Raw genomic sequence first — 57,671 nt, 5'->3', positions numbered from 1 at the left:
TCTTTTGGTGAATACACCGCTATTTTTGGTGCTTTTTCTAAAGTTACTGCTTCTTGGTTTTTAGATGGTGATGAAATTTCTTCTAAAATTAATGCTGATTTAGCGTCTGATATAATTTGATAGGATACTCCACGTATTTTACATTCTTTTTCTACTGCTTCATTGTTTTCAATTAAAAAAGCACCTCCATCATAATTCAATAACCATTTGGCTTTTAAGCCATTTTGCAAAGCGTAGTAAACAATACCATATGCTTTTAAATGATTTTTTTGATTTTCGTTACTCATAGGTACATAAATAAATGATGCCCATAGCGAGTTAGAAAAAAGAAAAAATGTTAGTATGTAAAGAAATTGTTTCATATCAAAAACTAAAATACACAATTACTTTTTAGCAATTGTGTATTCAATTATATTTTAAGTTTAATTTAAGGATTAAAACGGAACATCATCGTCACTTGGACCAAAAGCATCTTCTGGTGAAGCAAAGTTACTAGATGCTACTTCATCGTTAAATCCTGAATTCATACTCGATTGGAACTCACTACTAAAGCCTTCTTCTAAATCTGAGAATTTTGCTAAGTGTCCTGTAAACTTCAAACGAATATTATCCAATCCACCATTACGGTGTTTTGCTACAATAAACTCTCCTTGTCCTTCACATGGTGAATGATCGTCGTCATCCCATTCTGTCATTCCATAGTATTCAGGACGATAAATAAATGATACAATATCGGCATCCTGCTCAATCGCTCCAGATTCACGAAGATCGGATAGTAACGGACGTTTACTTCCTCCACGAGTTTCAACCGCACGCGATAACTGAGAAAGTGCAATTACGGGTACATTTAATTCTTTACCTAGTGCTTTTAAGTTACGTGAAATCATCGAAATTTCTTGTTCACGGTTACCTCCTGCTCCACCTGCTGTCATTAACTGTAAATAGTCAATAATTAATATTTTAACTCCATGTTGAGACACTAAACGACGTGCTTTTGCACGTAAATCGAAAATAGATAGTGCTGGTGTATCATCAATAAATATAGGTGCGTCTGAAAGTCTCTTTACTTTTACGTTCAACTGCTCCCATTCATGTGGTTCTAGGTTTCCTTTACGTAATTTTTCAGAAGTTAATCCTGTTTCCGAAGAAATCATACGTGTAATTAACTGTACCGATGACATCTCCAGTGAGAATAACGCTACTGGATGTCCGAAATCGATTGCCATATTTTTAGCCATCGATATTACGAAAGCGGTTTTACCCATACCGGGACGTGCTGCAATAATGATTAAATCGGTAGGTTGCCAACCTGAGGTTAATGCATCTAGTTTGGTAAATCCAGTTGCCAAACCGCTCATCCCTTCTTTGGTTGATATTTCTTGAATTTTATTAATCGATTGTTGTACTAACGAATCGGCTCTTTCAGCTCCCTTTTTAAGATTTCCTTGAGTTACCTCAAATAATTTTCCTTCGGCATCATCTAATAAATCAAAAACATCAACGGTTTCATCATATGCGTTTTCAATAATTTCTGAAGAAATAGTAATTAGTTTACGTTGAATAAACTTTTCTAGAATAATTCTAGAGTGAAATTCAATATGTGCAGATGAAGCTACTTTTTGGGTTAAACCAATTAAATAAAAATCTCCTCCTGCTAAATCTAATTTTCCATTTTTCTTTAACTGATTTGATACAGAAAGTAAATCAATTGGTTCTGAATTTTGGAAAAGTTCGTAGATAGCTGCATAAATTTCTTGATGCCTTTTATCGTAAAAAGCATCAGGGTGTAAAATATCAATTACTTCATCAATCCCTTTTTTATCAATCATCATAGCACCCAAAACAGCCTCTTCTAATTCCAAAGCCTGTGGTGGTAACTTCCCTTTTTCTAAGCTTATAATTCTAGCTTTATCTATTTTTGTTCCTTTGAGAGATTGGGTTCTTTCCATAACAGCAAAAGTAAATTTTTAAGATGATATTTGTAGAGACTATGCTCAATTTTCTTTATGCACATTTTTTGTAAATAAACTGTTATTAACTTGTTGATAACGTTACAACTTTCTTATTTTTGGAGGCATGCATAACCTAAAAAAATATTTTTTTGTTGCTTTATTTTTACCTATTCAAGTAATTTTTGTGCTTTTTATTAGCCAAAAACCACAGTGGATTGAGTTTTATTATAGTAACGGAATTTATCCTTACATTTCTCAATTCTTTCGAACTATTTTAGGATGGGTTCCTTTTTCTGTTGGGGATATAATTGGTTTTGGTTTGTTATATCTTTTATTAAAATCTATCTATTTTTTAATTAAAAGAAGGTTTCAAAACTTCCTTCCTAAGTTAGTAAAATTTATCGCAATTCTATCTATTATTTATTTTTGTTTTTATGCTTTTTGGGGATTAAATTATTTTAGAGAGCCTTTAGCTAAAAATCTTGAGCTAAAACAAGCTTCTTATACTACTGAAGAACTAATTTTAACAACTAAACAGATTGTTACAGAACTAAACAAAGTTCATTTACAAATAACAAAAAATGATTCAGTCCCTGTAATAGTTCCATATTCTCAAAGAGAAATTTATAATTTGGCTCCTAACGGATTCCAAGAACTTTCGAAAAGGTATCCCCAACTAACTTATCAAACGTCTTCTGTTAAAAGCTCATTAGTTAGTTTATTTCAATCATACAATGGAACATCAGGATATTTAAATCCAATAACAGGAGAAGCGCAAGTAAATAATATGATTCCTAAAACGGGTTATCCAGCAACTACATGTCATGAAATGGCACATCAAATTGGTTGGGCAGCTGAAAATGATGCCAATTTTGTGAGTTTCTTAGCCTCAATAGCTAATAAGGACCTGTATTTTAAGTATTCTGGGTACCGAATGGCTTATAACTATTGTATTGGTCAAGTTTATAAAAGAGATAAAGAATTAGGTAAAGAAATAGCTAAAACAGTAAATAAAGGTATCTATAAAGACTACAAGACTACTTATTTACATTGGAAACAGTTTAAAAACCCTATTGAACCTTATTTAAAGAAAGGATACAACTCTTATCTTAAAGCTAATAATCAATCTAAAGGAATTCAATCATATAGTTATGTTGTCGATTTATTGATTGCCTATTTTAAAAAGAAAGGTTCTTAAAAATTTCATCGCATTTCAATTGACAAAATACATTTGAAATGGCTATTTTTGATGCTTTAAAAATACTACGATGAACAAACAACATATAATCGATCGATTTGTTAAATATGTAACTATTGATACTGAAAGTGATCCTAATAACCCAGCATTTCCTAGTACTGAAAAACAATGGAATTTAGCGAAAGTTCTTGAAAAAGAACTAAAGGAAATAGGAATGGAAGATGTTGAATTAGATGAGAACTGTTATTTAATGGCAACGTTACCTAGTAATTTAGATTATGAAGTGCCTACTATTGGTTTTGTTGCTCATATCGATACAAGTCCAGATTTTACTGGAGCTAATGTAAAACCTCAAATTCATGAGAATTATGATGGAAAAGACATCTTGTTAAACAAAGAAGAAAACATCGTTTTATCTCCAGATTATTTTGAAGATTTATTACAATATAAAGGTCAAACTATTATTACTACTGATGGTACTACTTTATTAGGTGCTGATGATAAAGCTGGAGTTACTGAAATTGTTTCTGCAATGGAATATTTAATCCAACACCCAGAAATTAAACATGGTAAAATCCGTATTTGTTTTACTCCTGATGAAGAAGTTGGTAAGGGTGCTCATATGTTTGATGTAGAAAAATTTGGAGCTGAGTGGGCTTATACCATGGATGGAAGCCAAATAGGTGAATTAGAATACGAAAACTTTAACGCCGCTGGTGCTACAGTTACTATTAATGGTAAAATTGTACATCCAGGATATGCAAAAGGTAAAATGATTAATTCAATGCTTATTGCTAGTGAATTTATCAATGCATTACCTGAAGATGAAGTTCCTGAAAGAACAACTGGTTACGAAGGTTTTTTCCACTTACACCATATGGAAGGTAAAGTTGAGCAAACAACATTGAGCTATATTATTAGAGATCATGATATGGATCAATTCAACAACCGTAAAAAAGCAATACTTGATTTAGCAGAAGTTTTAAACGCTAAGCGTGGACAAAAATTAGTTTCTGTTGAAATTAAAGACCAATATTTTAATATGAAGGAAAAAGTAACTCCTGTAATGCATATTGTTGATATTGCTGAAGAAGTGATGAAAGATATGGGAATTACTCCTTTAATTAAGCCTATTCGAGGTGGAACTGATGGTTCTCAATTATCATATAAAGGTTTACCATGTCCTAACATTTTTGCTGGTGGACACAACTTCCATGGACGTTATGAATACGTTCCTGCTGAGAGTATAGTAAAGGCTAGTGAAGTAATTGTTGGTATTGCACAAAAAGTTGCGGTAAAATTTAAGTAATCTTATACTACCATTTATAAAATCAAAAACTCTAGCTTTCGCTAGAGTTTTTTTATGATATTTTTACCCCTTAAAAAAATATCATTCTGTTTGAAATAAATCCCCTTAACTTTATTTCGTCGCAAATATGACTCTTTTTAAAAGATTATATTATAGGAAAATTCCCTTTTGCCTAGACGTAAAACCCCTAATTTTACAAAAAAACACAAATTTGTGAATTTCTTTCATTTTATTTTTTGTAATCATTCACCTCTATACTTTTGCCTGCAAATATTAAAGTAAATGAATAGACAAGACCTTTTAAAGCTAGCTGATAAGTATCAGTCACCTTTGTATGTTTACGACACTGAAAAAATTATATCTCAGTATAAAAAAATAACATCTGCTTTTTCAAAAGTTAAAAATGTAAAAATTAATTACGCAGTTAAAGCATTATCAAACATTAATATATTAAAGGTTTTCAATAAGCTTAACAGTGGTTTGGATACGGTTTCTATTCAAGAGGTTAAACTTGGATTATTAGCAGGTTTTGAGCCTCATGAAATTATATATACACCTAACGGAGTTTCTCTACAGGAAATAGAAGATGTTGCTAAATTAGGAGTGCAAATTAATATTGATAACTTATCAATTTTAGAATTGTTTGGACAAAAACACCCTAAAATCCCTGTTTGTATTCGTATCAATCCACATGTAATGGCAGGCGGGAATAGTAAAATTTCTGTGGGTCATATTGATTCTAAATTTGGAATATCTATTCACCAAGTACCTCATATAAAAAGAGTTGTTGAAAATACAGGAATGCACATTAATGGAATTCACATGCATACTGGTTCTGATATTTTAGATATTGATACTTTTATAAGGGCTTCTGAAATTTTATTTGATGTTGCAAGACAATTTAAAAATATTGATTTTATTGATTTTGGTAGTGGATTTAAGGTTCCTTATAAGAAAGATGATATTTCAACTGATATAAATGAGCTAGGTAAAAAGCTATCTACAAGGTTTAATGAATTCTGTAAAAATTACGGAAAAGAAGTTACCTTAATGTTTGAACCTGGAAAGTTTTTAGTTAGTGAAGCTGGATATTTTTTAGCAAAAGTAAATGTTATTAAACAAACAACGTCAACTGTTTTTGCTGGTATTGATAGTGGTTTAAATCACTTAATACGTCCAATGTTTTACAATTCTTATCATTATATAGAAAACTTATCTAATCCTAAAGGAAAAGAGCGATTTTATAGTATTGTCGGATATATTTGTGAAAATGACACCTTTGGGTCTAATAGAAGGATTAATGAAATATCTGAAGACGATATATTATGTTTCCATAATGCTGGAGCTTATTGTTTCTCTATGGCTTCAAATTATAATTCAAGGTTTAGGCCTGCAGAAGTTATGATTTATAAAGGAAAAGATTATTTAATTAGGAAGAGAGAGACTATGGAAGATCTTCTTAAGAATCAAGAAAGTATTACATTATAATCCTACACTTAAAAACTCTGACCTTAATAAGGCCAGAGTTTTTTTAAAATATAATCAACCCCTCAAAGACTATATTTTAAAACGTTGTAATTAAAGTCCCCTATCTTTATTTACGATTACAAATATCACCCATTTATTTTAAAATTTTCACAGGAAAACCCCCCTTTCTCACAAAACATTCAACTAAAAAACATAAAAACCACTCAAAAAATGAGTGGTTTTATAAGTTTTGTTTGTTCTTTTTTATTAAAATATGTAACGTAACCCTATTTGCATTTGCCAACGAGAAAGTAAGCTAGAATCGAAACCAAATGTTTTTGTTGAGTTTGGAGTGAATGAATATGTAGGTGCCTGAGAATAATCTGGCACATAATTCGCTGGGTTAGTATTTGCTGGATCTACATCAGGGAATTTAATACCTAAAGGTTGTAAATTATTAGGTTGTTGTACTACTCCCCAATCAGAATTGATTAAGTTTCCTACATTTAGAATATCAAGACTTAATTGTATTGTGTTTTGTTTTTCTTCAGACACGTTAAAATTAAAATCTTGTAATATTTTTAAATCCCATTTTCCTCTCCATGGTGCTAAAGCTCCATAACGCTCTACATATTGTCCTCTTCTTTCACTCAGATAATCATCTTGTTGTATATAGCTTTCAAAAGCAGCTGCATGAGCAGGATCACTAAATTGCATTTGATTAAGTTCTGAACTAGTTGGAACATATAATAAATCATTTACAGCTGATCCATCATTATTAATATCACCTCCGTAAGTGTAATTAAAACGTCCACCTTGTGCATATTCAAAAAATGTTGAAATAGTTGTGGCAAACTTATCTCCTCCATAAGTAAATTTCTTAGACGCTACACCAATAATTCTATGAGTATCTCCATATTTTGAATATGATAAAACATCATTATTAGCATTTCCAACTACTGGATTAAAAGCAAAAGCATCTCCCGTAATTTCTGCTTCAATAGAGTTTACATCTTTAGCGTTTAAGTAATTATAAGCAACACTTGTATATAATCCGTTATCAAAAGTTTTCTGAAGCTTTAAAGAAGCATTCCATACACGACCTTTGTCTGAATTTGTAAACACATAAGCATTATTTCCTTTATCACTTCCTTCATATATTTCTCTATTATCAAATGGTGTATTTAAAGTAGCACTAGGCTCTCTTAGTCCCCAGTTTTGTACATGAGCACCATTAATATCTTTTGTATAAGAAATATCTGTAGTCGCTATAATTCCATTTTCAAATTTCCAGTCTAAACCTAAGTTTGTTCTCCATACTTGAGGAAATTTAAAATCAGGATCAACTAATTGGAAGAAGCCATCATCAGCACCACTTACTTGGTTTCCAATCCATACAAAAGGTAAACGTCCTGTGAATACACCTGAACCTCCACGAAGTTGCATCGTATTATTACCCTTTACATCCCAGTTAAAACCTACTCTTGGTGAAATTAACCATTGGTTTGTAGGCATTTTAGTTGAAAGTAATTGTTGCTCTTCTCCTGTATTTGGATTGTAGTATAGTACAGAGTTGTCTCTGGTTGCTCCATTATCAGTATCTATAAATTTCTGTATCAAACTAGAAGTATTGAAATACAATGGCTTATCAAAACGAACTCCATACGTTAGTTTGAACTTATCATTCATTTCCCACTCATCTTGTACATAAAATGCCAATTGACCTACATTTAATTCAGATAGTTTCCATCCACCATCGTTACCGTCTCCATTAGCATTAAATGAATCGTAAGCATTTTGAGTAGCTGCTAAATACTGCTCTACTACTCCACCTGGTTGTGCAGCTGATAAAAAAGTTGCTACATCTGGGTATGGGCTAAATAATCCGTAGTATGGAAAGATTCCAAAATTAAAAGACTCATAATTTGTTAAATTAAATGAGTTTTCAAACTCAAATTGTTCGAATGAAAAACCAACGGTATACGTATGATCTCCCTTATAAAAGTTCATGTTATTTGTCAACTGAAAAACTCGTTGATCTAACTTGTTATTTATAGAAAATGGTTCATGACCTGCTATAATATAATTACTTCCATTACCATCTTGTATAGTAATTACCGGTGCTGGTGCAGATAACGGATTTCTAAAATCATCAAAATGTGTATAACCTATTTGTAACTTATTAGTAGTTGTTTCTGATAAGTTAGAGTTTAATTCTAACTGAAATGAATTTAAGTTGTTATTAATTTCATATCCTGAATTTTCAAATTGTAATGTAGAAAAACTCGGACCTCTAATACCTAAAGCTGTTGGATGCGCTGGTGTTTCTTTTGAAGCTCTTAAGAAATTATAAATTAACGCTAATCTATTTTTATCGTTAATATTCCAATCTAATTTAAAAATTCCTTTAGTAGATTCCGAACCATAAGTAAAACCTTCATAAGCTCCTGTATCATATCCTAAAGCTGCTAACGCGTCACGAACAGCTATCATATCCGACTCTAATACCCTTGATTCATTAACAGCACCACTACCTGTATTTGGTATCCAACCTGCTGTACCTAAATCTTCTCTATCATCTTTTTCAAAATTTGCAAAAAAGAATAATTTGTCCTTAATAATTGGACCTCCTAAGCTTGCCCCGTATTGACTTTGACTTAATTTTGGTTTTACAACTTCTTGACCTTTAATTTTACCTCCAGTCATATCTTGGTTTCTGTAAAACCCATAAACTGTACCTGTGAATTCGTTAGTACCACTTTTTGTTACCGCATCTACCGAAGCTCCTGTAAAACCAGACAAAGTAACATCGTATGGTGCAGTAGAAACCGAAATTTGTTCAATTGCATCTAACGAAATTGGCTGCGAACCTGTTTGACCTCCTGGTGTTGGTGAATCTAAACCAAAAGGGTTATTGAAAATAGATCCGTCTAAAGAGAAGTTGTTGAACTGGTCATTTCTCCCTCCAAAAGAGTTTCCACTTGCAGTTGGTTCTAAACGCGTAAAATCTGCAGCGGAACGAGAAATAGTTGGTAAAGTTTTTAATTGAACAGCACTCACACTAGTTTGTGCTCCAGTTCTATCATTATTAAAAACTTTACTTCTTGTTGTTGATATAACAACTTCTTCTAATTGCTCTCCATCCTCAGACAAAACACCATCAATATTAGTTGTTTTACCCAAAGTTAAATAGACATTGGTTACTTCTTGTGATTCAAACCCAATATAGCTAAAAGTTACTTTATAAGGTCCTCCTACTCTTAAGTTAGGTATGGTGTATTTTCCATTGTCTTGAGCTACGGCTCCAGATATGGTACCTGTTGGCTCATGTAAAACGACAATGTTAGCACCAAACAAAGGTTCTCCCTGATTGTCTGTTACAGTTCCTTTTATTTTTGATGTGGTTACCTGGGAATAGATGGATAAACTCAAAAAAACAAAAGAAAAAATTATTAATTTCTTCATAATAGTTCTGATTTTGTTTATGTTATACCTCAAATTTAAGCATAAAAAAAATCCGCTCGACCGAGCGGATTTATACTTTATTAACATGTATTTAACAATTTAGTTACTATTCAGCAACTACTTCAAATACGATGTCAGCTACAACAGCTCTGTGTAAACGTACAGCAGCATTGTATTTTCCTAATCTTTTTACGTTACCTCCAGTAACTTTGATAAATTTCTTATCTACTTCAGTACCAGCCTTAGCTAAAGCTGTAGCAACATCAATGTTGTTTACTGATCCAAATAATTTATCTCCTGAACCTACTTTAGAAGCTATTTTGATTTCATATCCTTTAATAGTTTCAGCTATTTTGTTAGCATCTTCTATTAATTTAGCCTCTTTAAAAGCACGTTGCTTTAAGTTTTCTGCTAATACTTTTTTAGCTGAAGAAGTAGCTAAAATTGCATATCCTTGAGGTATTAGGTAATTACGTCCGTAACCATTCTTAACAGTTACAACATCGTCTTTAAAACCTAAGTTTTCTACGTCTTGTTTTAATATCAATTCCATGTTTCTACTTCTTTATTATTTTAACATATCTCCAACGTATGGCATTAAAGCTAAGTGACGAGCTCTTTTAATAGCTTGTGCCACTTTACGTTGATATTTTAATGATGTTCCTGTTAAACGTCTTGGTAAAATTTTACCTTGCTCGTTTACTAAATACATTAAGAAGTCTGCATCTTTGTAATCGATGTATTTAATACCGTTTTTCTTGAAACGACAGTATTTAGCTTCTTTTTTAGTTTCGATATCAAGCGGAGTTAAGTAACGTACTTCCCCTTGCTTATTTCCTTTTGCTTGTTGTTCTATAGATGCCATTTCTTACTTTTTTGCAGATTTAACACGGTTTCTTCTCTTTTCAGCCCAAGCTGCAGCATGCTTATCTAACTTTACAGTTAAATAACGCATAACGCTATCGTCACGTCTAAACTCTAATTCAAACGGAGCAATTGCATCACCTGCTACTTTGTACTCAAATAAGTGGTAAAATCCACTTTTTTTCTTTTCGATTGGATAAGCTAACTTTTTTAAGCCCCAATCTTCTTTAGAAATCATTTCTGCACCTTTAGAAAGTAAATAGTCCTCAAACTTCTTTACTGCTTCCTTTATCTGAGTTTCAGATAAAACGGGATTCAAAATGAAAACAGTTTCGTAATGATTCATAATTAAATTATTTAAAATTTATTTTTAAGCCTGCAAATATACTGCTTTTTAATCCATAAACAAACTCTATAGCTTAAATAATTTAATGATTTTCTGTAAGTTTGTAACTAAACACTCTTTTTTATGCAAATCCCTGAAATACCTAATCTAGTCCATTATGCTATTCCCTTTTTTGTCTTAACAGTTATTATAGAGGTAATATTAACTGTTAAAGTAAAATTAGAGGATTATGAGTTTAAAGATGCTGCGACATCTATTACTATGGGGTTAGGTAATGTTTTTATAGGGCTACTTACCAAAGGACTAGTTTTCGGGGTATTTTTCTTTTTATATCAATACCGTCTTTTTACTATTCCGTTTACTTGGTGGGCTTGGTTTATTTTGTTATTTGCTGAAGATTTTGCCTATTACTGGAATCATAGAATTGCACACGAAAGTAGACTGTTTTGGGCTAGCCATGTGGTGCATCATTCTTCTACAAAATACAATTTAAGTACTGCTCTACGACAAACTTGGTCTGGAAGTTTTTATACATTTATATTTTGGGCTCCTTTGGCCATTATAGGCTTTCATCCATTAATGATCGTAACTCAAATGAGTGTTAGTTTATTATATCAATATTGGATTCATACCGAACTTATTGATAAAATGCCTAAATGGTTTGAGGCAGTTTTTAACACTCCAAGTCATCATAGAGTTCATCATGCTACTAATCCTCAATATTTAGATAGAAACCATGCTGGGATTTTTATTATTTGGGATAAATTTTTTGGCACTTTTGAACCTGAAGTTGAAAAACCAGTATATGGTTTGGTTAAGAATATAAACACTTACAACCCTATTAAAGTAGCTTTTATTGAATGGTATACTATGTTTAACGATATTTTTACTAGTAAAACCACGCTAGGTAAAAGGTTTCTATATCTTTTTAAACCTCCTGGTTGGAAACATGATGGCACTGGAAAGCTTTCAATGGATTTACGTAAAGAATGGGAAGAAAATAAAAAAGGAGAAGTTTAAACTTCTCCTTTTTTATTAATTAATATCAAATCGAAGACCTAATGAGATGTTCCTAGTGTCAGTATTTTTGAATAATGGATTTAAATCATATTTAGCATATAATCCAATGCCTTGATAAGCAACATAAGCACTTAACCCGTAGTTAAATTTATTCATGTTAAAGTTATTCTTCTGAACTTCTTCAACAGTAACTCCTTGTGCATTTTTATACTCTAAGTATTGACGAGTTCCTAGTTTGAAACCAAAGAAGCCACCTAGTCCAACCTGAAAACTTTGATGTGTTCTATCTACAATTTCTCCATCAGAATACTTCTTGTTTTTTGAAAAATCGAATTCTAAATGCATTGGAAATGTCATTTGTACATGTCGTAACCTACTTTCTGAAAGTTGTTCTGGATGAATACTCAAGTTTGTTTCATTCCCGTTTACAACGTGATATTGATTGTTTTTGGCTCTTAAATTATTCCACAGAAAAGAGAAACCGTATTTAAAATATGTTTTAGATGGTTGTTTTGATAAACGTGTTTTCCATGTAAAACCTAACTCATAAAAATGTGATTGCCAAAATTTGTAATCTGAATTATTTAAAGAACCTAGTTCATTATTTGTTAATGTGTTATTTGCACCTAGAGCAAAAACAAACTGTGTTGTGGTTCTCTTTCTTCTTCTTTTCTTTTCTCTTTCAACTTCATCTTCTTCATCGTCAGAAAAGTTTAGTCTGAACTTAAATTTTGCTATTTCAAAAGTTTGCTCTCGTGATTCTTCTTCATTGCTAAATATTTTACCGTCAATTTTGTCTTGTACTAATTGTTGTAATTTTTGTTCTTGAAAACTAACTTTTTTCTCTATTTGAGCAGCATGGTAGGCTGCTGCTTCTTTTTTTAATGCTGTTGCTTCATCAAACGATATTTTATTCTTTTCTAATTTCGCATTAATCTCTTTTACTTTTATTTTTAAAGAGTCTTTTTGCTGCTTGGTAATGCTATCAATACTTATTGATATTTTCTTTACTTCTTTTTCAAATACTTTTTCTTGAGATTGGGCAATAGTCGTTACAAACAACACTAATAATAGTATTCTTTTCATTTTTGTAATTTTAAATTAAACTGATAATACTTTGGAATGGTTAATTATCGATAATTAATAAGCGCTTTATTTATTTCTATCTACAATTGCTACAGCAATATCTGATATTTTTGATTTTAGTTTTTGCATAAAGTCTCCTTTAAACTCCTCATCATCAATCGTTCTTTCAACTTCTGCTAAAATGGTATTAGGATCTATTTTTAAGTTTGACTTTTTTAGCTCGTCTTCAATAGTTTTTAGCACATCTTCTCTTTTTAACTTATGCTTTGCGTAATATTCTTTAACTTCACTCGGAGTATGTGTTACTGAAAACAATAAATCATCACTATTTACTTTTATTCTTGAAATTGAGTTTTTCTTTTCTTGTATTACTGGTTTATTCAATTCTGCTACTACCTCTTCTTTTGATAGTATTTCATTCTGAATATTTTTAAAAGCTATTTCTTCTTTTAATATGGGTTTCTTTGTTTCTCTAATTGTTTTCTTTTTGTTTTGTGACTGTTTCTTTTGCTTATTTTCTTCTAACTCTACCACAGCTTCATCTGTATTCTTAATAAATTCTTCTATACCTTTATTATTAATTTTTAGTGTATCTATTGAAGTATTAACTATAACTTCTTTTATTGGCGTTTTTGAATCTGAATCAATAAAATAGATTACTCCAAAACTTATTAATAAAGCTAAACCAGCTGCATAACCTACATATAAAAACCAATTTCTTTTCTTTATAGCTTCTTGACTATCTAAACGAGTCTCTAACCTTTCCCATGCTGAGTTGGATGGTTTAAGCTCTCTATTTTTTAGTTTTTCTGCTATATGTTTATCAATATTATTGCTTGACATTTCTTACTTGATTAATTTTCTCGTAACTAGCTTTTAAGCATTTACGAGCTTTAAATAATTGTGACTTAGAGGTACTTTCAGAAATTTGTAATTTTTCTGCTATTTCTGAATGCTTATATCCTTCAATGGCATATAAGTTAAAAACTAACTTATACCCTTCGGGTAATTCATCTATTAACTTTTGTATATCTTCTACTGATGTGTTTTCAAGGTTTTCAGTTGCTTCATTATTAAAAACAAAATCTTCATCTGATACTTGAACTGGATTCTTTTTCCGCAAATAGCTAATACAAGTATTTACCATAATTCTACGAATCCAACCTTCAAAACTTCCTTCTCCTTTAAATTTTTCAATGTTGGTAAAAACTTTAAAAAAACCTTGCAACATTAAATCTTCTGCGTGATGTAAATCTTTAACATACTGCCTACAAACTCCTAACATTTTTGGAGAATACAGCTCAAATATTTGTTGCTGAGCTTCTCTACTTTGTTTTTTTGCTTGTTTTACAAGCGAAGCTTCTTTGTTATGTAATGAAATAATTTTCAAATCAATAGTTACGTTTTTATAGCCTTACAAATATAAAGACTACATAATTTGAAAAAAGGTTGTCTGAAGAATAAAAAAACCTCCGAACTTGTTGTAAGACCGGAGGTTCAAATACCATAATTAAATGATATTTCAGGGGGGACTAGCTCTTTTTGTGTCTCCTCTGAATTATGATGCAAAGTTATACTATATCAACAAATATATTTACAGGAAAAAGCCTAGATGTTTTTAACCTTATTGAATTTATTTATAACCTAAACATGGGTGAATATTTTTACCAGCTCACTCCTGCTCCGCCTCCACCAGAACTACCTCCTCCAAAACTTGAAGAAGATGACGATGAGGAAGACCATGAAGATCCTCTTGAACTACTGGAAGAACTACTTCTTTCTAGCCTTGGAATTATTATTGTTTTACTTTTTTGGTAATTACAATTTTTACACAAGTAATCTTCTTGTTTTTCACCACTAGAATCGTAAGTTGCTTTACGTATAATTTTCGTACTTATTCTTCCGTAGGTTTTGTATCCACATTGTTTACAGTTTGTATACTTCCTACTAGAACCTTCATATTCTAAAATTAAAACATCACTTTCATCTTCTGTTACCCAAACATCATATTCTTTTGATTGAATTTTTTCTTCAAGAATTTGTGCTTTCTCTAAAAAACTGTTTTCATTCCATTCATCCTTTAAATAAAGTTGCTTCCCGTTCTTTTTGCTAAAACGAGGAGAAAACCTATATAATTTAAGTTTAGATTTCACGTATCTATTAATAAAATAAAGTGGTAATGGAAATAAGAAAAGCAAACAACCTAAACCTAGCTTATTCATGTCTTGGTATTTATCATAGAGGTCTTCTTTAGATCTATCTATTGATTTTGCTTTTATACTAAACCAACCTCCTATAAATAAACTAAAGACAGCATAAAAAGTTAAGTAAATAAGAAAAGGGCCTTTACTTGTTTTTGTTTCTTCATAATAATTAATGTTCTGAGCATAAATTTCATCAATAACATCAGGTTTATTAATTATTTCTTCAACCCTAGAAACAGCAGATAATAATCCTTTACCAAACTCTCCTTCTTTAAAATATGGTACAATTTCATCTGTTCCAATCCTGTGGCAAACAATATCAGTTAAAATAGGTTCTAACCCATACCCTACTTCAAATTCTGTTCTTCTTTGATCTATTACTGTTAAAATAAGTAATCCATTATCAGTTTCTTTATCACCTATCCCCCATTCTTCAAATAATTTAACCACAAAATTTTTAGGCACTTCTTTTCCTATACTTTTAAGAATAACAATAACTACTTGGGCTGTTGTATTTTGTTCAATCTCCCAAATCTTTAGGTTTAATTGCTGTTCTTCAATATCATTTATATAGTTATTAGGGTCTGATATAAATCCATTAGCTCCATTCTTTTTAGGATTTGGTACTTCTTTAACCAAATAAACCTCTTTTTGAATATATTTTGGAGGAATAAAACTATCTGGGTAGCTTAATTGAGTTTTCTCTTCTTTTTTTGTTTCTTCTTGTTGCGATGTTGTTACAACAACCTCTCCTTTATCAACCTCCTGAAAGCTATACGTTTGAAAAACAACAAATAACAACAGGCAATTTAATACATACTTTTTCATCATTTTTATTTTCAATATTTTTCTAGTTCACTGTATTTTTTTATTGCAGGTAAAAGTAATAAGTTTACGTTAAACATTTCTTTACAAAACTTGCCCAATATAATTCTTTGTACTACTTTTATTATAAACCTAAATAAGCAAAAGAGTTTTTTATTATATGAATTATAATGTAACGATAGAAGAAGAAAACAAAGAGATAGCCAATAGATATAAAAACTTATTAAAGGGTACATATCAAACATTATCAGAAGATGATAAAAAACTGATACGTAAAGCTTTTGATATTGCTGTAGAAGCACATTCTGAACAACGTAGAAAATCAGGAGAACCTTATATTTATCATCCTATAGCTGTAGCAAAAATAGTTGCAGATGAAATTGGTTTAGGTGCAACATCTATTGCTGCTGCTCTATTACACGATGTTGTTGAAGATACACACTATACTTTGGATGATATGGAGCGCTTATTTGGGGAAAATATTGCTCGTATTGTAAGTGGGTTGACTAAAATATCTAACCTAAAACAAGAACAAGACTATTCTATCCAAGCAGAGAATTTTAGAAAGATGTTACTCACACTACATGATGATGTTAGAGTAATACTTATTAAAATTGCTGATAGATTACACAATATGCAAACCATGGATTCTATGCCTCCTCATAAGCAGGTAAAAATAGCATCTGAAACCTTGTATATTTATGCTCCTCTTGCACATCGTTTAGGACTTTACAATATAAAAACTGAACTTGAAGACCTTGGTTTAAAATACACAGAACCTGATGTATATAGAGATATTGCGAATAAGATAAAAGAAAGCAAAGAAGATCAACAAAAATATATTGATAGCTTTACTAGTGTTTTAAAAGAAGCATTAAACAAAGAAGGGTTTGCTTATGAAATAAAAGGACGTTTTAAATCTATTTTTTCTATCCGTAGAAAAATGCGCAAACAAAACGTAACTTTTGATGAAGTGTACGACAAATTTGCTATTCGTATTATATATAATCCTACTTCTGACGATGAAAAGTTTGATGCTTGGAAAATTTACTCTATTGTTACTGATTTTTTCAAGCCTAACCCTGCTAGATTAAGAGATTGGATTTCTCAGCCAAAATCAACTGGATACGAAGCATTGCATATAACTGTAATTGGCCCTCAAGCTAAATGGGTAGAAGTTCAAATCCGTTCTGAAAGAATGGATGAAATAGCCGAAAAAGGTTATGCAGCTCACTTTAAATATAAACAAGGGTCTGTTAAAGAAAATGGTTTAGAAGGATGGTTAAATCGTTTAAAAGAAAGTTTAGAAAACCAAAGCTTAGATGCTGTAGATTTTGTTGAAGATTTTAAACTGAACCTTTATGCTAAAGAGATTTATGTATTTACTCCTAAAGGAGATTTAAAATCACTTCCTAAAGGAGCTTCAGCATTAGATTTTGCCTTTTCTGTACATACTGATGTTGGATTAAAATGTCGTGGTGCTAAAGTAAATGGAAAATTAGTTCCGTTAAGTCACGAATTAAAAAGTGGAGATCAGGTAGAAGTACTTACCGCTTCTAATAATAAACCCAATGTGCGTTGGTTAGATTTTGTTATTACTGCAAGAGCACGAGCTAAAATTAAATCAGCTTTAAAGGCAGAAGAAAAGAAAATAGCAGAAGAAGGAAAAGCTATTTTACAACGAAAACTACGTCATTTAAAAATCAATTCTAGTGAAAAGGTTATTCACGAATTAGCAAGTTATTTTGGACTAAAAACTAGCTTCGATTTATTCTATCGAATTGGTAATGGAGCCATAGATAACACTCAACTTAAAGACTTTGTTGCTCAGAGAAGTAATCGTTTCATGGGCTTTATCAAAAGCACATTTAGGCGTTCTCCTTCAAAAGAAATATCTGAAAAAGAAGAAGTTACTAACCAATACGATGCTTTAGTTTTTGGTAAAGAAGAACAAACGTTAGACTATACCCTAGCTAAGTGTTGTTCTCCTATTCCAGGTGATAAAGTTTTTGGTTTTGTAACTATTAATGAAGGTATTAAGGTACATAAAAACGATTGTCCGAATGCTATTTCTTTACAATCAAACTATGCTTATAGGATTATGCCTGCAAAATGGATTGATTCTACAAAGCAAGAGTTTACAGCCATTCTACACCTTTCAGGAATTGATAATAAAGGAATAGTAAATAATATTACTAAGATAATTTCCAATAGTATGGATGTGTTTATACATAGTATCAATATATCTGGAGATAACGGTGTATTTGAAGGAAAACTATCGTTAAGTGTAAAAAATAAGACACAGCTCAATAAATTAATTAATAACATGAAACAAGTAGAAGGCGTTCAAAAAGTTGAACGTGTTAATACTTTGTAAATTTCGTTTTTAACATCCTTGTATTTTATCAAGAAATAAACGTAAATTTGTCCTTTCGTAAAATTTAAAAATAAATGAGTAATTCAGCCGAAAATCAAGAAATTGTAAAAAAAGTATTCACTTCTTTTTTAGAAGAGAACAAGCATCGTAAAACACCAGAACGTTACGCTATTTTACAAGAGATTTATGATGCTGATGAGCATTTTGATATTGAATCTTTATACATTAAGATGAAAAACAAAAACTATCGTGTTAGTAGAGCTACTCTTTATAATACGATGGATTTATTGTTAGACTGTGGTTTGGTTCGTAAACACCAGTTTGAAGGTCAATCAATGGCGCGTTACGAAAAAAGTTACTTCGACAAAAATCACGACCATGTAATACTTACTGATAGTGGCGAAGTAAAAGAGTTTTGCGATCCAAGAATTCAAATTATCAAAAAAACAATTGAAGATGTTTTTGATATAGACATTCACAACCATTCACTTTATTTCTACGGAACAAAAAGAAACAACAAATAAAAACACACTTAACAACACACTAAATGGCAGTAGATTTATTACTCGGACTACAATGGGGAGACGAAGGAAAAGGTAAGATTGTAGACGTTTTAACAAAAAACTACGATATAATCGCGCGTTTTCAAGGAGGTCCAAATGCTGGTCACACACTAATTTTTGACGGAAACAAACATGTATTACATACCATTCCTTCAGGAATTTTTCATAAAACAGCTTTAAACGTAGTAGGTAACGGAGTGGTTATTGACCCTGTTATCTTTAAAAAAGAATTAGAAAACTTAGATAAGCATAATATTGATTATACTTCTAAATTATTAATTTCTCGTAAAGCACACTTAATTTTACCTACACACCGATTATTAGATGCAGCTTCTGAAACTTCAAAAGGAAAAGCAAAAATCGGTTCTACTTTAAAAGGAATTGGACCTACTTATATGGACAAAACTGGTAGAAACGGAATGCGTGTTGGTGATTTAGAATTAGATAACTGGAAAGAAAAATATAGAGCTTTGACTGAAAAGCATTTAAGTATGTTAGCATACTTTAATGTTCAAATCGATTATGATTTAGACGAGTTAGAAGCTGAGTTTTCTAGAGGAATTGAAAAGCTAAAAACATTACAATTTATTGACTCTGAAGAGTTTTTAAACAACGCTATTAAAGAAGGTAAAACTATTTTAGCTGAAGGTGCTCAAGGATCATTATTAGATATCGATTTTGGAACGTACCCTTTCGTGACTTCTTCAAATACGACCGCTGCTGGTGCATGTACTGGTTTAGGAGTTGCTCCTAATAGAATAGGTGAAGTTTTCGGTATTTTTAAAGCATACACTACTCGTGTAGGTTCTGGACCTTTTCCTACTGAATTATTTGACGAAGACGGAGCTACTATGGCAAAAGTTGGTCATGAGTTTGGAGCTACAACTGGACGTGCTCGTCGTTGTGGATGGTTAGATTTAGTTGCTTTAAAATATGCTGTTGATGTAAACGGTGTTACGCAATTAATGATGATGAAAGGTGATGTTTTATCTGGTTTTGATACTTTAAAAGTTTGTACTTCTTACAATTATAAAGGAGAAGAAATTTCTCACTTACCTTATAATATTGAGCCAGAAAACGTAAGTGTAAACTATACTGAATTCAAAGGTTGGGAAGATGATTTAACAAAAATGACTTCTGCTGATGATTTACCTAAAAACTTATTAGACTACATCGCTTTTATTGAAAAAGAAACTGGTGTACCTGTAAAAATAGTTTCAGTAGGACCTGATAGAAAACAAACAATTAATAGATAAAAATTTAGAGGAGCTCAATTGAGCTCCTTTTTTATGATGGTAAAAGAATACTTAGAGAATATCACTACCCAGTTTAAGTCGTATAAAGAGGTAGCTGATAAAACGATTGCTCAATTAGAAGAAAAAGACTTACACTGGAAATACAATGAAGAAAGCAATAGTATAGCTGCTATTATTGTTCATGTATCAGAGAATATGCTGTCGCGTTGGACGGACTTTTTTACTTCTGACGGAGAAAAAGAATGGAGAAATAGAGATGCTGAGTTTGAAACTCATGATTTATCAAAAAAAGAATTGATTGCTCAATGGGAGAAAGGTTGGAACTGTCTTTTTTCTGCTTTAGATTCATTAAATGAAGAAAACTTCAACCAACCTATTCTTATAAGAAATAAACAAGTTAAGTTAATTGAAAGTATTACAAGACAAATAGCTCATTTTCCTTATCATATTGGTCAAATAGCTTATGTAGGTAAGATGATTTTAAACGATAAATGGCAAACAGCTTCTATAGCAAAAGGAAAATCTAAAGAGTTTATACAGGCTCAATTTGAAAAAAACAACTCATAAAAAAAACGTCTTTTAGAAACTACTAAAAGACGTTTTTAATAGGAAACATATGGCAGCTAATTTTTTACTGTTTCCAAAATACTTGCAACGGTTTCTTTATTATCTACACCTAAACCTTCTTGTTGGTGCACTAACTCCCCCTCTGGGTTAAATACACTTATAATATTTGAGTGTGAAAAATCTAATGGAGAAATTTGTTTGTATTTCACAGCTAGTACATTCGCAAACTCTCTAACAGATTCTTCTGTACCTTGTAAAAAAGTCCAATGCTCATCATCCATAAAGTTTTCTTTCGCAAAAGCTTTTAATCGTTCTGGGGTATCGTTTTTAGGGTCTATACTAATTAAAACATATTGTAAGTCTTCATTATATTCTTTAGGTATTTTAGCTTCAATATTACGCATATCAGCAACCAATCTGGGACAAGCAGCCTTACACGTAGTATAAATCATTACCATTACCAAAGTTTTCCCTCTTAAGTCTTCTAAATGAATAGTTTTATTCTCTTCGGTTTTCCATTCTGATGTTAAATTGAATATAGAACTTTCAGAAATATCAGTAGCCAGTTCTTTAGCCTCATTTTGATTCTTTTGTGCTAAATCCATTTTACAAACAGGGCAACTCCCTCCTTCTACATACATTTTATCTCCCTCACAAAGCATAGGACATTCATATACAGTTACTAAATTCGTATTGTTTTTCTCTTCTTTACAAGAACTTAATAACGTAATTGAAAAAAGAAATATCATTATATATTTTACTACTTTCATTGTGCTGTATTTTTATCTTTTACACATCTAAAACCTAAGTTTCGCATTGTGTATTTAGCTTTTAAACTTCCACGGGTAGCATAACGCATAAAAGCTGCATAATTCATTAAATCTGTTGATCCTACTGCTGCACTACCACAAAACAAATTACTATCATTATCAACGTCTTTTCTAGATTCTCCTGACACTAATACTGAATTAAAATCAGATGTCCATTCCCAAACTAATCCGTGCATATCATACACTCCCCAATAGTTTTTAAATGTTGAACCTATAACATTATTAAAAGTTCTAGGTTTTTCATACCATCCTAAAATGTATTCATTATACGTTTTTAAAGTTCTTGCGTCTGATAACTTCTTATTTGCCATTCCCACATATTCCCATTCATCTACTGTTGGTAATCGTTTTCCTTGCTTTTCACAGTAACATTTTGCTGCAAACCACGAAACATTGGTTACTGGTGATTTTAAGTTAACTTTATCTCCTAATTCAACATCATTTTTCCAATTGATAAGGTAACTTTTATCTGCAAAAAGTTTAATTACTTTAGATCTTCTCCACTTCGGGTTTTCTTTTACAAACTGTAAAAAATCTTCATTAGTTACAGGATACACATCCATTAAAAAATCTTGAATCGTTACTCTTGCTGAGTCTCTTCCATACAAAGGAATATAACTACCACCTTTAATAGGAACCATTTTAGATTGACAATTCATATTGGAAATGCCTAAGAAAAATATACAAATTGTCAATCTTAAAATAGTTTTCATTTCTTATAATTTAGAGTTTAACTACAATTTTAGTGAGCGCTTTTTACTTCCATTACAGTATTTACACTAACGTTGGTTTTATTATTACCCCAAGAATTATAAACATAAGTTAGTACATCTGCTACTTCTTGATCGTTCAACGCTTGTTTGGTCATTACACTATTATATTTTTGACCGTTTACTGTAATTTCTCCTGTTTTACCATGTAAAATAATATCTATAGCTCTCTTTACATCAGCATTTAAATAATCTGATTTTGCTAAAGGAGGAAATGCATTTGGAATTCCTTCACCATTCGCTTGGTGACAAGCGAAACACGTCTTCGTATAAATCTGTTTACCATCTGCTATTTTTTGCGCTAATGATTTTTCTTGGTTAGAAGCTACAGCTTTATCTTCTTTGCCATTTGGCATTTCTTGAATAGTACCTCCTTCTGGGTGGTAAATACCTTCTTGTTTTACTCCTGAATAAATCTTTTTGCTTTCTTCTCCTTTTACCTTTAACATTCCTAATGCACCTTTGTTAAAAGCTCTAAAAATAGCGTGATCTACTAAAATAAAAGTACCTGGAACATCTACCTTAAAGTCAACTATTGCAGCTCCTCCTGCCGGAATAGAAGTTGTTTGTACATCTTTGTTAATCATAGAACCACCTTCAACATGAACATTGTCAAAAATTTCACCAATAACATGGAAAGATGATGTTAAGTTAGGACCTCCATTACCTACAAATAAACGTACTGTTTCGCCAACATTAGCAGTAATTGCATTATCTCCTGTTAAAGCTCCTACACTTCCATTAAACACTACATAATCTGCATCTTCGTCTACTGCTTTTCTCATATCAAAAGGTTGTAAACCAGGTTCTCCATTTTCCCCTTTTGTATAGAAGTCTCCTTGCATAATGTAGTATTCCTTATCTACTTTTGGTAAACCTCCTTCAGGCTCTACTAAAATTAGTCCATACATTCCGTTAGCAATATGCATTCCCACAGGCGCAGTAGCACAGTGATACACATATAAACCAGGATTTAATGTTTTGAATGAAAATGTTTTTTCATGACCAGGAGCTACAAATGATGAAGTTGCTCCCCCACCTGGACCTGTTACTGCATGCAAATCGATATTATGAGGTAATCTATTATCTGGATGATTAGATAAGGTAAATTCTACTTCATCTCCTACTCTAGTTCTTATAAAGCTACCTGGAACAGAACCGCCAAACGTCCAATACACATATTCTACACCATCTGTCATAGTTCCTTCTTTTTCAAGAATTTCCATATTTACCAGTAACTTTTTAGCTGATCTATTACCAACAGGTGCTGGAACATGAGGTGGAGCTGTTAATTCTGCTTCTATCGTTCCTTTAACTGCTATATCTGAAGCACTTTTCATTGCAATACTTTCAGATTTTTCATTTTTGCAACTTGCCATTAAAAGCATAGCTGCTAAAACCATTGAAATTGTTTTCACTTGTTTCATCTCTTCTATTGATGTAGTTATTAATAATCTTACATAAAAGACTTTTTTATCTTTTATGTAAACAAAACTACTAAGAGAAAAGCTTTTGAAATATGACTTTTGTCATAAAAACAAAAAAAGGAGCTCTAAGCTCCTTTTAATCTATTTTTCTTTTAAAATTTCTTGACCAAATTGATGACACAACTCCAAGGTTTCTTTAACATCTTGCATGGTTGTTTTTGGGTTTATCAGACACATTCTAAGCACTACTTGCTTATTTAATATTGTAGTTACTAAAAATGCTTCTCTTGATTCCATTATCTTTTGAGAAATTTTCTGATTTAATTCATCAATTTCTTTCTCTGATAGGTTTAATCCGATAGGATTATATCTAAAATTAATTACTGCCAACGTAGCTGGTGAAATAATTTCCCAATTTCTACTTTTTCGTAACATTTTTTCTACATCATCAGCTAATTGAATGTTGTATGTAACAGCTTCTTTGAAAGCATCTAATCCATATGTTTTAATAGACATATAAAACTTCAATGCTCTAAAACGTCTTGTTAATTGAATTCCATAATCGTAAAAGTTAATTTCAGATTCATTTCCTTCAATATCACGTAAATATTCTGGTTTTTCACTAAAAGTACCACTTAACCAAGAAGCATCTTTTACTAATAAACAACCAATTTCATAAGGTTGATAAAACCATTTATGCGGATCTACAGTAAGAGAGTCAGCTCTTTCAATTCCTCTTAATGCTTTTGCTCCTTTTTCAGCTAAAATAGCGGCTCCACCATACGCTCCATCAATGTGAAACCATAAATCTTCCTCTTCACAGATATCTGCAATTTCATCTAAAGGATCTACAGTACCCGTGTTAGTAGTTCCCGCAGAAGCGATGTAACAAAATGGTTGTAATCCTTCTAATCGGTCTTTTGCTATAGCGTTCTTTAGTTTGTTAATACTAATTCTAAACTCTAAATCTGTTGGTAAAATTCTAATTTGCTCTTTTTTAAACCCTAGAACACGAATTGCTTTAATATTTGAAGAGTGTGCTTGATCAGACAAATAAATCACAGCTTTAGAAAAATCATCACCACATTTTAAGCGTCTAGCAGTAACTAGAGCTGTTAAGTTTGCCATAGAACCACCACTAGTAAAAATTCCTCCTCCTTTTTCAACAGGAAAATTATACATTTTTAGTAACCAGTTCATTGTTACAATTTCTAACTCAGCTGCTGCTGGAGAAACCATCCATCCGCCAGAAAAAATATTGAATCCAGTAGCTAAACTATCAGCCATAGTACTAATAAAGTTACTAGGTCCAGGAACAAATGAATATGCTTTAGGGTGAGAAATAACTGTACTGTTAGGTATTACATTATCCATTACAAAATCTAGTACCTTTTCAGCAGGCATACCATCGTTTGGGGCTTCTTGTAAAAAAATATTATCCATTTCTTTTCTAGAAGCACTAGCAACAGGCTTTTTTTGCTCTAAAGTAGCCCAATGTTCTGCAATTATATCTACAATTTTATATCCGTAAGACTTCATCTCTTCTTTTGATAAATCAAAATGAGCACTCATATCTTTATAATTTTTTAATTTGTTACAAAATTAACCATTTACTAAATGACAGCCTTTTATTTATCTTGATAATTTTATTTCTTTATTAAGATTTTGGCATATTCTTTTCATTATTTTTGTGCATTAAATCGTATTATTTTGAAAAAACTATTTCTACTAACTTTTATATTATTTTCTGTTGTAAGTTTTTCTCAAACAAAAAAAATCAAAATACTTTCTACCGAATTAAGTACTGCTGATGAAAGTAAGTACCCTGGAGCTACTATATTGATAGGAAAAGTTAAAATGTCACACGAAGGAGCTACACTAGATTGTAAAAGAGCTCTATTTTACAAAGACAAAAACGAATTTAAAGCCATTGGTGAAGTTATTATTGAGCAAGGAGATAGTATTATTCAATATAGTGATTTTGCTACTTATAATGGAAATACAAAAAAAGCAAAATCTTGGGGAAATGTAGAAATTAATGATAAAGAAATGACGCTAAAAACTGATACGCTTCATTTTGACAGAATTAATCAAGTATTATACTACCCTAACGGAGGAACTATCCGCGATACAAAAAACACTCTGAAAAGTGTAAAAGGAACTTATCTATTAAGGGAAAAAAAGTTTACTGCAAAATCTAAAGTAACAGTTGTAAATCCTGATAACCATTTAGAGTCTGACCATTTAGATTATTATACCAATACAAACCTAGCTTATTTATACGGACCAAGTACCATTACCAATTTAAAAGATAGTACGAAGGTATATTCTGAAAGAGGCTTTTACGATACAAATACTGATGTTTCTTACTTTGTTAAACGAGCAAAATTATTCTTAAAAGAGCGAACAGTTTCTGCTGATAGTTTGTATTATGATAAACGAAACGGTTTTGCTTCAGCAACCAACAACATAAAAGTGGTAGATACTGTTCAAAATATGGTAACTAAAGGAAATTATGCTGAGTTATATGAACATAAAGACTCTTTATTTATTATTGATAGAGCCGTTGCCATTTCAGTGCTAGAAAAAGACTCTATGTATGTAGCTGGTGATAAAATTTTACTTACTGGAAAACCAGAAAAACGTATTGCTCGTATTTTTAACAATGTAAAAATATTTAAGTCTGATTTACAAGGTAAGTGTGACTCTATACACACTAGTCAAGAAACAGGATTGACCAGAATGTTTAACAGACCTATTTTATGGTCTAATAACAGTCAGATAACTGGTGATAGCATTCAATTACTTACCCATAAAGAGAGTAATAAGTTAGATTCTTTAAAAGTGTTACAAAATGCATTTATGATTCAGCAAGACTCTATTCATAAAGATAACTTTAATCAAATTAAAGGAAGAAACATTTATGGTAAATTTGAAGATGATGACTTGCGAACTATGATGGTTAAAGGAAATGCAGAGTCATTGTATTATAACAATAATGAAGATACTCATAAACTAGAAACAATTACCAAAGAAATTGCGAGTGATATTGAATTTCTTTTAGAAGACGGTGAGATTATTCAAACTACATATTTTAAAAAGTCTGAAGGAAAAACATATCCTCCTTCTGAGTTTCCTTCTGAAGAGAAAAAATTTAAAGGTTTCTTATGGCGTGGTGATGAACAGCCTAAAACAGTAGAAGATATTTTTGTAAAAGATTCCACTTCTACAACTTCTTCAAAAACAAAGAAACAACCTGATGTTGTAAAAGAAGCTAGAAAGCAGTTTATTAATGAAACTACAAAAAAGAAAGGGAAACAAAAAAAGCCAAATCTCAAAGAATTAAAATAATTTCTGTGAAAGACGATTTTTTAAAATATCAAGGACAAACGAGCCCACATCCTTTAGCTATTGAAATTTCACATGCTAAAGGAAGTTATATTTATGATAGCAACGGAAAAGCTATGTTAGACTTTGTTGCTGGAGTTTCTGCGAATAGTTTAGGGCACAACCACCCAAAGGTAAATGAAGCAATAAAAAATCAATTAGAGCAGTATACACACGTAATGGTATATGGAGAATTCATCCAAAAACCACAGTTAGCATTGTGTAAAGCTTTAGCTGCTACCTTACCTCCTAACCTATCTTCTGTTTATCTGGTAAATTCTGGTACCGAAGCGACTGAAGGAGCTCTAAAATTAGCCAAACGTTTTACTGGTAGAAGTGAAATTGTTGCTGCTAAAAATTCATATCATGGAAATACACAAGGTGCTATGAGTGTTTGTGGAGCAGAACAACAAAATCGTGCTTTTCGTCCGTTAATTCCAGGAAGTAAGTTTATTGAATACAACAACGAACAAGATTTAGAAAAAATAACGTCTAAAACTGCTGGAGTTATCTTAGAAACCATTCAAGGCGGTGCTGGTTTTATCGAACCTAAAAATAATTATTTAGCAAAAGTAAAACAACGTTGTGATGAAGTTGGAGCCTTGTTAATTTTGGATGAAATTCAATCAGGAATTGGACGTACAGGAACCTTTTGGGGTTTTGAAAACTATAACGTTACTCCAGATATTATCATCACGGGTAAAGGTTTAGGTGGCGGAATGCCAATCGGAGCGTTTATTACTTCTTTTGAAGTAATGGAATCTTTAAAAGAACACCCAAAATTAGGGCATATTACTACGTTTGGTGGACATCCTGTGATTGCGAGTGCTGGTTTAGCAACCGTACAAGAAATCGATTCCTCTAACTTAATGGAAGAAACTTTACGAAAAGAAAAAATTATTCGTAATGCCTTTAAAAATCACCCTGCTGTTAAAGAAATTAGAGGGAAAGGGTTAATGCTGGCTTTATTAGTAGATACTCCTGAAGCTGCCTCACAAGTAATTTTAAACTGTTTAGACAAAGGATTGATTTTATTCTGGTTACTTTTTGAAGGAAGAGCAATCCGTATTACTCCTCCCCTAACCATTTCTCATGAAGAATTAAAAGAAGGGTGTAACCTTATTTTAAATGAGTTAGATAAGCTTTAGTCTATAGAATATTATTTCTTATAAACACCGCTTTCCAAAATTAAAGAACCATTTTTAAAATGCTCTAATAAATTCAACAACTTAGGTTTAGTGGTTTCTCCCATAAGAACATTAAGTCCAATTTTTGGTGGTCCGAATTCTTTTATTTTACTGAGCATTCCCTCAAAAAATTCTATTCCTGCTCGCGTTTGATCTTTAGAGGATACTTTCGTAAGGCCTAGTTTTGTTACTATATCATCCATTTCATTGTTTTTGAATAAGAAGCTATGATCTTCGGAAGTTGCCCATGGCATTGGATACTTAACTCTTTCATCGTTATTTTTTAGAATGTCATAGTATAGAAAAAAGCCATTAGGTTTCAACACACGATTTATTTCCGAGTAAAATTTTTGCTTGTTAGGTACGTTCATTTGAACATGCTGTGTCCAAACCACGTCAAATGATTCATCTTCAAACGGAAGTGCTGTTGCGTCTCCTTGGAAAAAACTTGTTTTAGACTCAAGTTTTACAAGCTGAGATAGCTTTTCAGCCGTTCTAATGTATTCCTTACTAAGATCTATACCTGAGGTAGTACAATTGTATCTCTCGGCCAACATTCTACAAGGACCTCCTAGCCCACATCCAATATCTAAAACTGATTTATTATTAAGATCTATAGATTCTGCCAACTCTTTTGAAACGGCTGCACCACGCACGTGAAATTCATCAACTCCAGCTATATCTTCTCGTGTAATATTTTTAAGGTCTTTTCCCATTTCTGATAGACGCTGTAAAATATCTTCATACAAGCTTTCTTTAAGATAGTGTTGTTCAATTGTTTTGTTTAAGTAATTCATCATTATGAGTTTTAATTATTATTACTAACCTTTCTACCATTTTGTTACAGGGAAAAATTAGTTTTTTTTCGAAGTAAGGTTGTTATCATATAAATGTAGAGATAATTCACATAATCAACTAATTAAGATACATACTATCTCCAATTTGTTACTTTTTAAAAGAAGAGTAATTCACATTCCTCTACATTCAATATTCCTGACAAAGAAATCGAAAAAATTAGCACTTCTACCTTATATAAATTAAATGAACTTTTAAATTAAAATTTTTACCTTTTTTATTATCCCAACAAATAGTCTCACACAAAAACAAATCATAAAGCACTGGTAATTAACACTTTTTTATTATTTTAGTTCGCTAAAAAAAATAAAAAGCTATGTCTAAAAAACCAGTTGCAACTCTAGGTAGTAATCATCAATGTCCAATGTATAGTGGATCTACACCTCATGTTGGTGGACCTATTACTAAAGGAGAACAAAATATTTTAATTAATGGTAAACCTGTGGCAACCATTGGCAGCATGTGCACATGTAATGCAGGTATAGATACTATAGTCACAGGAAATCCAAGTATTCTTGCTAATGGTAAGCCTATATCATGTATAGGTGATATGACTGCACATGGGGGAATTATTACTGCTGGAGAGGGTAATGTTCTTGTTAGTAGTAGCTCACCGCAATCAACTGTAGTAATGCCTATTGATCAAATTCCATTTCCTGATATTAGTTTTAAAGACAGAATTGGTGCTGCTTTTACTGGTAATACAAAAATGCTCAAACAAGCTGAAACTAATCAACAAAAAATAAAAGAACTTGCTGAGCAACAAGAAACAGAAGAAAAAAAGCTTCCAAAACTACAAGGTGAAATTATTTTTATAAATGGTTATTTAAGTGATATTGTAACAAACAGCGAGTCACATTGGAATGCCATGATGGACTTAAACCCTGATAAACCTGGTTGGTTTACTCTAAGAGGAGAAAACACAAACGAAAAAAATCGTATTGACCATGACGATTTTTATACCACTGAACAGCATGAAAAAGACCTGAACAAAAGTAAAGTTCGAAAAATAGTTGAAGAAAAACTTAGAAACCCTAGTACCTTAATTTTTAAAACTCCCGAAAGTAAATATTATGGTTACTGGAATGATATCGCTAATGACTATAAAGCTACAGAAACCTATGCCGAATACTTTAATGCAGAAGGTAGAGTACATTACATAAACGGTTCACATGGGTTAGGTAGTAGCGGAGCGCATAGAGTTGATCACGGTGTTGCATTAGGTTATGAATGGGCTCGTTATAATTGGAAGCTCATAAAAAAGGAAAAAGTTAATGCAAAAAAAGAAGAATCTCCACAAATAGAAAGCTATTCTCCACATTATAAACCCGTAACTATTGTTGGTCATAGTCAAGGTGCTTGTATGGCAGCAGGTGTAAAACTAGGTATTATTAAATATGCTAACGAAATGGGATGGAAAAAAGTAGCCATAAATACCATTTTTTTAGGAGTGCATCAACCTAAGGGGTTATATGGAAAAAACTACGATAGTCTTATTAAGAAAAAAACACAAGAGTACATGGTTTACAAAAATGCGGTACTTAGAGGAAAAAATGAAGATAGCGGACATAAATTTTTAAGTGCTATTTCTGAATTATATAGTCCTAAATATAAAAAGGTTTTTAACAAACGAGGTTTATTTGAACATGTAAAAGCTATTTGTTACGATTGGAACGCTTATAAAAGTAGAGCTGTACAATTTACTTTTCCAAACGACAGAGGTGATTTAGTAACTATAGATGGTGATATACCAGAAATAAAAAGTGCCTGTCATCCTAAAAAAGATGAAACCTTATTTAGTGCTGAATATTTTCATAAACAAGATAGTATTCCTTCGTATTACCAAACACAACAAAATAAAAAAATCATTGATTTGTCTATGTATGGAGCTGAAGGTGGTTATGTTGTTGTTCCTCCTTATGTAGCTGAAGAACGTTACGATTACGATGCTTTAGAAAAATTAGACTCCCCCACTGTAAACCAACAAATGCACGGTGTACATTGGAAGGGTTATAGTAGAGTGGCTATACGTTGGGGTGTAGCTATGAATGCCTTTAAACTAGCTAAATCAAGCTACCAAAAGTATACTAACCATAAATTTACCGCAGACGCTGTTGGTGATCTTTTAATTGGAACCTATACGTTTATAGAAAACAATCATAAAAAAATAACGTTATACAAAAAACTAATTGCTAATTATAAAAACAAAACGATTAAAACTAACCTTACTAATTTATTTGAAGGACATTTTAAAACTCCTATTAAAATACCAAAACATTTAACTCGTAAATGGAGGTATTCTAGCGACGAAAAGTATGCTATCATTCTATACAATTTAGCCTATGTAACTTATCAAAATATGCTACTACAATACGCTCCCCTACAAAGTGCTGATTTATATGCTCACTTTGCTCCTGTGGGACATATTTTACATACAAAATTATTACAAGACAAAAGTGGTAGTTTTAATGACCAGTACGGTAATACTTCTATATTTGAACGTATAAAAAATGCTGGAAAAGATAAATTCTATAGAATGAAATATAAAGTAGAACTTGGAAAAGAGCTTACAGATGAAGAAAAACGAAAACAAGAAAAAAAGAAAGTTGAAGAACTAAAAGATAAACTTATTGATTCTTCTATTGCTGACACAGAATATATAAATAATGTTATCAAAGCATACGTACACAAAAAGAAAAGTTATGAATCTAAGTTATATGATGAAAGTAAAAATAAAAATTAGTGCTATTTGTTTGCTTCTGTTAACTAGTTGTAATTATTTAAAAAAGAAAAAAGCTATACAAAAAATGGAAAAGGAATATACAGAATATCAAGATTTACATAAGCATCAAGGAACAGAAAATTATGATGTAATTACGTTGTTTAATGAACACTCTATAAGTGAAGAGAAATTAGCTGAACAAAAACAACTATTTTTATCTGTAATAGGTAAAGAAAAAGAAAAGTCTAAAAGAATAAAAGTAGATTTTTTCGGAAACCTATTAGGCACAGGTTTATCTTCTGAAACACTAATAGATGGTACTATGTCTGGGTATAAAACATATGGAAACTGGCTCATTAATAATGACACTACTTTAAATAAATATATAGACCCTTTTTTAAATAAAGAAATTAAAGATCCTTTAGATTATAATTTCAAAAATGTAGAAAAAAGAGAATGGTTACAAAAGTTCAAAGAACTATATTTAGATGCCTCATATGTACATATTGACTCATATGATTATTATTTTAAAATCAAAGAAAAGTGGTATTTAATTCAAACTTATAAAAAAGCAAAGGAGTTAAATATTGATATAAAAAAACAATATCCTTCCAAAATAGCTCCCGAAGAAGTACGTATGATAAAAATTCCTGAGGTCTTTGATAACTTATTAGAAAACAAAACCCTACAATTAGCTGAATATGTAGAAATGGACAAACAAAAAAGTAGTGGTTTAAACCCTATTAGTTTTTCTTCTGGTTATTACATGTTCGAATTACATTTACCACAAGGTGATATCTTAAAATTTAGACGTTATGGTGCCATGGGGTTTAATGCTGATATGAATATATATCAAATACCTAAAGAATTAGGTGGTAGCGACGAAGTTTTTTTTATAGAACAATTACCAAGACAAACTTATCCTGATAAATCCTTTGCTGGTTTTTATGCCATACGTCCTAAAAATTATAAAGAGTTACCTGAATACAAAGCTTATTTAGAAAAAGAAAAATAGAAACCAATAAATAGTATACTAAAATTATAGTAACCTAAAAAATTGTCTTAGTAAAATTTAAAGAGTTGTATAATAAAACTCAATTCATAGATTAGTTGAGCATAATAAACCTAAAAAATGAGAACATTAATTACACAATTTTTACTGTTATATTTACTGTCTAGTAATATTTCTTATTCACAAGAATTACACACTAGAAATACCAATTGGAAAAAAGAAAATTTAAAAAAACATGTTAAGTCTTATACAGAAACTAGTAATGTAGCAATAAAAAAAAATGGAAATATTATTCAATCTCTAGAGAAAACTTATTTATCAGGAAAAGAGAAATTTGTATTTAATAAACAAGGAAACTTAACGGAAAGATCTTTTTACCGTTATTCATCTAAAGTTCCATATCGCCAGTGGACATTTAATTATGACAGACAAGGAAATCAAATAAAATTTAGAGAGTGCGAAATTTATAATCAACTTCCAGAAAAATGTATTACTTCAAAATACGTTTACAAAAAAGCAGACAATCAAACAGAAATTAAGCTATATGAAGTTAGAGAGTTTTTTCCTGAAGCAGATGATGGTGAATATGTGCATAAAAAATGGATTTATACTTATAATACAAAAGGCTATTTGATAAAGGCAGAAGAATATTTTGGCAAGAAAAATTTAAAAGAAATAATGTCATATACCTATGATAGTGAAAATAATTTAATAGAAGAAAACCACGTTTATAATGGAAAAGAACATTCTAAAAACACTTTTAAATATGATAGAAAAAATAATGTTGTAGAACAAAAATATTGGTGCGAGGATAAAGATTTAAATAAAACAATTACTTATTCTTACGATGATAAAGGCAATGTAATAGCAGAAATTTTTAGTTCTTACACAGGAAATAAAATTTATAAAAAAAACACTTATAAATACAAATATGACAGAAATGAAAATTGGAAAGAACGTATAAAATATAAAAACAGTGTTCCAATACAGGTTTCAAAACGAATTTATAAATATTTTGATTAACTTCTTTGTATTACACACCTAAGAAACACGTTTTTATTTAGCTTTAATTGATTATTCTGGCTCCTTTTCGAAGGAAAAGCCATTCGTATTACGCCTCCACTAACCATTTCTGATGAAGAATTAAAAAAAGGGTGTAATCTTATGTTAAGTGAGTTGGATAAGTTGTAGTTTATCAATAATTCAACACCCTAAAATTATTAATAAGAGATAATAAAAAAAGAAGCAGAAACTTTAAACAACTGGACTAGTGCTTTTCATAGGAGCCATTATTATGTATAGTTTGTTTTTATTCAATACTAAACATTCTAATTCTATTAGGTCTAAACTTGCTATATTTTCCTAAGTTTATTTCATTATTACTTGGGTCGATATATGAATATATCACGGGGAATTTCTTTCCAACGCAATAGTCGGTTCCATCGTCACATTTAAAAGGGTAAACTTTTGCTTCACCTTCTTGAAATTTCCCATTCACCTTAAATATATATTTGATATAGTGTTTTTCACCTGTTTTAAAATGCTTAACTATTTTTCCTTCAGAATAAGCTTTATGGTCTGACAATTCTTTTTCTTTTATAAAAATATAAGTTATTATAGAAATAATAACGGTAAAAAATAACATTAAAAGTAAGTGGTCTTTTTTCATTATTTTAATAATTCAAGCTTTTTATGTTTATTATTAGTTTTATTGAGTTATAATTATACATAACGTTTATGTGTAAGGAACGTTGCGGGTTTGTGAGCGAGGGTTTCCCGAAGGAAAATCAGACGCAACAAACGTGCAACTACCTCTGTTTTAGCCTAACACCAGCAATTTTTCATATACGGTGTTGGCAATAGTTATTTTATTTTTTTTCCGTTTAGATATTCTTTTTTTGTTTCAATTCCTTTTTCATTTAGACAATATTCCGTTCCGTTTTTCTTTCCTTTTACATACTCACAACGATAAGTTAATTTTTCTCCGTTTTCTCCATATCCCAATTCAAGTCCGTTTTTCTTTTTTCCTAAATATTGACAACTGTATGTCAGTTTTCCTTTTTTAAATTGTTCAACAAGGATTTTTATTCCGTCATCATTATAAGTTATAGTTTCAAAAACTTCACCATTCAGATGGTATTTAATTTCTTTTGAAAGAACTAATGGTTTATTCGGATTATAAATTGTTTTATTTGAAACTCTTATTTCTTTTCCATTGTAGTATAAATTACTAGACAGAATAATTCCGTTTTTGTATTCCTCTTCATAAACTAAATGTCCGTTTTTCCGTTTGCTTTGAGCAATTCCAGTAAAGAGTTCGTCATTTGAAATTTTATAAACTAAATTATTGTCAATGTAAACTTCTTTCATTCCGATTATTTCTTGTGAAATCAGTTCGTTGAAAGTAAAAAACATTAATAAAATCATTAAGTTTCTCATTTAATCACAATTATTGCCAACTAGTTTATATGTAGAATAAACTTACTGGTATACTCCTTTTTTGGCAAGATAAGCAGCAATTTTTAGCTATTTTATTCTTCTTATTTTTTAGCAATATAGTTGTATTTTAGAAACTGTCAAAAAAGGTTTTCTTAAAAAAAGAACAACTTTTCTTGTTTTTTAGAACATAATTTATACATTTGGCTCAATGTTAAACAACAAAAGACATATTATCTCTATTTCAGCTGTAGATATTACGGCTTCTTTTGTTGGCACTACAACTACAATTACTACTACAACCCTTTAGGGGTTATTTTCTATACATATCATATCCGTATATATTTATTTTTTCAAAAGACTTGAAAACAGATAAATAGCTTAAAAAACCTTATTTTTAATTTATTATCCTTTTTAAAATGAACGTTTTAAAATTTGGTGGTTCTTCAGTAGCCAACCCTCAAAACATAGAAAAAGTAGTACAAATCATAGCCAATGCGTCTGTAAACAGTCCACTTATTGTGGTAGTTTCTGCTTTTGGAAAAACAACTAATAAACTCATCGCATCGGCAGAACAAGCTGCCCAAAACAATGCTAATTACCTTGAAAACTACCAAGAAGTTGAGCAATTGCATTTTGAAGTAATTGAAAAATTAGTTCCTGAAAATCAGCAAGAAGAAGTTAAAACCTATATAGCATCCCTTTTTAAACAATTAAAAACCTTGTTAGAAGGTTGTTTGTTACTAAACGAAATTACCCCCAAAACTCTAGCTACGATTAGTGGTTTTGGTGAATTATTGTCTTCATACATTATTGCAAACATAGCCAGTAAACAACTAGATGTGGTATATAAAGACAGTAGAGAACTAATCATCACTTCCAATGCTTTTGATAAAGCACAGGTTGATTTTCAACTAACCAACACCAATTGTAAGGAGTATTTTGACAAAAATAAGCACCAAGTAACTTTGTTACCTGGATTTATAGCTCGTACAAAAGATGGAAAATCAACTACTTTAGGACGTGGAGGTTCCGATTATTCTGCGGCTATTTATGCCGCTGCTGTAAATGCTAATGAATTACAAATATGGACAGATGTTAGTGGTATGTACACTGCGAATCCACATATGGTAAAACAGGCATTCCCTATTCCACATATTTCGTATCAAGAAGCCATGGAATTATCACATTTCGGGGCAAAGGTTATCTACCCTCCTACGATTCAACCAGTGTTGGAAAAGGAAATTCCTATTCGCATAAAAAATACCTTTGAACCTGAAAATGTAGGAACACTCATTTCAAAAATTACCGAAAACGGAAAACCTGTAAAAGGAATTTCTCATATCGAAAATATTACGCTATTAACGTTAGAAGGAAGTGGCATGGTAGGCGTTTCTGGTATTTCTAAACGTTTGTTCGAAACTTTATCGACACACAACATCAATGTAGTACTCATTACGCAAGCTTCTTCAGAACACTCTATCTGTGTGGGTATTTATGATGAAGATGCTGAAAAAGCAGCCTTAAAAATTAACGAAGCTTTCGCTTTTGAAATAGAGCGTCATAAAATAGATCCGATTATTGTAGAACAAGGATTGGCAATTATCGCTTTGGTAGGTGATAAAATGAGAAATCACCAAGGTTTAAGCGGACAAATGTTCAGCTCTTTAGGCAAAAACAATGTGAATATTCGTGCCATTGCCCAAGGGGCTTCAGAGAAAAACATTTCTGCTGTTATCGACAGTTCAGATGCCAAAAAAGCATTAAACACCCTACACGAGCAGTTTTTTGAAGAAAAAGTAAAGCAATTAAACTTGTTTGTTACGGGTGTAGGAAATGTCGGTGAACGCTTTTTAGCACAAATCCACCAGCAGAAAAAATACTTAAAAGAACAGTTGAAACTGAATGTACGTGTTGTAGGTATTTCCAATTCTAAACAAATGGTTTTTGATGAAGGTGGTATCAGCTTAAAATCGTGGAAAGAACAATTACAAAACGGAGAAGCAAGTACTTTAGAGCGCTTTTTTGAAAGAACAAAAGCGTTGAACCTTCGTAATTCGGTTTTTATTGACAATACTGCTAATCAAAAAGTTTCTGAGGTATACAAACACTATTTAGCCAACAATATTGGGGTGGTTACTTGTAATAAAATAGCCTGTGCTTCTGAATTAGACAATTATAAAAAGTTAAAGCACATTTCTCGAAAGTACAGCGTACCTTTTTTGTTTGAAACTAATGTGGGTGCTGGTTTACCTATTATTGACACACTTAAAAACTTAATTGCCTCTGGTGATCGAGTACATAAAATACAAGCCGTGTTATCAGGTTCTCTAAACTTTGTGTTCAATAATTTTAATGAGAGTACTTCATTTCACGATGTGGTACGACAAGCACAAGAACAAGGATATACCGAACCGGATCCTAAAATTGATTTAAGTGGTGTGGATGTAGCCAGAAAAATATTAATTCTTGCACGTGAGAGTGGTTATGATTTGGAACTTTCTGATATTGAAAACAATGCATTTTTACCTAAAAAAAGTTTAGAAACTACCAACAATGATGATTTTTATGCTTCTTTAACTGAATTTGAGGCACAGTTTCAACAATTATACAAAGAAGCTGCCGACAAAAATTGTCGTTTAAAATATGTTGCTGAATTCAATGATGGAAAAGCAAGTGTAGGTTTACAACACATTCCGTTTAATCATCCTTTTTATAATTTAGAAGGTAGCGACAATATCGTATTGTTTTTTACAGATAGATATCCTGTAAATCCGTTACAAATAAAAGGAGCTGGTGCGGGTGCTGAAGTAACTGCTTCAGGAATTTTTGCTGACGTTATACGAATTGGAAATCAATAGTGTATGGAAAAACGTTATCAAAATATCATACAAATCTATAACAATGTAGCACAGGCGTATCAAGATAAATTTGCCAATGATACCGTGTACAATCATAGTTATGACCTCCTTTTAAAGCAGATGGAACCGACTCACCATAATGTGTTAGATGTAGCTTGTGGTTTTGGTAAGATTACCAATTACCTACTACGTCATAACACTACACTTTCTGTTGTAGGTATTGACGCTGCTGAAAACATGGTAAATTTAGCCCGACAAAACAATCCAAAGGCTTCATTTAAGGTACTAGATTGCAGAGATATTACTAGTTTACAACAAGGTTTTGATGTTATTATCTTCGGATTTTGTTTTCCGTATCTTACCAAAGAGGATGCTCTAAAACTTATAAAGGATGCCGCTACTATGTTACGTCCAGACGGATTGCTATACATCAGCACCATGATTGGAGATTACGAAAAAGACTCTCGTATAAGCTCTAGTTCCGATGGAAAAAACTCGATGTTTATTCATTATCACGAACCAGAATATTTGATAGAGGCTCTAGAAGCACAAGGATTCAAGATTTTAGAAAATTACACCAAACTATATCAAGAAGGTGGTGATACCGACTTGTTTTTAATTGCAAAAAAATGAACTATATAAAAATATTTTCACCTGCAACTGTTGCTAATGTTTCCTGCGGATTTGATGCTTTAGGTTTAGCACTCGAAACTGTTGGTGATACGATGACTTTTACCAAAACAGCTACAAAAGGTGTAAAAATTACCCAAATAACTGGAGCTGATTTGCCTTCTAACCCACAAGTAAATGCTGCGGGAGTGGTTGCGTTAGCGATGTTAGAAAAACATCCCGTTGACTTTGGTATCGACATCACTATTCATAAAGGGTATACTCCAGGAAGTGGTTTAGGTAGCAGCGCTGCCAGTGCTGCGGGTGCTGCGTTTGGTGTAAATCAGCTGTTAGGAGACATCTTCTCCCCTCTTGAATTGACACAGTTTGCGATGTTAGGAGAAGAAGCCACTTGCGGAACTCCAATAGCTGATAATGTTTCTGCGGCTATTTATGGTGGTTTTACGTTGGTGCGTAGTTACGAACCTTTAAGTATTGTAAAGATTCCTGTACCTGCTGATTTAAGAGTGGTGGCAATTCATCCTCAAGTTGAAGTGAAAACCAAAGATGCCAGAGAGGTATTACCGAAAGAAGTTCCTTTAAAAGATGCTGTTACGCAATGGGCTAATGTTGGTGGATTGATTAGTGGATTGTATACCAATGATTATCAATTAATAGCGGATTCATTAACCGATATCATTGTTGAACCTGCTCGTAAACATCTGATTCCACATTTTGATGAAGTGAAGCAACAAGCAATTAAAGCAGGAGCTTTAGGAGCAGGAATTTCAGGTTCTGGTCCAACTATTTTCACTTTATGTAGAGGTGATGAAACTGCTGAAAATGTTTACAAAACCATACAAAACACTTACCAAGACAAACAAATTGATTTTAACATGATTCTTTCTAAAATCAATACAGAAGGAATTAAAATTTTAGAACAACACTAAACACGAAATTATGAACTATTATAGTCTCAATCATAAATCACCTAACGTTAGCTTTGAAGAAGCTGTAGTAAACGGATTAGCTCCAGATAGAGGATTGTATTTTCCTGAAAACGTTACGCCACTATCAAAAGAATTTATTGATAATATTGGTGAATATTCTAATGAAGAAATTGCGTATGAAGCCATCAAACAATTTGTGGGTGATGAAATTCCGAAGGAAGTTTTACAAAAAATCATTAAAGAAACCATCAATTTTGAGTTTCCTGTGGTATCTATTGAAGAAAACATCGGTACACTAGAATTATTTCATGGACCTACCATGGCATTTAAAGATGTAGGTGCTCGTTTTATGGCACGTTGCTTAGGATATTTTAATCGCGATAAAGATCAACAAGTAACTGTATTGGTTGCTACTTCAGGTGATACTGGAGGAGCTGTTGCTAATGGATTTTTAGGAGTTAAGGGTGTAGATGTGGTGATACTCTATCCTAGCGGAAAAGTAAGTGATATTCAAGAAAAGCAATTAACAACCTTAGGACAAAACATCACTGCTTTAGAAGTCGATGGTGTTTTTGACGATTGCCAAGACATGGTAAAAACTGCTTTTTTAGATGCAGATATCAATCGTACCTTAACCTCAGCAAACTCCATAAATATTGCACGTTGGTTACCACAAATGTTTTACTTTTTCTTTGCCTATAAACAAGTGTATAAACAACATAAAGAAGTAGTTTTTTCAGTACCTAGTGGGAATTTTGGAAATATTTGCGCGGGAATTATGGCGCAAAAACTAGATTTACCTATCAAACATTTTGTGGCTTCGACCAATGCAAATGATACTGTTCCTAATTATTTAACAAGTGGTGAATACCACCCTAAACCATCTAAAGCAACCATATCGAATGCGATGGATGTTGGAAACCCGAGTAACTTTATCAGAATTCAAGAATTATTTAATAACGATTTAGGGCTTTTAAAAGCTGCATTTTCTTCTTTTTCTTTTTCTGATGATGAAACTCGTGACGCTATGAAAAACATCTATGAGAACTCTAATTATATTGCTGATCCGCATGGAGCTGTTGGCTATTTAGGTTTGAAAAAATACGAATTACAAAACGAGTTTGGAATTTTCTTAGAAACTGCACATCCCGTAAAATTTTTAGATGTTGTTGAAGAGGTTTTAAATGTAACTGTTGAAATTCCCCCACAAATAGCATCTGTAATAGACAAACAAAAGAAAGCTATACAAATTAGTTCCTATCAAAAATTGAAAGATTTTTTAAATGCTTAAAACAAAAAAAATGCCTCAAATATGAGGCATTTTAAATTTCTATATAGTTCTTTATTTACAATTTACTCTTTGCTTCTTGTAAGCCTTCTTTCATAACTTCGTCAAATTGAGAGCTTGGATAGTCTTTTATTCCCTTTTCAAAAAACTTACTGGCATTTTTATAATCCTTGTACTTTAAATAAAACTGCCCCAGCCTATTTTGCCAATACGCACTTTGATATCTTTTAGTTTCTAAAACATCTTTAAATTCTTCCATAAAAAAACTAAAGTATTTAAAGTTATCACGTTTCCACGCCAACCATATCAATGCATTTTTTGTGCTGTTATCTATTCTACCATCACCTCCAAAACGTTTAGCTCTTTCCTTAAAATAAGATTTTAGATAAGGAACCCCTCCTGCTTTTTCATAAGCTTCAATACTTTCAAACACCAATGAATCGTAGTTATGATAATAATACATGATTCCCTTGTACATAGCCAAATGTGGCATTGTTTCATGTACCTCATCATTAAATAACTCATACTTCCAAAGTAAATTTTCAGGATTGTGTTTTTTTAATATTTTATTAAACTCTTCCGTAGATTCAATATAATATATATCTCTTTTAGAATTTGCTATGTATAAATATACATCACTATCTGATTCAAAACTTTCAACTAGCTTTTCAGAAGCATAGCCTCCATCCGTTATAATTGCTCCTTGAAATAAGTCTTTTTCTTCTAAAATGAGTTTACTTATATAATATGCAGCAGCCTCCCAACCATAAATAACACGTTCGTTCGTAGTTCTAAATTTATCATCTATAAATTTGATTACTTCGTCTTTTAAAAAAGAGGTAAACTTTTGTCTCTCTCCATTAAATAATGTTCTTCTTAAAGGATTTTCATTTTTTATTCCTACAATAATCATTTCTGGAATTGCTCCAGGTGTTCTCAATGATTTCTGAATAGCTACACCATTGATAAAAAACCACTGACCGTCTAAAATATACAAAACAGGATATTCCTCTTTTGAATTAGTATAACTATCGGGTAAATAAACCTGAATCTCTCTATCTTGATTTAAAATAGTTGATTTAATAGTATAATTAGTTCCTATGGTAACTTTGCTATCTTGTGTTTGAGAAAATGAATAAAGGGTACAAAATAAAGTGAGTAATAGCGTAATATGTTTAGTCATTTGGTAAAAGTTTAAACTCAAATGTAAAAATATGATTGCCAAATAATTAACATTTGAGTTTTTTTTATAAATACTTTAACTAAAATTAAAGCTCTACCACATTATCTACTAAATTTTCATCATTTCTAGTTCCGTAAGGATCTATAGCAATATAATTAGGTTTTTCATTTACTATACATAGGACTTCAGTAAGTTCTTTAGTCAATTGTTTAGACTCATAAAATAACACAGTATTGTTGTCTTTTACTAGTGAAGGATGGGTTGTAAAGATTCCTATTTTAATAGGCTCATTAATCCCTATTTCTTTAATATCTCCATCTGATAATGTTTCAAATCGTTTCGCTTTTATGGTTGCTTTAACTTCATAAGTTCCATCAGATAACTTCTTACACAAACTTTTTTCTACAGCTATATCATAAGTTATTACCCTTTTAAACCAATCATTTACCAATTGGTGATATTCTTCGGGAGTAATCTTATATATTTCTTCAAGTAATTCTATTGTATGTGCTTTAGGGGTGCTATCTAATCGATGCTTTTCTGTCATATTTTTCAATACCTTATTTACTTGCTTCTCTCCTATTAAATCTCTCAATGCCATCAACATTGTATAAGCTTTACCATAAGAAATATAACCTTCTTCTTGTACTTTATAAATTGGAGGTTCCATATTTCCGCCAAATGCTCTTCCTAAAAAGTACCTTCGACGTGCATCTTCAGCTAACTCATACAAAGCGCGCTTTCCGTACATCTTTTCTAATACTACTCCTTCTGTATATTTAGCTAGTCCTTCTACTAATAAAGAACCACCTGCTACTGGTTTGGCTGTTAACGTATGTCCCCACCATTGATGAGCCACTTCATGAATCGTTCTTTTAGCTACCAAATTAAATTTGTTTTCATCTCGTATATCTGACAAATACAAACGATCTTCAGTCATACTAATAACTCCTGGATGTGCAAATCCACCAAATCCCCAATGCGAAGGTACTTCTGCTATACGAACGTGATTAAAATTGTATGAACCAAAGTTTTCTTGGCAATATGCTAGGGCTTCTTTCGTACTATTTTCTATTGTATTGATATTAAAATTATGACTAGGATTGTAATATTGTTCTACTGCTATTCCTTTGTGTGTTGTTTTTTGAGTTTCATATTTTGCAGAAAAGTAAGCTACTATAGGAAATATTTCACCTTTTGATTTGTAGTGATAATAGTTTCTATTATTCTCTGACCAAGTTCGTATCAATTCTCCTGAGCTTATAGCCGTTTGATCGTTACTAGTAGATACAACCGTTTCAAATTGTACCTTTTCAATTTTAATATCTTCTAGGGCTATGTGGGCGTCTGAATTATCTTCGTCTTTTCTTTCTGGTAAACCTCTCTTTTTACGTTCAGTTCTGTCAGCAATTTCAAATCCAGCAGCATATCCTATGATAGGTTCAAAATTTCTAGATGTAATGTAGGTTCCGTTGTGAACAATACTTTTATCTTCCTCGTATCCTTTCACTTCTTTCTCTATAGTAAATGTGTATTGTACTGAATCATTAGGTTGTAACTTCTTCTTAAACTCAAACACATAGGCTCCATTCACCGTATCTTTTACCATCAAACGAGTGTTTTCTATATTGAGCTGTTTTACTGGGATTCTCTCTGTTATTAATAATTTAGATAATGCTTTATCACTTTTGTTCTTTAAAACATAATTTGCTTTGATAGTATACTTTCTTTCCTTTGGAAAAATGGCTACTGTCGTTTTTTGAGAAACTGGATATAACTTTTCTAATGTCTCATACTGTTTATACGTCCGTTCATAATTTTCACTAAAATTTAAGTAATCGTTATCGGTTTGATAGTCTGAAACAATATTAGTGTTGTAGAATACCAAACTTCCCGCTCCTACAGCTACTAAAAGAAAGCTTAAAAACAGTACGCTACCTATTCGATTATTCTTTTCTTTCAATTGTTTTATTTTATACGAAAAGTCTTTTATTATTCCTCTGTTCCATAGTTTAAAGGCTATTAAACCTAAAAGCGTCCCCAAACTTAGCCAGTATATGGATAAGTGATTAAACTGTGTAGTATTACTGTTATGCATAGTCATGTCTCCAAAATTCACTCTTGGCATAAAACCTATACTTGTTAAAGGGTGTTCTAAACCTATAAGATTTGCTTTCATCGTAACAATAACCAACAAACCAAAAACTCCCATTCCTACATACTTACTTTTAACGATGCCATTTACAAATATGGACAACATAGCATATACAATTAATTGCATCCCATAATAATAAAATACAGAAGCATACATTACAAAGTCTATACTTGTAAAACCTAAACTTACCTGAAAAGTAATACAAATGAACACACCTAGGACTATTAATAGCATGGGCAGTAATAATAAACTAATAAGCTTAGCTACAAAAAACACCCAGTTTTTTACTGGAGTAGCATCTATGATTAAATTAAAATTCATACTGTGTTCTCTCCATACAATCTCTGAACCATAAAAAATTAGTAATAAGAGTCCAAAAAGAGTTAACGGACTTGTTATAAGTTCTATCAACTGATTTGTTAAAGGATATATACTAACCCCATATTCGCGTCCTTCTACAACGTTTGCATACAGTTCAGAAAAAACAATTAGCAACCACATAGCTACAATTACTAAAAAAGGTAAGCTTCTAAACACACTATTTAATTCTAGTCGTATCAAAGACAAAAGCGACTTTATTTGTGCTTTAAAATTGTATACACCTTTTATTGGTTTATAAGAAATTAATTGTTTTGTCTCATTTTTTAGTGTTTTTTCTTTCTTTACTTTCTTCATCATTTTCCTAAAAGAGAAACTCTTGTAAGTGAGGAACAATATTCCTAAAGAAAAAGCTATCCATAGAGCTCTATTCAATAAAAACAACCCCGAAAAAGAAAGTAACTGCGTGTTTTTTTGATAGGCTGTCCAATATTGAGTTTGCTCAAAAAAAGCGGCTACTCCAAAAGAATCTGCTATTGCTGCTACTGACATCATCTCTGGTGACGCTGGAATAGATTGTGCTAACAAAGGTGAGTTTAAGAAAATAGAACTCACAAAATATAACATATAAATACATACAGCACTTGCGTAGGTTGCAATGCTATTTTTGGTAAATATGCTCACAGAGAATATTAAAGAAGTACATATAAAAATATTAGGCAGTACTATATAGAACCAAGGCTGTATATAATTAAGTAAACTAAAAGCCCCCAATCTTTCCTCATCTAAACTAGAAAAGTAGTTTCCAAGTATATATCCTATTATAAAAGGAGAAAAAGCCAAGACACTAAAGATAAAAGTCCCTAAAAAACGACTCCAGAAATAATTCTGCTTTGTTATTGAAGAACTATAAATTAAGCCTTCCATATGATGCTGTTTGTCTCTTATGGTAGCTGTTACCGTAAAAAACATGATGATAAAAACGCTCCCTAAGGTAAAAAGTCCTGTATGAAAGTAAACTTGATAAACAGCATTGAAATTAACTCCTGTAGGAGCATGTCCTTGGCTTCCTATAAAACATCCTAGTCCTAAAAACAGTAATGCAAATAAAGGAAATGCACGTTGTTTTAATTGATAATAAATTTCAAATTGTAATAATTTCTTAAACATAGCTTAGGCTTTTTTATGGTGAAACAATGTTGTGAAGTAGTAATCTTCTAAATTTGGAATAATTCTTTCAAAGCCATTTGATAAAATAGTTTTAGAAAAAACTCTTATTTGCGTCTCACCTGCGACTAATTTGGTTGAAATAACATCGTACAGTTTTTTATAGTGCTCAATTTCATTTTTAGCTATGATTTTTGTCCAAATATTGTTTTGAATACTCGCTACTAATTCTTTTGGATTTCCTTGTGAAATGATTTGACCTTCCGATAATATTGCCATTTTCGTACACAAGTTTCGAACGTCTTCTACTATGTGAGTAGATAAGATGACAATCACATTCTCTCCTATTTCACTTAAAAGATTTAAAAAACGATTACTTTCTTCTGGATCTAAACCAGCAGTAGGTTCATCTACAATAATTAATTTAGGGTTTGCCAATAAAGCTTGTGCTATACCAAAACGTTGTCGCATACCACCTGAAAAAGTATGTATCGCTTTCTTTCTGTGCTGATATAGGTTTACCTGTTGTAATAATGAAGCTACTTGGTTTTTGCGTTCAGTATTATTAGTAATCCCTTTTAAAATTGCTAAATGGTCTAATAATTTCTCGGCAGATACTTTAGGATATACACCAAACTCTTGAGGTAAATACCCTAAGTATTTTCGTATTTCTTCAGGTTTGTTAATAACGTCATAATCATTAAATACAATTTTTCCTGAAGAGGGTTCTTGTAAAGAAGCTATGGTACGCATTAAAGAAGACTTACCTGCTCCATTAGCACCTAACAAGCCAAACATTCCGTTTGAAATTTTTAAGTTGATTCCGTTTAATGCCTTAACTCCGTTAGGATATGTTTTGGTAAGGTTTGTTATAGTTAATGTATTCATGTAAGATTTGTTTTATTTACAACAAATCTCTACTCCCTTTCCTTTTAAATAAATTAAAAATGACGTATTCTCTTGTTTTTAACTCACACAATGTATATTTAATTACTAACCAAAATTCATCTAAAAAATCTCTTTGTTCATTTCAAAAACAATAGTGTTTATCAATATAATTGTGAGAACAGTTTTACATGAGTAATTTTGAAGTATGATTGAACTTTTAAAGAAATACAAAGCCTTTTTTATTGGACTTCTAATTATAATTCCAGTATTCATTCTATTGGATTATCTTAATTTTCTTAATATTCCAAGAGACCAACCTGTTGAGGTTATTGTAATTACTGCTTTTTGGGCACTAGTCATTGCTTTGCCCATACATAATTATCAATACTTAAAAAGAAAAAAGAAAGCTGTAATTGGTATTACTTCTCTTTTTGTACTACTTTTTTTTACAGTACTTTATGATTCTTACATGAAGCTTCCAGACAATCCAATCACCTTCATTTCTTTAATGATTTTTTGGTTTGGTTTGGCTTATTTTTTAGTTCCTAATTTCATAAAAAAGTATTGGAAGTTTATTGTCTTTTTGTATACCCCTTTACTTATCTACTTTTTATACCTCAGGTTGTTTTCTGGTGATTTGGAAGCCTATTTAAAAGTAAAAGAAGAAACTCCTTTTTATATATTCTTTTTACCCATTCCTATTTTCTTTGTTCTTTGGATTTTTGAACAATGGAAATGGGTACAAGAGTTAAAAAAGGAAAAATCTAAAACAGAATTAGCATTGCTAAAAACTCAAATAAACCCTCATTTTTTCTTCAACACTCTCAATAACTTATACGCACTGACAGTCAAAAATTCACCCCAAGCTCCAGAAGTTATTTTAAAACTATCTGACATGATGCGTTATACCATTTATGATGGAGAAAAAGAAAAAGTAAAAATTTCGGAAGAAATAGAATACCTAAATAATTACATCGAACTTCATAAAATTCGTTACAAAAAGTCAGTAGAAATAACCTTCAATCATAATATTGATACTACCTATAATGTTCCTCCTCTATTATATATTATCTTACTTGAAAATGCCTTTAAACATGGTATAGAAACACTAGCTGAAAATGCTTTTATTCATATCAATTTATATGAAGACAATAATTTTATTTACTTTGACATAGAAAACAATTTTGATGCCAATGAACTCAATAATTCTAAAGGAATTGGATTACAAAACCTAAAACGAAGATTATCTTTGTTATACAATCAACAACATGAGCTAAATATTAGTTCTCAAAAAAACATCTATAAAACACAGTTAAAAATACCAAAGCATGCTTAAATATATAATTATTGATGATGAACCTTTAGCTCATGAAATTATAACAGAATTTTGTAGTATGCTACCTCATATTCAATTAGAAAAAAGCTGCTACAATGCTATGGAGGCTATCCAGTTTTTAAATGAACATACCGTTGATTTCATGTTTCTAGATATAAACATGCCCAAATTAAAAGGTTTAGATTTTTTAAAAACGCTATCAACCCCACCTAAAACCATTATCACTACTGCCTACAAAGAATATGCTCTTGAAGGATTTGAACTCAATGTTGTGGACTATCTTTTAAAACCTTTTAGTTTTGATCGTTTGGTAAAAGCTGTTAATAAAGTATCAGATACTGTGTCTACCCAAACACCCCACATAGAAAGTATAAAGGCAAGTCAAGCCAATACCCGATTTTTTATCAAGGGAGATAAAAAATACCATCAAATTGATTTAAGTGATTTATTATTTATAGAAGCTTACGGAAACTACACAAAGCTATTTTTAATAGATGAAATGATTGTGAGTCATGAAAAGATTTCTCATTATGAATCTCTGTTAAACCCCAACCAATTTTTAAGAGTACACAAATCATTTATCGTTGCTATTGATAAAATTAAATTTATAGAAGGTAATCGTATTATAATTCAAGAACAAAAAGTTCCAATAGGGCAAACTTATAAGAGTTTGGTTAGCAAACTGTATAATTAATCAAGGCTGCGTATTTTTTTAATAATTGTCTTTTATTTTTTATAGATTTATGCATCAACAAAACCATTTGTATGCATATATCTTCAACAATTACACGCCTTTTTGATTTTCCATATCATCAGCTAGAAAACTATCCGCAACAAGATTGCCTTGTTTCTAAAGAGAATAATGAATGGAAAAGTATTTCTACACAAAAATACATTGAAGACGCTAATACCATAAGTAAGGCATTACTAAACCTTGGAGTAAAACCAGGAGATAAAATAGCTGTGATTACTTCTGTAAATCAACCCAAATGGCATTTGTTAGATATTGGTGTTATGCAAATAGGCGCTGTCAATGTTCCTTTATACCCTACATTTTCTGAAAAAGACTACGCGTATATCTTACACCATTCAGATAGTATGTACTGCTTTGTTTCTGATGATGAACTCTATCAAAAAGTAATCAAAATTCAAGGACAAACACAACTTAAAAAAGTGTTTACTTTTGAAGAATTAGAAACAGATTACAGTTGGAGTTCCTTTCTAAATATTGGTAATGATGAAACACTTGAACCAAAAGTTGAAGAATTAAAAGGGATTGTAAAACCATCTGACTTAGCCACCATTATATATACTTCAGGTACCACAGGTACACCCAAAGGAGTAATGCTCTCTCATAATAACATAGTTAGCAATGTTTTTGCTGTTGGAAAAAGGCTCGATTTACAAGGAAATCAAAAAAGAGTAATCAGCTACTTACCAATATGTCACATCTTTGAGCGTGCTGCATCTTATTATTGTCAATATATGGGTTTCGAAATTCATTTTGCTGAAAGTATTGATAAAGTTGGAGATAATTTACGGGAAATTCAGCCTCATTTTATGGCGGTTGTACCACGATTACTCGAAAAGGTTTTTGATAAAATTGTAGATAAAGGAAGTAATCTATCAGGTTTAAAAAAACGACTGTTCTTTTGGGCATTACAATTAGGGGAAGATTACCAACCTTATAATGCAAACGGTTGGTGGTATGAATTCAAACTCTCTATAGCACGCAAACTTATTTTTTCTAAATGGAAAGAAGCCTTAGGAGGAAATTTAGAGTTCATGTTAGCGGGGAGTGCACCTACTCAAGCCAGACTTGTAAGAATATTCACTGCGGCAGGAATCCCTGTTTTTGAAGGCTATGGGCTTACCGAAACCTCTCCTGCAATTTCTGTTACCGATATGAGAAACAACGGCTTTAAAATAGGGACTGTTGGAAAGGTAATTGAAAACGTAACAGTAAAAATAGCTAAGGATGGAGAAATCGTAGTGAAAGGTCCTAATGTAATGATGGGCTACTATAAAGATTCAGAAAAAACTAACGAATCAATTATAAATGGCTATTTCCATACAGGAGACATTGGAGAACTAGACAATGAAGGATTTTTAAAAATTACTGATAGAAAAAAAGAAATTTTTAAAACCTCTGGAGGTAAATATATAGCTCCCGCTATCTTAGAAAGTGAGTTAAAAAAATCACGTTTTATAGAGCAAGTTATGGTGATTGGTGAAGGCGAAAAAATGCCAGCTGCATTAATTCAAGTTGCTTTCGAATTTGTTCAAGAATGGTCAAAAAGACACAACCATACAATTGCGGATATTACTACAGATGAGAAACTACTCAAACGAATTCAAAAAGAAATTGATATTTGCAATGAAAAATTTGGGAAATGGGAACAAATAAAACGTTTTGAAATAACTCCCGATGAATGGACGACCAATTCTGGTCATTTAACTCCGACATTGAAAATGAGACGAAAAATAATCTTAGAAAAATACAATAGTTTGCATCAAAAAATATATAATCCTCAATAAATCAACCAGTAAACTACAACTTGTGCAATCGGGGTATTTTTCATACTTTGCAAAGCCCAAAAATTTGAACATATGTCGATTGAAATTACGCGTCTTTTTGACTTTCCTTATTATCAACAAGAAAATTATAAATTAGATAAAGCATTTACCACTAAAAAAGATGGAAAATGGCAATCTATTTCAACAAGTGAATATATTAAACAAGCCAATGCTATAAGTAGAGGTTTGTTACGATTAGGTGTACAACCTAATGATAAAATCGCTGTAATTTCAACTAATAATAGAACTGAATGGAATGTTTGTGATATTGGAATATTACAAACAGGTGCTCAAAACGTTCCTATCTATCCAACTATTTCTAAAGAAGACTACGAATATATTTTAAACCACTCTGAAGCTACTTATTGCTTTGTTTCTGATGATACAATTTTAGAAAAGCTTAATCAAATAAAAGCTAATACAGAACTTAAAGAAGTTTTTACTTTTGATGATATCCAAGGAGAAAAAAGCTGGCAGGAAGTTTTAGATTTAGGAAAGGATGAAAGCAATCAGAATGAAGTTGAAGAGCGTAAAAATGCTATTAAAACTGATGATTTAGCTACCTTAATTTACACTTCTGGAACAACAGGACGTCCAAAAGGAGTAATGCTAAGTCATAAAAATGTAGTTTCAAATGTACTGAGCAGTGAAAAACGTGTTCCGTTAGAATATGGTCAAGGTAGAGCTTTAAGCTTCTTACCTGTTTGCCATATTTTTGAACGTATGATTTTGTATTTATATCAATACTGTGGTATTTCTATTTATTTTGCTGAGGCTATTGACAAATTGAGTGAAAATGCTCAAGAAATAAAGCCGCATGTAATGACTGCTGTTCCAAGGTTATATGAAAAAATTTACGATAAGATTTATGCCAAGGGAGCTGACTTAACAGGTATTAAAAAGAAATTATTCTTTTGGGCTATAGAATTAGGTTTACAATATGAACCTTATGGAGCTAACGGATGGTGGTATGAAAAGAAACTAAGCATTGCTAAAAAACTTATTTTCTCTAAATGGCAAGCTGCCTTAGGTGGAGAATTAAAAATAATGGTTTCTGGTTCTGCTGCATTACAACCACGTTTAACTAGAGTATTTACAGCTGCTGGAATGCCTGTAATGGAAGGTTATGGTCTTACTGAAACTTCTCCTGTAATTGCTGTAAACGATATGCGTGATGGAGGTTTTAGATTAGGAACTGTAGGTAGATTGATTGATGGTGTAGAGGTTAAAATAGCCGATAATGGAGAGATTTTAGTAAAAGGACCAAACGTAATGCAAGGATATTACAAAGATCCTGAAAAAACTGCTGAGGCATTACAAAATGGATATTTCCATACAGGTGATAAAGGAGAGTTAAGTGAAGATGGATTCCTAAAAATAACCGGACGTACCAAAGAAATGTTTAAAACCTCAGGTGGTAAATATATTATTCCACCATTATTAGAAGGTCAATTAAAACAATCTCGCTTTATTGAACAAGTGATGGTTATTGGTGAAGGCGAAAAAATGGCTGCTGCATTTATTCAACCAAACTTTGAGTTTGTACGTGAATGGGCACAAAGACATAACGTTACCGTAGGAGATAATAAAGACTTGGTAAGCAACCCTAAAGTAATAGAACGTATTCAAGAAGAAGTAGATTATGCCAATACTAAGTTTGGTAAATGGGAAACTATTAAAAAGTTTGAATTAACCGAAGAAGAATGGTCTATTGATGGAGGACAGCTTACCCCTACCATGAAAATGAAACGAAACATTATCAAAGAAATGTATAAAGACTTATACGATAAAATTTATAGAAACTAATCGTTTAAAGTGTTGTGAAAGCAACACTTTTTCTTTTTAATCACAGGATAGCTAAGAGCTTAATTTCCTTTGAATACCTCGTAAACTAGTCCATAGGCAATTGATTATGACTAAAATTATTTCTTTCTCTTCGAATGTTTCTACTATTGAATTACCTGAAAAATTCGATTATCCTTATAATTATACACCTCATACTCTAGCCCAAATAGCCACTGAGGAATTGCAAGAATATTTAACAAATCAAACTGATTTTTCGCACAACTTTGGAATTAAAAATCCTGAGGATGCCAACTCACTTGGAAAAATGTTTGGAGTCTTAGTCGTGCAAGATAAAAATGGAACCTTAGGCTATTTAGCTGCATTCTCTGGTAAACTTGCTGAGAGCACACAACACAAACATTTTGTTCCACCTGTTTTTGATATTTTAGATAAAAATGAATTCTACCTTACAACAGAAGAACGACTTAATGAGTTAACCCATAAAATAGAAAGTCTAGAAAGCTCCTCTAATTTTATTGAAACAAAAAAAGCATATCAAAAAACGCAACAACTGCACGAAAAGCTTTTAGCTGAAGAACAATCAAAAATTAAACAACGGAGAAAACTTAGAAAAAAACTAGGGCAACAAGACAATCAGTTAAATATAAATGAAGAGTTTTACTTACGCGAATATCAAGTGTATTTAAACGATAAAATAGCAACATCAAAAAAAGCGTACCAAGTAAAGCAACATCAAATTGAGGAGTTGAAACAGCAACGCACAAACCTTTCAGCTTGGGCACAACAAGAAATATTTAAAAAGTATGCTTTTCTTAACTATCGAGGAGAAACTAAAAACTTATTAGATATTTTTACAAACTCCACCCAAAACATTCCTGCTGGTGCCGGTGATTGTTGTGCACCAAAACTATTACAACACGCATATAAATACCAATTAAAACCTATTTGTATGGCTGAATTTTGGTGGGGGAAACCTTTGAAGACTTCCATAAGAAAACATCAATATTTTTATCCTGCGTGCACAGGGAAATGCAAACCTATTCTAACGCATATGTTACAAGGAGTTTCTATTGATAAGAATCCGTTAGAAGCACAATTAAAAGAGGAAAAAGAAATTACAATTATTTATGAGGATTCAGATTTGTTAGTAATCAACAAACCACATGAGTTATTATCAGTAGCTGGAAAAGAAATAAAAGACTCTGTGTTTAGTCGTATTCAAAAGTTATATCCAAATGCTACAGGTCCGTTAGTAGTACATCGGTTAGACATGTCTACCTCTGGTCTCTTATTAATTGCTAAAAGCGAAGAAACTTACAAAGACTTACAAGCACAATTCATTAATAAAACCATACAAAAACGTTATGTTGCTTTATTAGATGGTATTTTAAAAGAAGATAAAGGAAAAATAGACCTGCCTCTCAGAGTAGATTTAAATGATCGCCCTAAACAGCTTGTTTGTTACCAACACGGTAAAAAGGCACTTACTAAATGGAAAACAATTGAAGATATAGGTACTAAAACTAAAGTATACTTTTATCCAGTAACTGGACGCACTCATCAATTACGTGTGCATGCTGCACATAATTTGGGACTAAGCACTTCTATTGTAGGTGATGATTTATACGGAAGGAAAGCAGATAGGTTGTACTTACATGCTGAAAAAATCACATTTGTACATCCTACTTCAAAAAAACAAGTGAGTTTTACTTCTCCTGCTCCTTTTTAATCGCAGGGCGATAGCCAAAAAATTCCTTAATCTTATTTTAAAATAGTTTTAAGTATTATTTGTGTAGCTAATATTACACACAATTTTATACTACATATTTTGTCTTTTTAAGTGTACTTAAAATAATAAATGAAGCTAAAAAGAAAATTGCTAAACACAATACACTCCATTGCATAGAGCCTGTAATTGCATTTAATGCTCCATACACAGCAGTTCCTAAAACAATTGCTATTTTTTCAGTAACATCATAAAAACTAAAATAGGTAGCATGATCTTCTGTTTCTGGTAATAACTTAGAATACGTAGAACGAGTTAAGGTTTGGATAGCTCCTTGTACCAACCCTAATAAACCTCCTAATCCATAAAAATAGATAGCTACATACTCTTGAGATTTATCTAACATAAAAGCACAGAAGCAAACTAACATCCATACTACAATAGTTACTTTTAAAGCTGTGATATTTCCCCATTTTTCTGAAAACCTTGAAAATAAAATCGCTCCTATAATTGCTACTATTTGTACTAATAAAATGGTAATTATTAAACTCGTAGATGACAAGCCTAATTCCGAAGAACCAAAAATAGCTGCCATTAAAATAATAGTTTGTACACTAATACTTAACAAGAAAAAAGAAATTAAAAAACGTTTTAACGTTGGATAATTTAACACCTCTTTTATTACAATTTGTAGCTCTTTATACCCTTTCCATATATAATCTTTTTCAGGCTTTTTATTATACACGTTACCAGGTAATCGTTTAAAGGTTATTTGAGCAAACCCTAACCACCATAAACCTACCATGACAAAAGAAATTCTAGACGCCATTCCTGCACTAATCCCTAAAGTTTCAGGAAACATAATCATCGCTAAGTTAATTAGTAGCAAAATAACAGAACCAATATACCCATACACAAAACCTTTGGCACTGGCTCTATCTTGTTGTTCTGGATGTGCTACCTCAGGTAAATAAGCGTTATAAAACACCAAACTCGCCCAAAAACCTATACTTGCTAAAACAGTAAATAAAATCCCTATCCATACAGTATCAATTCCATCAAAAAAGTACAAACTCATTACCGACAATGATCCTAGTGTACAGAAAAACTTCATAAACTTTTTCTTACTTCCTGTATAATCTGCAATACCCGACAATATTGGAGAAATAAAAGCTACTACTAAAAACGAAAAAGACAATGCATAGCTATATAAACTATCTGGATGCTCCCAGTCCATTCCTAAAAAGCTTACAATTTTACCTTCGGTTACTCCGCTGTAATACAACGGAAAAACAGCAGTGCTAATTACCAATGAATATACTGAGTTGGCCCAATCGTAAAATGCCCACCCATTAATTAACTTCTTATCTCCTATTTTGTACATATAAATTATAATAAAAAAACCGCTCATTTAACATGAACGGTTTGCAATATACTATAATTTATCAATCTTATTTACTCGCAGGCACGTTGTATTTTGCTGCTAATTTTTTAGCCTCTGGTAAAAAATTTCTTAAAGTCTGAATACGAGTTTGATTAGATGGATGTGTGCTCATAAACTCTGGTGGAGCTCCTCCTCCTGAGCGTTCACTCATTCGTACCCATACTTCTGCAGCTTCTTCTCCTTTATATCCTGCCATAATCATAAAAACTAATCCTAATTTATCAGCTTCTGTTTCATGTTGTCTACTAAATGGTAACATTACCCCTACTTGCGTTCCTAAACCATAAGCCATATTCCACATTTCAGCATTTTCACTATTTTGAGTACCTAAGGCTAAAGCAACTCCTCCTAATTGTTGTAATTGACCTGTAGACATACGTTCTTGTCCGTGTTTTGCAAACGCGTGGGCTACCTCATGCCCCATCACAGCAGCAATACCATCTTCATTAGCACAAATTGGTAAAATTCCTGTATAAAAAACTACTTTTCCACCAGGTAAACACCATGCATTTACAGTTTTATCTTCAACTAAATTAAATTCCCACTCATAAGCATCTGCTTCTGCTTTCATACCATTAGCTCGCATAAAACGATCTACAGCTGTAGAAATATTCTTTCCTACACGTCTAATCTCATTTGTTTTAGCAGTATTAGTAGATAGTTTATTCTCTTCTAAAAACCCTTTGTATTGCGCAAAACTTGCTGGTAAGATTTGAGCATCGTTTACAAAATTTAATCTTTTTCTTCCCGTAATTGGCACAGTGCTACACTCTACTAAAAAAGCAGCTAAAAATGTTAGGGCTATAATTTTTTTCATTGTTCAATAGTTTAAAATTCTATGTTCTTGGTTGTATCTTTTATGACACGAAATTAACTTATTTGTCACAAACTTGATAATATATTATGTCTTTAAAGCTACAAATTCTATCTTTATCTTAAAAACTAATTCATGAATTTTACGCATTCAAAAACAGCTTTACCAAGTATTAAAATTCCTAAACCTGTTATCCTTTCAGCTAAGGCTTTGCAGTTTATATCTATTAATAAAGCAGCTAAATTTGGTGCAAGGCTTTTTACAACTCCTGTTAATTTTCCCATTCCTAAGAGAGAAAAAGTAATGTTAGAGAGTGCTCAAAAAAAAACAATAAATGTGCCATCCATCTCAAAAGAGATTCAAGTACTATCATATGGTTACTCAACTAAAAAAGTATTATGGGTACATGGTTGGGCAGGAAGAAGCACTCAATTATATATGATTGCTGACAAACTATTGGAAAAGGGCTATATGGTTATTTCATTTGACGGACCTGCCCATGGTAAGTCTACAGGAAAAACTACCGAAATGCCAGAGTTCTTAGAAACCATTACTGAACTCAACAAACAATTTGGACCTTTTGATGCTGCTATAGGGCACTCTTTTGGTGGAGTATGCTTGTATAACGCTCTTTCAGAAAATTTTGCTGTTAACAAATTGGTTACTGTTGGAGCAGCTGATAAAATATCGGATGTTATTTTAAACTTTACTAAGAGTTTACAAGTAAAACCAGTTATTGCTCATAAAATGAAACGCCTGTTTGATAAAAAATGGCAACGAGATATTGATACACACTCCTCAAGCATAAAGGCTAAAAATGTAAAAATACCTACTCTAGTTGTTCATGATTCATTTGATGGCGATGTTGATGTAAGTTGTGCTATAGCAATACGTCAAAACTTACAGAATGGAAAACTTTTAATTACGGAAAGCTTAGGACACACCAGAATTCTTCGTAATCCAAAAGTAGCTTCCAAAATTGTTGATTTTATAAGTAAAGAACCATGAGAAAATTAGTTGTTTTATTTCTTTTAGCAATAACAGTTAGTACTACTGTAAATGCTCAAAACAAGAAAAAGTACGCAATAAACAAAACCAACAGTGAGTGGAAAAAGTTATTAACTCCAAAACAGTATTATGTGCTTAGAGAAGCTGGTACAGAACGCCCCAACTCAAGTTCTTTAAACTATAACAAAAAAAAGGGAGTGTATGTTTGTGCAGCTTGCAAAACCCCACTATATAAATCTGAAAACAAATACGATTCAGGTAGCGGATGGCCTTCTTTTGATAGAGCTATTAAAGGAAATGTGGAACTAGATACAGATTATAAACTAGGATATGCTCGAACAGAATTAAAATGTAATACTTGTGGCGGACATTTAGGACACTCTTTTAACGATGGACCTAAAGAAACCACTGGCAAA

At 31.6% G+C, this 57,671-nt stretch carries 46 protein-coding genes (2 of these 46 only partly in view); 24 read left to right on the top strand and 22 right to left on the bottom strand.

Annotation, left to right across the window (positions count from 1 at the left end; translation table 11 throughout):
- Both ACKTTR_RS07585 and dnaB read right to left on the bottom strand, forming a co-directional pair.
- Positions 1 to 287, bottom strand: the 5' end (the start) of a protein-coding gene (locus ACKTTR_RS07585; RefSeq protein WP_408027268.1) for an asparagine synthetase B. It extends 898 nt beyond the left edge of the window; 287 of the gene's 1,185 nt are visible here — the first part of the coding sequence; its start codon is at positions 285 to 287; its stop codon lies beyond the left edge, outside the window.
- A gap of 147 nt (positions 288 to 434) precedes the next feature.
- Complete coding sequence (gene dnaB, locus ACKTTR_RS07580) at positions 435 to 1,949, bottom strand: replicative DNA helicase (RefSeq protein WP_408027267.1); 1,515 nt, start codon at positions 1,947 to 1,949, stop codon at positions 435 to 437.
- Positions 1,950 to 2,076: 127 nt separating this feature from the next.
- Here dnaB and ACKTTR_RS07575 point away from each other — a divergent pair, with 127 nt between their 5' ends.
- The 3 genes from ACKTTR_RS07575 to lysA all read left to right on the top strand — a co-directional run bounded on the left by ACKTTR_RS07575 (position 2,077) and on the right by lysA (position 5,947).
- Positions 2,077 to 3,150: a DUF3810 domain-containing protein gene (locus ACKTTR_RS07575; protein WP_408027266.1), complete on the top strand. Its 1,074-nt coding sequence runs from the start codon at positions 2,077 to 2,079 to the stop codon at positions 3,148 to 3,150.
- A gap of 70 nt (positions 3,151 to 3,220) precedes the next feature.
- The gene (gene pepT / locus ACKTTR_RS07570) at positions 3,221 to 4,459 is read left to right on the top strand and encodes a peptidase T (RefSeq protein WP_408027265.1); all 1,239 of its coding nucleotides are present in this window, start codon (positions 3,221 to 3,223) and stop codon (positions 4,457 to 4,459) included.
- 282 nt (positions 4,460 to 4,741) lie between these two features.
- Positions 4,742 to 5,947, top strand: coding sequence for a diaminopimelate decarboxylase (gene lysA, locus ACKTTR_RS07565; RefSeq protein ID WP_408027264.1), 1,206 nt, complete (start codon positions 4,742 to 4,744; stop codon positions 5,945 to 5,947).
- Positions 5,948 to 6,193: 246 nt separating this feature from the next.
- Here lysA and ACKTTR_RS07560 read toward each other — a convergent pair whose 3' ends face one another.
- The 4 genes from ACKTTR_RS07560 to rpsF all read right to left on the bottom strand — a co-directional run bounded on the left by ACKTTR_RS07560 (position 6,194) and on the right by rpsF (position 10,601).
- Positions 6,194 to 9,391, bottom strand: a complete 3,198-nt coding sequence (locus ACKTTR_RS07560; RefSeq protein WP_408027263.1) for a TonB-dependent receptor — start codon at positions 9,389 to 9,391, stop codon at positions 6,194 to 6,196.
- 106 nt (positions 9,392 to 9,497) lie between these two features.
- Positions 9,498 to 9,944 carry a 50S ribosomal protein L9 gene (gene rplI / locus ACKTTR_RS07555; protein WP_408027262.1) on the bottom strand — a complete coding sequence of 149 codons (447 nt, stop codon included), beginning with the start codon at positions 9,942 to 9,944 and terminating at the stop codon, positions 9,498 to 9,500.
- A 15-nt stretch (positions 9,945 to 9,959) separates the two neighbouring features.
- The gene (gene rpsR, locus ACKTTR_RS07550) at positions 9,960 to 10,256 is read right to left on the bottom strand and encodes a 30S ribosomal protein S18 (RefSeq protein ID WP_028892048.1); all 297 of its coding nucleotides are present in this window, start codon (positions 10,254 to 10,256) and stop codon (positions 9,960 to 9,962) included.
- A 3-nt stretch (positions 10,257 to 10,259) separates the two neighbouring features.
- The gene (gene rpsF / locus ACKTTR_RS07545) at positions 10,260 to 10,601 is read right to left on the bottom strand and encodes a 30S ribosomal protein S6 (RefSeq protein WP_099214475.1); all 342 of its coding nucleotides are present in this window, start codon (positions 10,599 to 10,601) and stop codon (positions 10,260 to 10,262) included.
- 123 nt (positions 10,602 to 10,724) lie between these two features.
- On the opposite strand from rpsF, the gene ACKTTR_RS07540 reads away from it, so the two are divergent.
- On the top strand, positions 10,725 to 11,621 hold the full coding sequence (locus ACKTTR_RS07540; protein WP_408027261.1) for a sterol desaturase family protein: 897 nt from the start codon (positions 10,725 to 10,727) through the stop codon (positions 11,619 to 11,621).
- Positions 11,622 to 11,636: 15 nt separating this feature from the next.
- Here ACKTTR_RS07540 and ACKTTR_RS07535 read toward each other — a convergent pair whose 3' ends face one another.
- The 4 genes from ACKTTR_RS07535 to ACKTTR_RS07520 all read right to left on the bottom strand — a co-directional run bounded on the left by ACKTTR_RS07535 (position 11,637) and on the right by ACKTTR_RS07520 (position 15,742).
- The gene (locus ACKTTR_RS07535; protein WP_408027260.1) at positions 11,637 to 12,707 is read right to left on the bottom strand and encodes a hypothetical protein; all 1,071 of its coding nucleotides are present in this window, start codon (positions 12,705 to 12,707) and stop codon (positions 11,637 to 11,639) included.
- A gap of 66 nt (positions 12,708 to 12,773) precedes the next feature.
- On the bottom strand, positions 12,774 to 13,550 hold the full coding sequence (locus ACKTTR_RS07530; RefSeq protein ID WP_408027259.1) for a hypothetical protein: 777 nt from the start codon (positions 13,548 to 13,550) through the stop codon (positions 12,774 to 12,776).
- On the bottom strand, positions 13,537 to 14,097 hold the full coding sequence (locus ACKTTR_RS07525; RefSeq protein WP_408027258.1) for an RNA polymerase sigma factor: 561 nt from the start codon (positions 14,095 to 14,097) through the stop codon (positions 13,537 to 13,539). Before ACKTTR_RS07525 ends, ACKTTR_RS07530 begins: the two co-directional genes overlap by 14 nt.
- Before the next feature lie 274 nt (positions 14,098 to 14,371).
- A complete protein-coding gene (locus ACKTTR_RS07520; RefSeq protein ID WP_408027257.1) occupies positions 14,372 to 15,742 on the bottom strand; it encodes a TPM domain-containing protein in 1,371 nt (456 codons plus the stop codon).
- 154 nt (positions 15,743 to 15,896) lie between these two features.
- Here ACKTTR_RS07520 and ACKTTR_RS07515 point away from each other — a divergent pair, with 154 nt between their 5' ends.
- From ACKTTR_RS07515 to ACKTTR_RS07500, 4 genes are all read left to right on the top strand, one after another.
- Positions 15,897 to 18,113, top strand: coding sequence for a RelA/SpoT family protein (locus ACKTTR_RS07515; protein ID WP_408027256.1), 2,217 nt, complete (start codon positions 15,897 to 15,899; stop codon positions 18,111 to 18,113).
- Positions 18,114 to 18,187: 74 nt separating this feature from the next.
- Positions 18,188 to 18,637: a Fur family transcriptional regulator gene (locus ACKTTR_RS07510; RefSeq protein ID WP_125067666.1), complete on the top strand. Its 450-nt coding sequence runs from the start codon at positions 18,188 to 18,190 to the stop codon at positions 18,635 to 18,637.
- A gap of 23 nt (positions 18,638 to 18,660) precedes the next feature.
- The gene (locus tag ACKTTR_RS07505; RefSeq protein WP_408027255.1) at positions 18,661 to 19,932 is read left to right on the top strand and encodes an adenylosuccinate synthase; all 1,272 of its coding nucleotides are present in this window, start codon (positions 18,661 to 18,663) and stop codon (positions 19,930 to 19,932) included.
- A 33-nt stretch (positions 19,933 to 19,965) separates the two neighbouring features.
- Positions 19,966 to 20,499 (top strand): DUF1572 family protein, encoded by a 534-nt coding sequence (locus tag ACKTTR_RS07500; protein WP_408027254.1) that lies wholly within the window; start codon positions 19,966 to 19,968, stop codon positions 20,497 to 20,499.
- Positions 20,500 to 20,555: 56 nt separating this feature from the next.
- On the opposite strand, the gene ACKTTR_RS07495 is transcribed toward ACKTTR_RS07500, so the two are convergent.
- From ACKTTR_RS07495 to ACKTTR_RS07480, 4 genes are all read right to left on the bottom strand, one after another.
- Positions 20,556 to 21,104: an SCO family protein gene (locus ACKTTR_RS07495; protein ID WP_408027991.1), complete on the bottom strand. Its 549-nt coding sequence runs from the start codon at positions 21,102 to 21,104 to the stop codon at positions 20,556 to 20,558.
- 161 nt (positions 21,105 to 21,265) lie between these two features.
- Entirely contained in the window at positions 21,266 to 22,042 is a 777-nt protein-coding gene (locus ACKTTR_RS07490; RefSeq protein WP_408027253.1) for a formylglycine-generating enzyme family protein, read from the bottom strand.
- 29 nt (positions 22,043 to 22,071) lie between these two features.
- Entirely contained in the window at positions 22,072 to 23,526 is a 1,455-nt protein-coding gene (gene nirK / locus ACKTTR_RS07485) for a copper-containing nitrite reductase (protein ID WP_408027252.1), read from the bottom strand.
- A gap of 141 nt (positions 23,527 to 23,667) precedes the next feature.
- On the bottom strand, positions 23,668 to 25,098 hold the full coding sequence (locus tag ACKTTR_RS07480) for a pyridoxal phosphate-dependent decarboxylase family protein (RefSeq protein WP_408027251.1): 1,431 nt from the start codon (positions 25,096 to 25,098) through the stop codon (positions 23,668 to 23,670).
- Between the two features lie 138 nt (positions 25,099 to 25,236).
- Between ACKTTR_RS07480 and ACKTTR_RS07475 the strand changes: the two genes are divergently transcribed.
- The gene (locus tag ACKTTR_RS07475) at positions 25,237 to 26,877 is read left to right on the top strand and encodes an OstA-like protein (RefSeq protein ID WP_408027250.1); all 1,641 of its coding nucleotides are present in this window, start codon (positions 25,237 to 25,239) and stop codon (positions 26,875 to 26,877) included.
- A gap of 5 nt (positions 26,878 to 26,882) precedes the next feature.
- Positions 26,883 to 28,061 (top strand): aspartate aminotransferase family protein, encoded by a 1,179-nt coding sequence (locus ACKTTR_RS07470; protein WP_408027249.1) that lies wholly within the window; start codon positions 26,883 to 26,885, stop codon positions 28,059 to 28,061.
- A gap of 11 nt (positions 28,062 to 28,072) precedes the next feature.
- Here the strand turns inward: ACKTTR_RS07470 and ACKTTR_RS07465 are convergent, their stop codons facing one another.
- Positions 28,073 to 28,897, bottom strand: a complete 825-nt coding sequence (locus ACKTTR_RS07465; protein ID WP_408027248.1) for a class I SAM-dependent methyltransferase — start codon at positions 28,895 to 28,897, stop codon at positions 28,073 to 28,075.
- Positions 28,898 to 29,271: 374 nt separating this feature from the next.
- On the opposite strand from ACKTTR_RS07465, the gene ACKTTR_RS07460 reads away from it, so the two are divergent.
- The 3 genes from ACKTTR_RS07460 to ACKTTR_RS07450 all read left to right on the top strand — a co-directional run bounded on the left by ACKTTR_RS07460 (position 29,272) and on the right by ACKTTR_RS07450 (position 33,712).
- Positions 29,272 to 31,698, top strand: a complete 2,427-nt coding sequence (locus ACKTTR_RS07460) for a PAAR domain-containing protein (RefSeq protein WP_408027247.1) — start codon at positions 29,272 to 29,274, stop codon at positions 31,696 to 31,698.
- Positions 31,658 to 32,692 carry a hypothetical protein gene (locus ACKTTR_RS07455; RefSeq protein ID WP_408028010.1) on the top strand — a complete coding sequence of 345 codons (1,035 nt, stop codon included), beginning with the start codon at positions 31,658 to 31,660 and terminating at the stop codon, positions 32,690 to 32,692. Before ACKTTR_RS07460 ends, ACKTTR_RS07455 begins: the two co-directional genes overlap by 41 nt.
- Positions 32,693 to 32,809: 117 nt before the next feature.
- Positions 32,810 to 33,712, top strand: a complete 903-nt coding sequence (locus ACKTTR_RS07450) for a hypothetical protein (protein WP_408027246.1) — start codon at positions 32,810 to 32,812, stop codon at positions 33,710 to 33,712.
- Between the two features lie 286 nt (positions 33,713 to 33,998).
- Here ACKTTR_RS07450 and ACKTTR_RS07445 read toward each other — a convergent pair whose 3' ends face one another.
- Both ACKTTR_RS07445 and ACKTTR_RS07440 read right to left on the bottom strand, forming a co-directional pair.
- Complete coding sequence (locus ACKTTR_RS07445) at positions 33,999 to 34,358, bottom strand: hypothetical protein (protein WP_408027245.1); 360 nt, start codon at positions 34,356 to 34,358, stop codon at positions 33,999 to 34,001.
- 194 nt (positions 34,359 to 34,552) lie between these two features.
- Entirely contained in the window at positions 34,553 to 35,128 is a 576-nt protein-coding gene (locus ACKTTR_RS07440) for a toxin-antitoxin system YwqK family antitoxin (RefSeq protein WP_408027244.1), read from the bottom strand.
- A gap of 416 nt (positions 35,129 to 35,544) precedes the next feature.
- Here ACKTTR_RS07440 and thrA point away from each other — a divergent pair, with 416 nt between their 5' ends.
- From thrA to thrC, 4 genes are read left to right on the top strand one after another with little or no spacing between them, the layout of a single operon-like run.
- Entirely contained in the window at positions 35,545 to 37,986 is a 2,442-nt protein-coding gene (thrA, locus tag ACKTTR_RS07435; RefSeq protein ID WP_408027243.1) for a bifunctional aspartate kinase/homoserine dehydrogenase I, read from the top strand.
- A gap of 3 nt (positions 37,987 to 37,989) precedes the next feature.
- Positions 37,990 to 38,619: a class I SAM-dependent methyltransferase gene (locus tag ACKTTR_RS07430; RefSeq protein WP_408027242.1), complete on the top strand. Its 630-nt coding sequence runs from the start codon at positions 37,990 to 37,992 to the stop codon at positions 38,617 to 38,619.
- Positions 38,616 to 39,545 carry a homoserine kinase gene (locus ACKTTR_RS07425; protein ID WP_408027241.1) on the top strand — a complete coding sequence of 310 codons (930 nt, stop codon included), beginning with the start codon at positions 38,616 to 38,618 and terminating at the stop codon, positions 39,543 to 39,545. Before ACKTTR_RS07430 ends, ACKTTR_RS07425 begins: the two co-directional genes overlap by 4 nt.
- Positions 39,546 to 39,555: 10 nt before the next feature.
- Positions 39,556 to 40,836, top strand: coding sequence for a threonine synthase (gene thrC / locus ACKTTR_RS07420; RefSeq protein ID WP_408027240.1), 1,281 nt, complete (start codon positions 39,556 to 39,558; stop codon positions 40,834 to 40,836).
- A gap of 55 nt (positions 40,837 to 40,891) precedes the next feature.
- Here the strand turns inward: thrC and ACKTTR_RS07415 are convergent, their stop codons facing one another.
- From ACKTTR_RS07415 to ACKTTR_RS07405, 3 genes are all read right to left on the bottom strand, one after another.
- Complete coding sequence (locus tag ACKTTR_RS07415; RefSeq protein ID WP_408027239.1) at positions 40,892 to 42,016, bottom strand: alpha/beta hydrolase-fold protein; 1,125 nt, start codon at positions 42,014 to 42,016, stop codon at positions 40,892 to 40,894.
- Between the two features lie 85 nt (positions 42,017 to 42,101).
- On the bottom strand, positions 42,102 to 45,659 hold the full coding sequence (locus tag ACKTTR_RS07410; protein WP_408027238.1) for an ABC transporter permease/M1 family aminopeptidase: 3,558 nt from the start codon (positions 45,657 to 45,659) through the stop codon (positions 42,102 to 42,104).
- Positions 45,660 to 45,662: 3 nt separating this feature from the next.
- A complete protein-coding gene (locus ACKTTR_RS07405; protein ID WP_408027237.1) occupies positions 45,663 to 46,544 on the bottom strand; it encodes an ABC transporter ATP-binding protein in 882 nt (293 codons plus the stop codon).
- A gap of 205 nt (positions 46,545 to 46,749) precedes the next feature.
- On the opposite strand from ACKTTR_RS07405, the gene ACKTTR_RS07400 reads away from it, so the two are divergent.
- The 5 genes from ACKTTR_RS07400 to ACKTTR_RS07380 all read left to right on the top strand — a co-directional run bounded on the left by ACKTTR_RS07400 (position 46,750) and on the right by ACKTTR_RS07380 (position 53,992).
- Complete coding sequence (locus ACKTTR_RS07400) at positions 46,750 to 47,880, top strand: sensor histidine kinase (RefSeq protein ID WP_408027236.1); 1,131 nt, start codon at positions 46,750 to 46,752, stop codon at positions 47,878 to 47,880.
- A complete protein-coding gene (locus tag ACKTTR_RS07395) occupies positions 47,873 to 48,574 on the top strand; it encodes a LytR/AlgR family response regulator transcription factor (protein WP_408027235.1) in 702 nt (233 codons plus the stop codon). Before ACKTTR_RS07400 ends, ACKTTR_RS07395 begins: the two co-directional genes overlap by 8 nt.
- Positions 48,575 to 48,645: 71 nt before the next feature.
- Positions 48,646 to 50,418 carry an AMP-dependent synthetase/ligase gene (locus ACKTTR_RS07390; RefSeq protein ID WP_408027234.1) on the top strand — a complete coding sequence of 591 codons (1,773 nt, stop codon included), beginning with the start codon at positions 48,646 to 48,648 and terminating at the stop codon, positions 50,416 to 50,418.
- A 72-nt stretch (positions 50,419 to 50,490) separates the two neighbouring features.
- Positions 50,491 to 52,263 carry an AMP-dependent synthetase/ligase gene (locus ACKTTR_RS07385; RefSeq protein WP_408027233.1) on the top strand — a complete coding sequence of 591 codons (1,773 nt, stop codon included), beginning with the start codon at positions 50,491 to 50,493 and terminating at the stop codon, positions 52,261 to 52,263.
- Positions 52,264 to 52,369: 106 nt separating this feature from the next.
- Positions 52,370 to 53,992 (top strand): RluA family pseudouridine synthase, encoded by a 1,623-nt coding sequence (locus ACKTTR_RS07380; protein ID WP_408027232.1) that lies wholly within the window; start codon positions 52,370 to 52,372, stop codon positions 53,990 to 53,992.
- A gap of 85 nt (positions 53,993 to 54,077) precedes the next feature.
- On the opposite strand, the gene ACKTTR_RS07375 is transcribed toward ACKTTR_RS07380, so the two are convergent.
- A complete protein-coding gene (locus ACKTTR_RS07375; protein WP_320242193.1) occupies positions 54,078 to 55,373 on the bottom strand; it encodes an MFS transporter in 1,296 nt (431 codons plus the stop codon).
- Between the two features lie 67 nt (positions 55,374 to 55,440).
- On the bottom strand, positions 55,441 to 56,250 hold the full coding sequence (locus ACKTTR_RS07370; protein WP_320242195.1) for a M48 family metallopeptidase: 810 nt from the start codon (positions 56,248 to 56,250) through the stop codon (positions 55,441 to 55,443).
- A 132-nt stretch (positions 56,251 to 56,382) separates the two neighbouring features.
- Here ACKTTR_RS07370 and ACKTTR_RS07365 point away from each other — a divergent pair, with 132 nt between their 5' ends.
- A complete protein-coding gene (locus ACKTTR_RS07365) occupies positions 56,383 to 57,255 on the top strand; it encodes an alpha/beta hydrolase (RefSeq protein ID WP_408027231.1) in 873 nt (290 codons plus the stop codon).
- A protein-coding gene (gene msrB, locus ACKTTR_RS07360; RefSeq protein WP_408027230.1) for a peptide-methionine (R)-S-oxide reductase MsrB crosses the window boundary here: on the top strand, positions 57,252 to 57,671 show its 5' portion. It continues 48 nt past the right edge of the window; 420 of the gene's 468 nt are visible here — the first part of the coding sequence; its start codon is at positions 57,252 to 57,254; its stop codon lies beyond the right edge, outside the window. The genes ACKTTR_RS07365 and msrB overlap by 4 nt, the downstream gene beginning before the upstream one ends.

This window comes from Tenacibaculum litoreum (assembly GCF_964513915.1).
Taxonomy (GTDB): domain Bacteria; phylum Bacteroidota; class Bacteroidia; order Flavobacteriales; family Flavobacteriaceae; genus Polaribacter; species Polaribacter litoreum.
The sequence above is the reverse complement of the archived record's forward strand: the minus strand, read 5'-3'. Positions and strand labels throughout refer to the sequence as shown.

Bases quoted from the DNA above. Each gene is read 5' to 3' on its own strand.
- dnaB (WP_408027267.1), bottom strand. From the start codon at position 1,949: ATGGAAAGAACCCAATCTCTCAAAGGAACAAAAATAGATAAAGCTAGA.
- ACKTTR_RS07575 (WP_408027266.1), top strand. From the start codon at position 2,077: ATGCATAACCTAAAAAAATATTTTTTTGTTGCTTTATTTTTACCTATT.
- pepT (WP_408027265.1), top strand. From the start codon at position 3,221: ATGAACAAACAACATATAATCGATCGATTTGTTAAATATGTAACTATT.
- lysA (WP_408027264.1), top strand. From the start codon at position 4,742: ATGAATAGACAAGACCTTTTAAAGCTAGCTGATAAGTATCAGTCACCT.
- ACKTTR_RS07560 (WP_408027263.1), bottom strand. From the start codon at position 9,391: ATGAAGAAATTAATAATTTTTTCTTTTGTTTTTTTGAGTTTATCCATC.
- rplI (WP_408027262.1), bottom strand. From the start codon at position 9,944: ATGGAATTGATATTAAAACAAGACGTAGAAAACTTAGGTTTTAAAGAC.
- rpsR (WP_028892048.1), bottom strand. From the start codon at position 10,256: ATGGCATCTATAGAACAACAAGCAAAAGGAAATAAGCAAGGGGAAGTA.
- rpsF (WP_099214475.1), bottom strand. From the start codon at position 10,601: ATGAATCATTACGAAACTGTTTTCATTTTGAATCCCGTTTTATCTGAA.
- ACKTTR_RS07540 (WP_408027261.1), top strand. From the start codon at position 10,725: ATGCAAATCCCTGAAATACCTAATCTAGTCCATTATGCTATTCCCTTT.
- ACKTTR_RS07535 (WP_408027260.1), bottom strand. From the start codon at position 12,707: ATGAAAAGAATACTATTATTAGTGTTGTTTGTAACGACTATTGCCCAA.
- ACKTTR_RS07530 (WP_408027259.1), bottom strand. From the start codon at position 13,550: ATGTCAAGCAATAATATTGATAAACATATAGCAGAAAAACTAAAAAAT.
- ACKTTR_RS07520 (WP_408027257.1), bottom strand. From the start codon at position 15,742: ATGATGAAAAAGTATGTATTAAATTGCCTGTTGTTATTTGTTGTTTTT.
- ACKTTR_RS07515 (WP_408027256.1), top strand. From the start codon at position 15,897: ATGAATTATAATGTAACGATAGAAGAAGAAAACAAAGAGATAGCCAAT.
- ACKTTR_RS07510 (WP_125067666.1), top strand. From the start codon at position 18,188: ATGAGTAATTCAGCCGAAAATCAAGAAATTGTAAAAAAAGTATTCACT.
- ACKTTR_RS07505 (WP_408027255.1), top strand. From the start codon at position 18,661: ATGGCAGTAGATTTATTACTCGGACTACAATGGGGAGACGAAGGAAAA.
- ACKTTR_RS07500 (WP_408027254.1), top strand. From the start codon at position 19,966: ATGATGGTAAAAGAATACTTAGAGAATATCACTACCCAGTTTAAGTCG.
- ACKTTR_RS07495 (WP_408027991.1), bottom strand. From the start codon at position 21,104: ATGGATTTAGCACAAAAGAATCAAAATGAGGCTAAAGAACTGGCTACT.
- ACKTTR_RS07490 (WP_408027253.1), bottom strand. From the start codon at position 22,042: ATGAAAACTATTTTAAGATTGACAATTTGTATATTTTTCTTAGGCATT.
- nirK (WP_408027252.1), bottom strand. From the start codon at position 23,526: ATGAAACAAGTGAAAACAATTTCAATGGTTTTAGCAGCTATGCTTTTA.
- ACKTTR_RS07480 (WP_408027251.1), bottom strand. From the start codon at position 25,098: ATGAGTGCTCATTTTGATTTATCAAAAGAAGAGATGAAGTCTTACGGA.
- ACKTTR_RS07465 (WP_408027248.1), bottom strand. From the start codon at position 28,897: ATGAATTACTTAAACAAAACAATTGAACAACACTATCTTAAAGAAAGC.
- ACKTTR_RS07460 (WP_408027247.1), top strand. From the start codon at position 29,272: ATGTCTAAAAAACCAGTTGCAACTCTAGGTAGTAATCATCAATGTCCA.
- ACKTTR_RS07455 (WP_408028010.1), top strand. From the start codon at position 31,658: ATGAATCTAAGTTATATGATGAAAGTAAAAATAAAAATTAGTGCTATT.
- ACKTTR_RS07450 (WP_408027246.1), top strand. From the start codon at position 32,810: ATGAGAACATTAATTACACAATTTTTACTGTTATATTTACTGTCTAGT.
- ACKTTR_RS07445 (WP_408027245.1), bottom strand. From the start codon at position 34,358: ATGAAAAAAGACCACTTACTTTTAATGTTATTTTTTACCGTTATTATT.
- ACKTTR_RS07440 (WP_408027244.1), bottom strand. From the start codon at position 35,128: ATGAGAAACTTAATGATTTTATTAATGTTTTTTACTTTCAACGAACTG.
- thrA (WP_408027243.1), top strand. From the start codon at position 35,545: ATGAACGTTTTAAAATTTGGTGGTTCTTCAGTAGCCAACCCTCAAAAC.
- ACKTTR_RS07430 (WP_408027242.1), top strand. From the start codon at position 37,990: ATGGAAAAACGTTATCAAAATATCATACAAATCTATAACAATGTAGCA.
- ACKTTR_RS07425 (WP_408027241.1), top strand. From the start codon at position 38,616: ATGAACTATATAAAAATATTTTCACCTGCAACTGTTGCTAATGTTTCC.
- thrC (WP_408027240.1), top strand. From the start codon at position 39,556: ATGAACTATTATAGTCTCAATCATAAATCACCTAACGTTAGCTTTGAA.
- ACKTTR_RS07415 (WP_408027239.1), bottom strand. From the start codon at position 42,016: ATGACTAAACATATTACGCTATTACTCACTTTATTTTGTACCCTTTAT.
- ACKTTR_RS07410 (WP_408027238.1), bottom strand. From the start codon at position 45,659: ATGTTTAAGAAATTATTACAATTTGAAATTTATTATCAATTAAAACAA.
- ACKTTR_RS07405 (WP_408027237.1), bottom strand. From the start codon at position 46,544: ATGAATACATTAACTATAACAAACCTTACCAAAACATATCCTAACGGA.
- ACKTTR_RS07400 (WP_408027236.1), top strand. From the start codon at position 46,750: ATGATTGAACTTTTAAAGAAATACAAAGCCTTTTTTATTGGACTTCTA.
- ACKTTR_RS07395 (WP_408027235.1), top strand. From the start codon at position 47,873: ATGCTTAAATATATAATTATTGATGATGAACCTTTAGCTCATGAAATT.
- ACKTTR_RS07390 (WP_408027234.1), top strand. From the start codon at position 48,646: ATGCATATATCTTCAACAATTACACGCCTTTTTGATTTTCCATATCAT.
- ACKTTR_RS07385 (WP_408027233.1), top strand. From the start codon at position 50,491: ATGTCGATTGAAATTACGCGTCTTTTTGACTTTCCTTATTATCAACAA.
- ACKTTR_RS07380 (WP_408027232.1), top strand. From the start codon at position 52,370: ATGACTAAAATTATTTCTTTCTCTTCGAATGTTTCTACTATTGAATTA.
- ACKTTR_RS07375 (WP_320242193.1), bottom strand. From the start codon at position 55,373: ATGTACAAAATAGGAGATAAGAAGTTAATTAATGGGTGGGCATTTTAC.
- ACKTTR_RS07370 (WP_320242195.1), bottom strand. From the start codon at position 56,250: ATGAAAAAAATTATAGCCCTAACATTTTTAGCTGCTTTTTTAGTAGAG.
- ACKTTR_RS07365 (WP_408027231.1), top strand. From the start codon at position 56,383: ATGAATTTTACGCATTCAAAAACAGCTTTACCAAGTATTAAAATTCCT.